Raw genomic sequence first — 55,420 nt, forward strand, 5'->3', positions numbered from 1 at the left:
GCTGCCGGAACTCGGTCTGGCCACCTCGGTCGAGCTGTTCACGCAGCGGGCCAGGGCCGCCCGGCCCGGGGTGGAGCTGCCGCCGCACGCGGTCGCCGAGCTGTGCCGGCACCTCGACGGGCTGCCGCTCGCCGTGGAGCTGGCCGCCGCGCGGGTGCGGGTGCTGTCGGTGCCGGAGATCGCGCGCCGTCTCGGCGACCGGTTCGCGCTGCTGCGCGGCGGAGCGCGGGACGTGCCGGAGCGCCACCGCACGCTGCACGCCGTCGTGGACTGGAGCTGGAACCTCCTCGACGAGGAGGCACGCGCCGCGCTGCGCACGATGTCCGTCTTCCCCGGCGGCTTCTCCGGCGAGGCGGCCGAGCAGGTCCTCGGCGAGGACGCGCTGCTCCTGCTGGAACAGCTCGCCGACCAGTCGCTGCTGACCGTCGCCGACACCCCGGCGGGCGTACGGTTCCGGATGCTGGAGACCGTACGGGAGTTCAGCGCGGCCCGGCGCGCGGAGGCCGGCGAGGAGGAGCAGGCCGTCGGCCGCTTCCTCGACTGGGCGCGGGACTTCGGGGTCGCCTACCACGACTGGTTCTTCGGCTCCGAGCCGCTGGCCGCCTGGGAGCGGATCAGGGCCGAGCAGGACAACCTCGTACCGGCCCTGCGGCACGCCCTGGCCCGGACGGACGGCCCCACCACCGCCGCGCTCACCGCCGTCCTGGCCGCGCTGTGGTCCACCGACTCCAACTACCTGCGCCTCGCCACCCTGGCCGCGGACACCGGCCCGCCGCTGTCGCACTACCACCCCGAGCCCGCCTACGTGGAGGTCGCCCGCGCCGCCGCGGTGCTGTGCACGGCCAGCCTGTTCATGGGCTACGGCCCGCACGTCGTACGCCAGCTCGTCACCCTGCGGCGGCTGCCCCCGGCGCCCCCGGACACGCTGCTGCGGGCCATCGCGGCCGTGCTGAGCGCGGTCCCGGAGATGCTGCCGCCCGACTACGCCGTGCTGCGCGAGCTGTGCGCCAGTGACCGGCCGCTGCTCGCCGGGATCGCCGAGTGCGTCGCCACCTACGTATGGGAGTACGAGCACGACATCGACCGCGCGCTCGCCTCGGCCCGCCGCACGGTCACCGCGCTGGCGCCGGTCGACAACCCGTTCCTCCAGGTCATGGGCCACTCCCGGCTGGCCCAGCTGTGCCTTCAGCTGGAGCGGGGCGACGCGGCGTACGGGCATCTCAGGGAGGCCCTCGAAGCGCTGCCCCGGCTCGGCGACGACCACGACACCATCGGCGTGCGCTGGGGTCTCGTCCTCGCCTGCCTCCAGCGCGGTGACCCCGACGAGGCCGAGTACTGGCTGCGCCAGGCGGAACAGGCCGGCAACCCGAAGGACGACTCCGACAGCGCCGACCTCGGCGGCCGCGCGGAGATCGCGCTGGCCCGGGGGCTCACGGAGGTCGGGCTCGGCCTGTGGCGCAGCGCCATGGAGGGGGTCACCGAGGCCGGCTCCGTGAACAGCGGCGATCCCTTCCTCGACCGGTGGGCGCTGAAGATCCAGTCGGCGGCGGTGACAGCGCACGCGCACGCCGGGCGCCTCGAACCGGTCGCGCAGGCGGTCGGGCGGCTGCGCGAGGGCCTCGCGGCCCTGCTCCGGGCCCCGGCCCACTCGCCCATGGACCTCCCCGTGTACGGGACGGTGCTGCACGCGCTCGGCATGGCGGGCCTCGCCGCCGGGGACGCTTCGGCGGTGCGGATGGTCGCGCTGGCGGAGCGGCTGCGGGTGCTGCGCGACTACCAGCCGACCATGTCGGCGGACCGCGCCCGCAAGGCGGCCGAACAGGCCGACAGGGCGGCGTACGCCGACGCGGTGTCGGAGTACGCCGCCCTGCCGCGGGACGGGCTGCGCGAGGCAGCCCGCGCGCTCATTTCGGGTCGCGGTTGAACAGCGCCGTCGACCAGCGGTAGCCGAGCACGGACAGGCCGACGCACCAGGCGATCGCGATCCACCAGTTGTTGCCGATCTCGCTGCCGAGGAGCAGGCCGCGCAGGGTCTCGATGGCGGGCGTGAACGGCTGGTACTCGGCGATCGGCTGGAACCAGCCGGGCATCGTGTCGGCCGGGATGAAGGCGCTGGAGATCAGCGGCAGGAGGATCAGCGGCATCGCCATGTTGCTGGCCGCCTCGGCGTTCGGGCTCGCCATGCCCATCCCGACGGCGATCCAGGTGAGCGCCAGGGTGAACAGCGCGAGCAGTCCGAACGCCGCCAGCCACTCCAGCGCCGTGGCGTCCGTGGACCGGAACCCGATGGCGACGGCGACGGCGCCGACGAGGATCAGGCTGGCGAGCACCTGGAGCACACTGCCCACGACGTGCCCGACGATCATCGAGCTGCGGTGGATGGCCATGGTGCGGAAGCGGGCGATGAGGCCCTCGGCCATGTCGGTGGAGACGGACACCGCGGCGCCGATGACGGTGGAGCCGATGGTCATCATCAGGATGCCCGGGACGATGTAGGCGATGTACTCGGAGCGGTCGGCGCCGCCGCCGCCGATGCCCGCGCTCATCACGTCGCCGAAGATGTAGACGAACAGCAGCAGCAGCATGATCGGCGTGAGCAGCAGGTTCAGGGTGAGGGACGGATAGCGCCGGGCGTGCAGCAGGTTGCGGCGCAGCATCGTGTTCGAGTCGCGGACGGCGAGGGAGAGGGCGCTCATCGGACGGTCTCCTTGGACTGGCTGGGGACGGCGGCGCCGCCGGTGAGGGCGAAGAAGACGTCGTCGAGGTCGGGGGTGTGCACGGTCAGCTCGTCGGCCTCGATGCCGGCCGTGTCCAGCCAGTCGAGGACGGAGCGCAGCTCGCGCTGGCTGCCGTCGCTGGGGATCTGGAGCGACAGCGCCTCGTCGTCGCGGGTGGCCTCGCGCAGGGCGGCAGCGGCGGACCGGTAGGCCGCCGGGTCGGTGAACCGCAGCCGCACGTGCCCGCCGGGGATGAGCCGCTTCAGCTCGTCGGCGCTGCCCTCGGCGGCGATCTTCCCGTCGCTCAGCACCGCGATGCGGTCGGCGAGCTGGTCGGCCTCCTCCAGGTACTGCGTGGTGAGGAAGACGGTGACGCCGCCGGCGACCAGCTCGCGGATGATCTGCCACATGTTGTGGCGGGAGCGGGGGTCGAGGCCGGTGGTCGGCTCGTCGAGGAAGATGATCCGCGGGCTGCCGACCAGCGTCATGGCGAGGTCGAGGCGCCGCTTCATGCCGCCGGAGTAGGTGGACACCGGCTTTGTGGCGGCCTCCGTGAGGTCGAACCGCTCCAGCAGTTCGGCGGTGATGCGCCTGCCCTCCTCGCGGGGGAGGTGGTGCAGGTCGGCCATGAGGAGCATGTTCTCCTCGCCGGTGATCAGGTTGTCGACCGCGGAGAACTGCCCGGTGACGCCGATCGCGGCGCGGACGGCCTGCGGGTCGGCGGCGAGATCGTGGCCGCCGACCTGCAGGTCGCCGGCGTCGGCGGTGATGAGGGTGGAGAGGATCTTGACGGCGGTGGTCTTGCCGGCGCCGTTCGGGCCGAGCAGCGCGAAGACGGTGCCGGCCGGGACCGCGAGGTCGATGCCGTCGAGGACCGTCTTGTCCCCGTAGGCCTTGCGCAGCCCTTTGGCCGCGATGGCGGGAGTGTGCGGAGTCGTTGTCGTCATGGGCCAGAGCGTGCGGCACACCGCCTTCAACGCGGTTTCACGACGGTTTCAACGCCCTGGAACCGGGACCGCCGGGGCGTACGGGCACACGGACGAGCCCCGGTCCGCACCCGGACCGGGGCTCGTCCCCGCGGGGTGCCGGGGGGTTCTACAGGCCGCCCTCGGACATCCCGTGCACGGCCGGGACCGTGCCGAGCCGGCCCTTCTGGAAGTCCTCGAAGGCCTGCTGGAGCTCCTCGCGGGTGTTCATCACGAAGGGGCCGTAGTGGGCCATCGGCTCACGGATCGGCTGCCCGCCGAGGATCACGACCTCCAGGTCCGGCGTGTTCGAGTCCTGCCGCTCGTCCGCGCGGACGGTCAGCGAGGAACCGGCGCCGAAGACGGCGGTCTGCCCCTTGTGGACGGGACGGCGCTCCGCACCGACGCTGCCGCGTCCGGCGAGGACGTACGCGAGGCCGTTGAAGTCCTCGCGCCACGGAAGCGTCAGCTCGGCGCCGGGCGCCACGGTCGCGTGGATCATGGTGATCGGCGTGTGCGTGATGCCGGGGCCCTGGTGGCCGTCCAGCTCACCGGCGATGACCCTCATCAGCGCGCCGCCGTCGGGGGTGGTGAGCAGCTGGACCTGGCCGCCGCGGATGTCCTGGTAGCGCGGCGCCATCATCTTGTCGCGGGCCGGCAGGTTCACCCACAGCTGGAGGCCGTGGAAGAGACCGCCGGACATCACGAGCGCCTCCGGCGGCGCCTCGATGTGCAGGAGTCCCGAGCCCGCCGTCATCCACTGGGTGTCCCCGTTGGTGATGGTGCCGCCACCGCCGTTGGAGTCCTGGTGGTCGAAGATCCCGTCGATGATGTAGGTGACGGTCTCGAAGCCGCGGTGCGGGTGCCAGGGCGTGCCCTTGGGCTCTCCGGGCGCGTACTCCACCTCACCCATCTGGTCCATCATGATGAACGGGTCGAGGTGGCGGTAGTTGATCCCGGCGAAGGCCCGGCGCACCGGGAAGCCCTCGCCCTCGAAGCCACTGGGCGCGGTCGTCACCGTGAGGACGGGACGGGCCACGGCGTCGGCGGGCGCGACCACACGGGGAAGGGTCAGCGGGTTCTCGACGGTCACTGCAGGCATGTCGGGTACCTCCTTGGCTTCGAGTTTAGTTGATTGTTGAACTTTCTGCTACCCGTAACGACGGACGCCCGGAGGGCATTCCCTCCGGGCGTCCGTCGTGGGCGAGGTGCGTCGGCGGCGCTTGCGCGTGCCCGCCGCCCGCGGCACGGCGACTAGGGTCTGTCGTTTGGATCAGGCCGGCCTTGACGGACGGTTCGTCTTGGCCGACCCGAGCGGGGTCTGGTGCGTGCAGCTGCAAGGCGGAGGAGGGAGTCGAAGCGATGGGGGTCCCCCCGCTCGAGCGAAGCCGAGAGTGGGGGATTCGGCGACCGACGACAACGCCGCAGATGTGCGTGCCAGACCCCGCTCGGGTCGGCATGATCCAGACGACAGGCCCTAGCCGTACATCCGGCGCATGGCGAAGTCGACCATCTGCTCCACGGCCTTCGCGTCGAAGACCATGCGGTGCTCGCCCTCCATGTCCAGGACGAAGCCGTAGCCGGTCGGCAGCAGGTCGATCACCTCGGCGCCGGTGATCACGAAGTACTTGGACTCCTTGCCCGCGTACCGGCGCAGCTCCTTGAGCGAGGTGAACATCGGGATCACGGGCTGCTGGGTGTTGTGCAGCGCGAGGAAGCCGGGGTTGTCGCCGCGCGGGCAGTAGACCTTCGAGGTCGCGAAGATCTGCTGGAAGTCCTCGGCGGCCATCGATCCCGTGGTGAAGGCGCGGACAGCGTCCGCGAGGGAGGGTGGGGACGGCTCGGGGTACAGCGGCGGCTGCTGGCCGTAGCCTCCGGGCATCTGCTGCTGCGGCGGGGCGTACTGCTGCTGAGCGCTCGCGTTCTGGTCGTAGCCGTACATGCTGCAAAGACTACTGAGTCACAGATGACCCACTCGGGGTTGCGTCTTATTACCGACGGGTAGCATCATCGTAGCTACTTGCCGGTATGTGTAACGAGGCTGCCAGTACTCCGGCCTCCCCGATCTTTTACGGAGCCGTCGCCATGGGGCACTACAAGTCGAATCTCCGCGACATCGAGTTCAACCTCTTCGAGGTGCTCGGGCGCGACAAGCTGTACGGCACCGGCCCGTTCGAGGAGATGGACACCGACACCGCCAAGAGCATCCTCGACGAGCTGACCCGCCTCTCGGAGAACGAGCTGGCCGAGTCCTTCGCCGACGCCGACCGCAACCCGCCCGTCTTCGACCCGGAGACGAACACGGCGCCGGTCCCCGCCTCCTTCAAGAAGAGCTACCAGGCCTTCATGGACTCCGAGTACTGGCGGCTCGGCCTGCCCGAGGAGATCGGCGGCACCACCACGCCCCGCTCCCTGATCTGGGCCTACGCGGAGCTCGTGCTCGGCGCCAACCCGGCCGTCTGGATGTACTCCTCCGGTCCCGCCTTCGCGGGCATCCTCTTCGAAGAGGGCAACGAGGTCCAGAAGCACATCGCGAAGATCGCCGTCGACAAGCAGTGGGGCTCCACCATGGTGCTCACCGAGCCGGACGCCGGCTCGGACGTCGGCGCCGGCCGCACCAAGGCGGTCCAGCAGGAGGACGGCTCCTGGCACATCGAGGGCGTGAAGCGCTTCATCACGTCCGGCGAGCACGACATGTCGGAGAACATCCTCCACTACGTCCTCGCCCGCCCCGAGGGTGCCGGCCCCGGCACCAAGGGCCTGTCCCTCTTCCTCGTCCCGAAGTACGAGTTCGACTTCGAGACCGGTGAGCTGGGCGAGCGCAACGGCGTCTACGCCACCAACGTCGAGCACAAGATGGGCCTCAAGGCGTCCAACACCTGCGAGATGACCTTCGGCGACCGCCACCCCGCCAAGGGCTGGCTGATCGGCGACAAGCACGACGGCATCCGCCAGATGTTCCGGATCATCGAGTTCGCCCGCATGATGGTCGGCACGAAGGCCATCTCCACGCTCTCGACGGGCTACCTGAACGCGCTGGAGTACGCCAAGGAGCGCGTCCAGGGCCCCGACCTGGCGAACTTCATGGACAAGACCGCGCCCAAGGTCACCATCACGCACCACCCGGACGTGCGCCGCTCGCTGATGACGCAGAAGGCGTACGCGGAGGGCATGCGCGCGCTCGTGCTGCACACCGCCGCGATCCAGGACGAGATCCAGGTCAAGGAGTCCGCCGGCGAGGACGCCACCGCGCTGGAGGCCATGAACGACCTGCTCCTGCCCATCGTCAAGGGCTACGGCTCCGAGAAGGGCTACGAGCAGCTCGCCCAGTCGCTCCAGACGTTCGGCGGCTCCGGGTTCCTCCAGGAGTACCCGATCGAGCAGTACATCCGCGACGCCAAGATCGACACCCTGTACGAGGGCACCACCGCGATCCAGGGCCAGGACTTCTTCTTCCGGAAGATCGTCCGCAACCAGGGCGCCGCGCTGAACTCCCTCGCCGAGGACATCAAGAAGTTCCTGGCGCTCGGCACCGGCGGCGAGGAGCTCTCGACCGCCCGCGAGCAGCTCGCCAAGGCGGCCGTCGAGCTGGAGGCCATCGTCGGCCTGATGCTCACCGACCTCGCGGCCACCGAGCAGGACGTCAAGAACATCTACAAGGTCGGCCTCAACACCACCCGCCTGCTCATGGCCTCCGGTGACGTGGTCGTCGGCTACCTGCTGCTGCGCGGTGCCGCCGTGGCCGCCGAGAAGCTGGAGACGGCCTCCGCCAAGGACAAGCCGTTCTACACCGGCAAGATCGCGGCGGCGAAGTTCTTCGCCGCCAACGTCCTCCCCGGCGTCACCGGCGCGCGGAAGCTCGCCGAGGGCGTCGACCTGGACCTGATGGAGCTGGACGAGGCCGCCTTCTAGCCACCACCGCCGGCGGGGGCCTACGCGCCCCTGCCGGCCGGCGTCCTGCCGCCGGGCGTCCTGCGGGGCGCCGTCCGGCGGGGACGCCCGTCGGCAGGGGCGCCCGTCGTCCCTGGAGGTCGGGCGGCTCGGCGGACGGTACGGCTCGGCTCGGCGGGCGGACGGTACGGCTCGGCTCGGCGGCCGAGCGGTCCGGCGAGCGGGTCGCCGCGGTCGGCCCCATGGTCCGGCGGAGGACCGCCCCGGCCGGGCCCGACGGTCCGGTGACCAGGTGGCCGGCGTCCGGGGCGGTGGCCGGATTCTGACCCTCCGGTCAGGTGTCCGCCCTTCACATCCCCCTCACGAGGGCCCGTTCCCCATCCCGGGGAGCGGGCCCTCAGGCGTCGTTAAGGTGAACCCCATGCGCACACCCTCCCGCTTCGACCGCGGCCACACCGACGACCTCATGACCTTCCTGGCGGCGACACCCACGCCGTACCACGCCGTGGCGAACGCCGCCGAGCGCCTGGAGAAGGCCGGATTCCGTCAGGTCGCCGAGACCGACGCGTGGGACGGCACGACCGGCGGCTCGTACGTGCTGCGCGGCGGCGCGATCATCGCCTGGTACGTCCCGGAGGGCGCCGCCCCGCACACCCCGTTCCGGATCGTCGGCGCGCACACCGACTCCCCCAACCTGCGGGTCAAGCCGCTGCCCGACACCGGCGCCCACGGCTGGCGGCAGGTCGCCGTGGAGATCTACGGCGGCCCCCTCCTCAACTCCTGGCTGGACCGCGACCTCGGTCTCGCCGGACGCGTCTCGCTGCGCGACGGCTCCACCCGGCTGGTCAACATCGACCGCCCGCTGCTCCGCGTACCCCAGCTCGCCATCCACCTGGACCGCTCGGTCTCCGCCGACGGCCTCAAGCTCGACAAGCAGCGCCACCTCCAGCCCGTCTGGGGCCTCGGCGACCCCCGCGAGGGCGACCTGATCTCCTTCGTCGAGCAGGAGGCCGGCCTCTCCGCCGGCGAGGTCACCGGCTGGGACCTGATGACCCACTCGGTCGAGCCCCCCGCGTACCTGGGCCGCGACCGGGAACTGCTCGCGGGCCCGCGCATGGACAATCTGCTCTCGGTGCACGCCGGCACCGCCGCCCTCGCCGCCGTCTCCGCCGCCGGCGACCTTCCCTGCATCCCGGTGTTTGCCGCCTTCGACCACGAGGAGAACGGCTCCCAGTCCGACACCGGCGCGGACGGCCCGCTGCTCGGAACCGTCCTGGAGCGCTCGGTGTTCGCCCGCGGCGGCACGTACGAGGACCGGGCCCGCGCCTTCGCCGGCACCGTCTGTCTGTCCTCCGACACCGGTCACGCCGTCCACCCCAACTACGCCGAGCGGCACGACCCGACGCACCACCCCCGCGCCAACGGCGGCCCCATCCTCAAGGTGAACGTCAACAACCGCTACGCCACGGACGGTTCGGGCCGCGCGGTCTTCGCCGCCGCCTGCGAGAAGGCCGGCGTCCCCTTCCAGTCCTTCGTCTCCAACAACTCCATGCCCTGCGGCACCACCATCGGGCCCATCACCGCGGCCCGGCACGGCATCAGGACCGTCGACGTCGGCGTGGCCATCCTGTCCATGCACAGCGCGCGCGAACTCTGCGGCGCCGACGACCCGTTTCTGCTGGCCAACTCCCTCGCCGCGTTTCTCGAGGGATAGCCGGGCATGGCCGCCGCGCCCCCGGGTACCCGGAGTTGACCCGAAGAGAAGCCGAGTCGGCTACAGGAGGCGACACCCAATGGGCCTGGGCGGGTGCATCATTTTGATCGCCGTAGGTGCGATCCTCACATTCGCGACCGACTGGGACATGGAAGGGGTCAACCTCGACCTGGTCGGCATCATCTTCATGATCGCCGGACTCATCGGCGTGGCGACGTTCAGCAGCATCGCCAAGCGCCGCCGCACCGTCGTACAGCCCACCACCCCGGTGGTCACGGACGAGCGTCCCCGGGGCGGTTACAACGACGGCTACGGCGCCTAGCACGCCCGGCGGCGGCCGAGTGAGGCCGCCGCCGCGACGGCACCGGCGGCCACCCCCGGACGACGGGGAGGGCCGCCCGGGCCGGGCACCGCACACGCACCCCGAAGGCGGTCATGGCACGACGGGTGCCGGACGCGGGCGCGGTACGCGGGGGAGGACGGCGTTCGCCGCCCTCCCCCGCGGCCGTCCGCGAAACGCCCACCGCACCGCACGCGGCTCGCGCGCCGGTGCGGGAGCGCACAACTCCCGTGCGTAAGTGCCGAACCGGCGCAGATAACGACTCCGGCACGCGACTGCCGAACCGGTGCGGTGCGGCGACGCGCGACGCGCGCGCCCGGCGCCCGTACCGGTGCGGGAACACCCAACTCCCTTACGTGACTGCCGAACCGGCGCGTTACGGGCACGCGCAACTCCCCGCATGCGACTGCCCCACCGGAGCGGGAAACCCCAACTTCCGTACGTGCAACGCTCACGCGCCGCGCACGGCGCCCCGGCGGACCCCGGCCTGCCTCAGACCTCGTCCATCCCCGCAAGCACCAGCGGCAGCCGGTCCTCGCCGTCCGCGGTGAGCCGGACCGGGACTCCCCAGTCCTGCTGGTGGACATGGCACGCCGGGTACTCGATGTCGGGGTCCTCGTCGCACGAGGCCGCCATCGCCGAGACGTTCAGCACCCCCTCGGCGACGGCCGGGTTCAGCTCCAGCTCCCGGGACAGGTCCGTTCCCGCGCCCCCGCCGCCCAGCAGCAGCTCCGACGGCGTCGAGGAGACGAGCAGCCGCGTGGACGGGCCGTACCGCGTGTCGGGCTTCTGCCCCGCCGGGGCCTGGAAGACGACCTCCAACCGCACCGTACCCGGGGCGACTTCGATGGCCGCACACTGCGCGCGGTGGGCCACCGCGTCGACGCGCACCGCCTCCTCGGGCAGCCGCAACCGGGTCAGCCGGTGCCGGGCCGACTCCACGACGACCAGGTCCGGACCGGCCACCACCGCGTCGCTGGGCTCCCGCAGGTCCGTCGCCAGCGTGGTCACCTCACCGGTGGCCGGGTCGAAGCGGCGCAGCGCGTGGTTGTAGGTGTCGCTGACGGCCACCGAGCCGTCGGGCAGCGCGGTGACACCCAACGGGTGCTGGAGCAGCGCCTGTCCGGCGGCGCCGTCCCGGTGCCCGAAGTCGAACAGGCCGGAGCCGACAGCCGTGTGCACGGTGCCGTCCGTCTCCACCCAGCGCAGCGCCGAGGTCTCGGAGTCGGCCAGCCAGAGCCGCTGCCCGTCGGGGGAGACGGCGAGACCCGACGGCTGCGCGAACCACGCCTCCGCGGCCGGTCCGTCCACCAGGCCCTCGTTCGCCGTGCCGGCCGCGACGGCGACCGTCCCGCCACCGGAGGCGCCCCCAGCCGGGTCGTACACCCACAGCTGGTGCACGCCCGCCATCGCGATCCAGACCCGCCCGCCGAACACGGCCACGTCCCACGGCGACGACAGGTCCACCTCGCGCGCGGGCCCTTCCGTCGCCGACCCCCGCCACCACTGGCGGCCCGTGCCCGCGAGCGTCGTGATCCCGCCTTCCGCGAGGTCGAGCCGGCGCAGGGCGTGGTTCACCGTGTCGGCGACGACCACCGCGCCGCCGTCGAGGAGGGCGAGGCCCTGCGGTTCGTTGAAGGCGGCCGTGCCGGGCCCGCCGTCCGTCAGGCCGCGCACGCCGGAGCCGATGCGGCGGACGACCGTCTCACCGTCGGGCTCCAGCTCCACGAGCTGATGCCGGGTCGTGTCGCTCACCAGGAAGTTCCCGGACGGCAGCACCAGCGCCTTGCCGGGGAAGCGGAGGTCGCCCGCGACCGGCTCGGGCGCCACGTACGGACCGTCCCCGCGGCGCAGTGTGCCCTTCGCCGCGTGCTCGGCCTCCAGCTCCTCGACGAGCCGCTCGATGGCGTGCGCGTGCCCCTCGCCCGCGTGCTGCGCGACCACGTACCCCTCGGGGTCGATCACCACCAGCGTCGGCCAGGCGCGGACCGCGTACTGCTTCCAGGTGGCCAGCTCCGGGTCGTCCAGGACGGGATGCTCCACCCCGTACCGCTCGACGGCGTCCACGACCGCCTCGTGCTCCGCCTCGTGCGCGAACTTCGGCGAGTGCACCCCGATGACCACCACGGTGTCCCGATGCTTCTCCTCCAGCTCCCTCAACTCGTCCAGGACATGCAGGCAGTTGATGCAGCAGAAGGTCCAAAAATCGAGGACGACGACGCGTCCTCGCAGGTCGGCGAGGCTGTACGGCCGGCCGCCCGTGTTGATCCAGCCGCCCGTGCCGACCAGCTCGGGGGCACGGACGCGGGCGCGGCGCGGCGTGGAGCGGTTCATGGCTCAAGGGTGCCACCCGCCCCGCACGATCCCCTTCCCCCTGTGGATAACTTCGTCACGTTACGTAGCCGGAACGCCACGGGATGCGCACACGGCGTGACGGGGTGATGCTCGAAATACGACAGGGGGGTCACTGCAAGGGAGCAGTTCCATGGCACGACAGCCCGACGAATCCATGCGTGAGCCCGGTGTGCGCGACCGCGACGAGCTGCGCGACCCCGAGGGCATGCGGGACCGCATGCGCGACCGCGAGAACCCGCGGGACCCCGAGGGCATGCGCAACCGCGAGAACCCGCGCGACCTGGACCCCATGGAGGACAGGGACCGCAGGGAGCGGCACGGTTCGGACGCCGGGATGCCCGGCGCCGGCGTCCGTGAGCGCGTCCGCGGCGACGAGCGCGCCGCCGAGGACGACGACGAGATGTGGGCGGACGGCTACCGGTAACCGGTAGGCGTCGCCCGGTTCGCGTCGAGCCCCCCGCCGCCTCCGGTGCGGCGGGGGGCTTTCGCGTGCCCGGGTCGGCCCGGGTCCGGAACCGCGCGGCTCCGGTCAGTCCAGGGCGTGTCCGGTCGTCGCGTCGACGTGGTCCGGAATGTCGTCGTGGCGGTCGCCGACGGTGAGGGTGCCGGTCGGCTCGAAGAGGAGCAGGGAGGCGCCCGCCGGGGCGACGGGCTTGTGCTCGGTGCCGCGCGGGACGGTGAAGACGGAGCCCTTGGGCAGGACGACGGTCCGCTCGCCGCCCGCCTCCCGCAGCGAGATGGCCAGCTCGCCGTCGAGGACCAGGAAGAACTCGTCCGTGTGGTCGTGCACGTGCCACAGGTGCTCGCCCTCGACCTTGGCGACGCGTACGTCGTAGTCGTTGACGGCGGTGACGATGCGAGGGCTCCAGAGGTCGTCGAAGGAGTCGAGTGCCGCACTGAGGGAGATCGGCTCGGCGCCCACGCGGTCGCCGGTACCAGTCGCGGTACCCGTGTCAGTACCGGTGCGGGTGCCCGTACCAGTACCAGTGCCGGTGCCCGTGTCAGTACCGGTGCCGATACCCGCACCAGTAGCCGTAGCCGTGCCCGTGTCAGGTGTGCTCTGTTCGCTGCTGCTCATGTGCTCATGGTCGGGTGTGGTCCGGGAGCCCCGCGAGTGCTAGAAATCGCGTATGCCGCAAGGATCCTCGCAAGCGGGGCCGGAGTTGCCCGAGGGGCCCGACGGTTCCGTGCCGCGTCGGCCCGGGACGGCGCCGGACGCCCCGCCCCCGCGTCCCCACCGGGTCGCCGTGATCGTGGACGCGAGCACGAACCCCTTCGAAGTGGGCGTCGCCACCGAGCTGTTCGGACTGCCGCGTCCCGAGCTGGGGCTCGACCGGGCGCTGTACGAGCTGACGCTGTGCGGGCCTACGCCCGAGGTCCGGATGAACCACGGCTTCTTCACGCTCGCCGGGGTGCCCGGACTGGACGCGGTGGACGACGCGGACACCCTGATCGTGCCCGGCCGCCCCGACAACGTCGTGCCGCGCGGCGCCTCCGTGCGGGAGGCCATCCGGCGCACCCACGCGCGCGGGGCCCGTGTCATGAGCTTCTGCACGGGCACCTTCGCGCTGGCCGAGGCGGGGCTGCTGGACGGCCGCCGGGCCACCACGCACTGGCGCTGGGCCGACTCCTTCCGCGCGCTGCACCCGCGGGTGCTGCTGGAGCCGGACGTCCTGTTCGTGGACGAGGGTGACGTGCTGACGGCGGCGGGCAGTGCCGCGGCGCTCGACCTGGGGCTGTACGTGGTGCGGCGGGACCACGGGGCGGAGATCGCCAACGCGGTGTCCCGGCGGCTGGTCTTCGCCGCGCACCGCGACGGGGGCCAGCGCCAGTTCGTGGAGCGGCCGCTGCCCGAGGTGCCGGACGAGTCCCTGGGGCCCGTGCTGGCCTGGGCCCGGCAGCGCCTCGGCGACCCCCTGACGGTCGCGGACCTGGCGGCGCGGGCGTCCGTCAGCCCGGCCACCCTCCACCGGCGGTTCCGTGCCCAGCTCGGGACGACCCCGCTGGCGTGGCTCACGGGTGAGCGGGTGGCCCTCGCCTGCCGACTGATCGAACGGGGCGAGGAACGGCTCGACGTGGTGGCCCGGTACAGCGGTCTGGGGACGGCCGCGAACCTCCGGGAGCGGCTGCGGCGGGAGACGGGACTCAGCCCGTCGGCCTACCGGCGGCGTTTCGGAGGAGCCGCCGGGGAAGCCCTGATGGCATGAGATACCTGGTACGCGAACGACTGCTCGGTTTCGGTGACGACTACTGGATCGAGGACCAGCACGGCAACAAGGTGTTCCTGGTCGACGGCAAGGCGATGCGGATGCGGGACACCTTCGAGCTGAAGGACGCCCGGGGCCGGGTCCTCGTCGACATCCACCAGAAGATGTTCGCCCTGCGCGACACCATGGTGATCGAGCGGGACGGCGACCCCCTGGCCACCATCAAGCGCAAGCGTCTGTCGCTGCTGCGCAACCACTACCGGGTCTCCCTGGTGGACGGCACGGAGCTCGACGTCAGCGGCCGGATCATGGACCGCGAGTTCGCCATCGACTACGACAACGAACTCCTGGCGCAGATCTCCCGGCGGTGGCTGAACGTCCGGGAGACCTACGGCGTGGACGTGGTGCGGGACGACGCGGACTCGGCCCTGCTGATCGCCGTGGCGGTGTGCGTCATCCACCTGGCGGAGAAGGAGCGCGAGGACGACTGAGGGGCGGCGCCGGTCCTAGCGGCGGGGCGCCCGCAGTCCCAGCACCCGGTCCTTCAGCGCCGGGAACTGCTCCCGGGTGGCGCCGACCTTCGCGGGGTCGAGCTCCACGGTGAGGACCTCCTCGCCGGCGCCCGCCTCCGCGAGCACCTCGCCCCAGGGGTCCACCACGATCGAGTGACCGGCCTGGGGAACTCCCGCGTGCGTGCCGCCCGTTCCGCAGGCGAGCACGTACGCCTGGTTCTCGACGGCCCTCGCCCGGGCGAGCAGGGTCCAGTGGGAGCGGCGGCGTTCGGGCCAGCCGGCGGGGACGACGAGGATCTCGGCGCCCGCGTCGACGAGCCCGCGGAAGAGTTCGGGGAAGCGGAGGTCGTAGCAGGTGGCGAGCCCGATGGTCGTCGCGGCCAGCCGTGCGGTGACCAGTTCCGTCCCGGCGCCCATCAGGACGGCCTCGCCCTTGTCGAAGCCGAACCGGTGGATCTTGCGGTAGGAGGCGGCGAGCTGTCCGTCCGGGGAGAAGACGAGGGAGGTGTTGTACAGCGTGCCGTCGGCGGCCCGCTCGGGGATCGAGCCGGCGTGCAGCCACACGCCCGCGTCGGTGGCCGCCTTGGCCATCGCCTCGTACGTGGGCCCTTCGAGGGGTTCGGCCTCGGTGCCGAAGGCCTCGTAGGCGAAGGCGCCGGTGGTCCACAGCTCCGGGAGGACGACGAGATCCACTCCGGCCTGATCCCGTACGAGGGAGGCGACTCGGCGCCTTCGCGAATCGACCGATTCGCCCTCGTCTACACCGATCTGGATGAGGGAGGCGCGCACACTACCACCGTCCTGGCATTCGAGCCGTCTATACGGGCCTACGATCGTCACACCAAAGCACTGCCGGGGTGCCGCACAGCAGCGTAACTTAGCGTTCCAAGACACCCACTGCCCGCGTACCGACCGCCCGAGGGGTCCCGTTCCGTGAGTCTGCATCCCAGTCTTCAGTCCTACGCCGACGCCTGGACCCATTCCGTCGACGCGATATCGGAGCTGGTGTCGTCGCTCGTGGAAGGCGAGTGGAACAGGCGTACGCCGTGCCCGGGTTGGTCGGTGCGGGACCTCGTGTCGCACGTCATCGGCCTCGACTGCGAGATGCTGGGCGACCCGCGGCCGATCCACACGCTCCCCCGCGACCTGTACCACGTGACGAACGAGCACCAGCGGTACATGGAGATGCAGGTCGACGTGCGGCGCCACCACACGGCGCCGGAGATGACGTCGGAGCTGGAGTACACGGTCATCCGCCGCAACCGCCAGCTGCGGAACGAGTCGCGGAGCCCGGACACCAAGGTGCGCGGCCCGCTGGGCACCGAGCCGACGCTCGAAGAGGCCATGCGGTACCGGGCGTTCGACGTGTGGGTGCACGAGCAGGACCTGCGGACCACCCTCGGGCAGCCGGGCAACCTGGACTCGCCCGGCGCGTACATCACCCGTGACGAGCTGCTCGCCGCGCTGCCGAAGGTGGTCGCCAAGGACGCGGGCGCGCCCGCCAACTCGGCGGTGGTCCTCGACGTCCACGGGCCCGTCGAGTTCCTGCGCACGGTCCGGGTGGACGCGGACGGCCGCGGCTCGATAGACGGCACCCCCTCGCTGGGCCCGGCCGCGACGCTGTCGATGGACTGGGAGACGTACGTGCGGCTCGCCTGCGGACGCGTCGGCGCCGACGCCGTCGCCGACCGCATCAAGGTGGAGGGCGACCCGGATCTGACCGCGGCGATCCTGCGGAACTTCGCGGTCACGCCGTAGCGGACCCGGCCCGGCCACGGGCTCCGGTCCAGTCACCGGCCCGCGGGTCCCGTACGGGGGCACGCCCTGTCCACGGGCGGCCCGCGCCGCCCGCGCCGAACCCCCGCCGGGCCGCCTCCCGGCGGCCCGCCGCCTGTGCCGTCCACGCCCGTTGCGCGCCGTACCTCTCCCCTGGCCGTCTCCCGGCGGCCCGCCACCAGGACCCGGCAGTGCTTCCCAGCACTTCCCTGGACTCCGCCCGGCCTCCCCGGACTTCCCCTGGCTTCGCCGGGGGACCGGCCGGCTCCGTCGCGTCAGGCGGGGACGTGCACCGTCTCCACCCGGCTGGCCACCAGCCGCTCCCGCTCCCGGCGGGCCGCCTGCCCGCGCAGCCGGAAGATCTGGCTGAGGCCGAGCGCCTGGAGCACGAAGACCGCGGAGAACGCGATCCGGTAGTCGTCGCCGGTCGCGTCCAGCAGTACGCCGATCGCCAGCAGCGTCGTCATGGAGGCGACGAAGCCGCCCATGTTCGTGATGCCGGACGCCGTCCCCTGCCGCTCGGGCGGGTTCGCGGGCCGCGCGAAGTCGAAGCCGATCATCGACGCGGGCCCGCAGGCGCCCAGCACCGCGCAGAGCACCACGAGCAGCCACAGGGGCGCGTGCGCGCCGGGGCAGACGAGGACGGCCGCCCAGACGAGCGCGGTAGCGGTCACCGTGCCGAGCGCCAGCGGCAGCCGCGCCGCGTGATGCCGGGCGACGATCTGGCCGTAGACCAGGCCGACCACCATGTTGGACAGGACGACGAGGGTCAGCAGTTCGCCGGCCGCCGCCCGCGAGAGGCCCTGCGCCTCGACGAGGAAGGGCAGGCCCCACAGCAGCAGGAACACCATGGCGGGGAACTGCGTCGTGAAGTGCACCCACAGTCCGAGGCGGGTCCCCGGCTCCTGCCACGAACGGGCGATCTGGCGCCGCACGTAGGCGACTCCGTGGTGGGGGAAGGGCTCGGGCTCGTGCCCCTCGGGGTGGTCCTTCAGGAAGAGGAGCAGCAGGACGAGGACGACGACCCCGGCGAGCGCGCTGCCGGCGAAGGCCGCGGTCCAGCCGACCCCGTGCAGCAGCCGGGCGATCACCAGCGTCGAGACGAGGTTGCCCGCCATCCCCGCCAGGCCCGCGAGCTGGGCGACCATCGGGCCGCGGCGGGCCGGGAACCAGCGGGTGCCGAGCCGCAGCACGCTGATGAAGGTCATCGCGTCGCCGCAGCCGAGCAGCGCGCGGGAGGCCAGCGCCGTGCCGTACGAGGGGGAGAACGCGAAGCCGAGCTGGCCCGCCGTGAACAGCAGGACGCCGATGGTCAGCACCTTCTTGGTGCCGAGCCGGTCGACCAGCAGCCCTACGGGTATCTGCATGCCCGCGTACACCAGGAGCTGGAGGATGGAGAAGCTGGACAGGGCGGAGGCGTTGACGTGGAAGCGGTCGGCCGCGTCGAGGCCGGCCACGCCCAGCGAGGTGCGGAAGATGACCGCGACGAAGTAGACGGAGACGCCGATGCCCCAGACGGCGACCGCGCGCCGTCCGCCTGGCGGGTCACCCGGCAGCGAGACGGCGCTCACCGGACCTCGCCCCGGGCCAGGTTGGAGAACCAGCTGACGTGCCGGTGGACGAGCCCGACCGCCGCCTCCGCGTCGCCGGAGCGCAGCGCCTCCAGGATCTCCTCGTGCTCGGTGAGCGTCTTGGTGATCCGGTCGGGGTGGGCGTGCATCACGGCGACTCCCATCCGCAGCTGCCGGTCGCGCAGTTGGTCGTAGAGGCGGGCGAGGATCTCGTTGCCGCCGCTGCGCACGATCTCGGCGTGGAAGCAGCGGTCGGTGACGGCGGCGGCGGCCAGGTCACCGGCGGCGGCCTGCTCCTTCTGCCGGGCTAGCAGCTCCTCCAGGCGGGCGATGAGCCTGGGCGACGCCGGTACGGCCTTGCGGGCGGCGTGCTCCTCGACGAGCTGGCGGGTCTCCACGACGTCCGCGATCTCCTGTGCGGAGACGGGCAGGACGAGCGCGCCCTTCTTGGGGTAGAGCCTGATCAGCCCTTCCACTTCCAGCCGCAGCAGCGCCTCCCGCACCGGGGTGCGGGAAACCCCCACCGCCTCGGCGAGTTCCCCCTCGGTGAGCAGGGTCCCGCCCTCGTAGTGGCGCTCCAGCACGCCCTGCTTGACGTGCGCGTAGACGCGGTCGGCTGCCGGGGGCGGTTTGACGGCGGGCGCGGTGGAGGCGCCGGCCGCGGCGGGCACGTCGGACACGGGAGCGACAGGCATGCGCACAGCATAGATACAACACGTACGCATGGTCGCGTGCCGTCCGGATCGCGGACACCGATCAGAATGCGACAAGAGCCACCCCCCGCCCCCTGCACGTGCAACCATCCGTGCTACTCAGGTGTCAGAGGAGGCGCGGTACTCCCATGGGACCGCGCTCCAGGGGCATTTAACGTATTCGGGGTACTCAACTTGATAACCGGCATTAAGGGCGCACGCGTTCGCCGCGCTGTCGCCGTGATGATGACCAGCGGTGCCGTGGTCGCGACCGGGGCCCTCAGCGCGGCTCCCGCACAGGCCCTCACCAAGCCCACGATCGCCGCCGCGGGCGGCTACGTGATGAACAACGGCACCGGTGCGAGCCTGTACACCAAGGCCGCGGACACCAAGCGGTCCACGGGCTCCACCACCAAGATCATGACTGCCAAGGTCGTCCTGTCGCAGTCGAACCTGAACCTGGACTCCAAGGTCACGATCCAGAAGGCGTACAGCGACTACATAGTCGCCAACAACGCCTCCTCGGCTCACCTGATCGTCGGCGACAAGGTCACCGTCCGCCAGCTCCTGTACGGGCTCATGCTGCCGTCCGGCTGCGACGCCGCGTACGCGCTGGCGGACAAGTTCGGCACCGGCACGACCCGTTCCGCCCGCGTGAAGTCCTTCATCGGCAAGATGAACACGACGGCACGCAGCCTGGGTCTGACGAACACGCACTTCGACTCGTTCGACGGCATCGGCCACGGCTCCAACTACTCGACACCGCGCGACCTCACCAAGCTGGCGAGCAGCGCGATGAAGAGCTCCACGTTCCGCACGGTCGTGAAGACCAAGTCGACCCAGCAGAAGGTGACCACCAAGAGCGGTGGCTACCGGTACATGAACTGGTCGAACACCAACAACCTGCTCAGCGAGTACAGCGGCACCATCGGCGTGAAGACGGGCTCCGGCCCGGAGGCGAAGTACTGCCTCGTCTTCGCCGCCACGCGCAACGGCAAGACGGTCATCGGCACGGTCCTCGCCTCCACGTCGGTCGCCAACCGCACGTCGGACGCGAAGAAGCTGATGAACTACGGCTTCGCCAGGTAGTCGCCCTGCCGGGCCGCTCCACCTGGACGTGCCGGGGGCCGACCGCTTCGAGCGGTCGGCCCCTTGTCACGTCCGCCGGCGCACATGTGCGGCGAACGACGCCCACGCTCCCGGCGCGAGCCGGAGTATCGGCCCGTCCGGGTCCTTGGAGTCCCGCACAGCGACGACACCGGGGACATTGCGAGCGACTTCGACGCACTCCTGTCCGGCGTTCCCGCCGCTGTGGCTGGACTTGGCGAACTCGTATGCGGCCACGCGTGCTACATCTCCTTAAGGATTCCGTCGATCAGCGCGGCCGAGGCCCGCTGTGCGAGGCCCAGCCGCGTGATGCGGTCGAACAGCCCGTTGTGGCGGTCGGCATCAGTATCGCTCTCCAGCCAGAGAGTCGACGAGGTGGTGTCCAGGTGGACCACGTCGAGGGCGCCCGGTTCCGCGAACGAGACGATCGTGAAGGCGCTGGTCATGCCCGGGTGAGCACCCGCCAGGAAGGGCAGCACCTGGAGTTTGACGTTCGACTGCCGTGCCACGTCCAGCAGATGGCCGAGCTGTTCGCGCATGACCTGCCGTCCGCCGACGAGTTGGCGCAGGGCCCCCTCGTGCACGACCGCCCACAATTCGAGCGGGCGCTCCCCTCCCAGTCGCGTCTGACGCGCCATCCGGGACTCCACGAACGGTTCGATTTCGTCGGGGTCTTCCCAGTGACCGTTGCCGACTGCAAGCGCCCGCGCGTAGTCAGGTGTCTGCAACAGCCCTGGGACAACGGCCAGTTGCCAGGTCCTCACGTTGGTCGCGATGTCTTCGAGGGCCACGTATTCCACCATGGCGCCCAGCTGCGGGTACTGATTCCACCAACCGTGCGCCTTGCGTCGCTCGCGGTCGGCCTTGGCCAGGGCCAGCAGCCGTTCGATCGCCGACTCGTCCCTCTCGCCATAGAGATGGCACAGTGCCCGGACATCCGGATCGCGCATCGGCACCTGACCGCGCTCGATCTTGGCGACCTTCGGGGCGGACGCGGTGAGCGCTTCTGCGGCCTCGGCCTGCCGTAGCCCGCGCTCCTCACGCATGCGCAGCAGCTCACCGCCCAGCCGGCGGCCCAGCACGGTCGACACCGTCCGGCCCCGATCGGGGTCCTTGCCCGCCATCTTCCGTCCCTCCGGTGGATCGCCCCAGTTTGGAGGCGTCCTCGCTCACTGCACAAGGCGGACAGAAAGTTTTCTGCCCAAGTAGGTTGCTGTCCGTCCCGAGGCACCGCTACTTTCAGTACTCAATCGGCCACTGAGTGGAACCAGTTGGCGGAAGTGCACCGTGCTGCCCGCTCCGGGGTCGTGCGGCCGAGCCACCTCCCCCCACCCGACTGGACACCACCGGGGCACCGGCCCCGCACGAGGGGGTACGCGTCCATGCACGGCTCCTGCGACCCAGATCGCCACGCTCCCGACCGCTACGACTGCGTCAGCTACACCCCGTATCCGCGGAACGTCCCTCTGGCCCGCAGACGGGTCGCCCGGCTCGCCGTCGAGTGGGGGCATCCCGGCGCCGCCGGTGACGCCGCGCTCCTCGCCGGGGAGTTGTGCGCGAACGCGCTGCTGCACGGGTGCCTGCGGGACCGCCTGTTCCGGGTGGAGGCCTCGCTCACCGGAGAGGTGCTGCGCGTCGCGGTGACGGACCCGAGAGGGGAGCGCCTGCCGCGGCTGCGGACGGCCGAGGACGACGACCAGTTCGGGCGGGGACTGCTCATCGTCGGCCTGCTCGCCGCGCGCTGGTCCGTGCGGCGGCTGCCGGTGGGCAAGACGGTGTGGGCGGAGCTGGACGTCTCGGGGACACCGGGGCCCGAACGGCTCGCGGGGCCGCCTCCGTGAGGAGGCGGCCCCGCGACAGGAGGTCGGCCGGGGCTACGCCCAGGTGATCAGCCGCTTCGGCTGCTCCAGGATCGCCGCCACGTCGGCGAGGACCTTGGAGCCCAGCTCGCCGTCGACCAGGCGGTGGTCGAAGGAGAGCGCGAGCGTGGTGACCTGGCGGGGCTTGACCTTGCCCTTGTGGACCCACGGCTGGAGCTTGATCGCTCCGACCGCGAGGATCGCGGACTCGCCGGGGTTGAGGATCGGCGTGCCCGTGTCGACGCCGAAGACGCCGACGTTCGTGATGGTGACCGTGCCGCCCTGCATGGCCGCCGGGGAGGTCTTGCCCTCGCGGGCGGTGGCGACCAGCTCGCCGAGCGACTCGGCCAGCTGCGGCAGGGTCTTGGCGTGGGCGTCCTTGATGTTCGGGACGATCAGGCCGCGGGGGGTGGCCGCCGCGATGCCCAGGTTCACGTAGTGCTTGCGCACGATCTCCTGGGCGGCCTCGTCCCACGACGCGTTCACGTCCGGGTTGCGCTTGATGGCTACCAGCAGGGCCTTGGCGATGAGCAGCAGCGGGTTCACCCGCAGGCCGGCCATCTCCTTGTCCTGCTTGAGCTCCTCCACCAGCTTCATCGTGCGCGTCACGTCGACGGTCACGAACTCCGTCACGTGCGGCGCGGTGAACGCTGAGCCCACCATCGCCTGCGCGGTGGCCTTGCGGACGCCCTTGACGGGGATCCGGGTCTCCCGGGCACCGTCGTACGAGGCGACGGGCGCCGGGGCGGCGGCCGGGGCCGGGGCAGGGGCCTCGGTCACCGCGGGCACGGCCACCGGCTGCGCGGCCGGAGCGGCCACCGCGGCGTGCACGTCCTCGCGCGTGATGATCCCGTCGGGGCCCGACGGGGTGATCGTCGCGAGGTCCACGCCGAGGTCCTTGGCGAGCTTGCGGACCGGCGGCTTGGCCAGCGGGCGCTGCCCGCCGTGGCCGTTCAGCTCGGCCTGGACCGCGGTGGCCGCCCGGTTCGTCCCGGACGGGGCGTCGGCGGGGGCCTCCGCTCCCTTGCGGGCCCGGCGCTTGGTGGACGCCTCGGCGACCCCGTACCCGACGAGGACCGGCTTGCGCTCGGCCTTCGGCTCCTCGGCGGCCGGCGCGGGCGCGGCGGGCACCTCTGCGACCGGGGCGGCCGGCGCCGGGGCACCGGCACCGCCGGACACGTCCACCGAGATGATCACCTGGCCCACGTCCACCGTGGTGCCCTCGGGGAAGCGCAGCTCGCTGACCACGCCGTCGAACGGGATCGGCAGCTCCACGGCGGCCTTGGCCGTCTCTACCTCGCAGACGACCTGGCCGTCGGTGACCAGGTCACCCGGCTGGACGTACCACTTGAGGATCTCGGCCTCGGTGAGGCCCTCGCCCACGTCGGGCATCTTGAACTCGGCGAGCCCGGAGGCGGTCTCTGTCATCGTCGTCACGACCCTCTCCCTCAGTACGCCAGCGAGCGGTCGACGGCGTCGAGCACCCGGTCCAGGCCCGGCAGGTACTCGTCCTCCAGGCGCGCCGGCGGGTACGGGGCGTGGTAGCCGCCGACCCGCAGGACGGGGGCCTCCAGGTGGTAGAAGCACCGCTCCGTGATGCGGGCGGCGATCTCCGCGCCCGTGCCCAGGAACACCGGCGCCTCGTGGACCACGACAAGCCGGCGGGTCTTCTCGACGGAGGCCTGGACGGTGTCGAAGTCGATCGGCGACATGGACCGCAGGTCGACGACCTCCAGGGACCTGCCCTCCTCGCGGGCCGCGTCGGCGGCCTCCTGGCAGACCTTCACCATCGGGCCGTACGCCACCAGGGTCAGGTCGGTGCCCTCGCGGACCACCCGCGCCTTGTGCAGCTCACCGGGGATCGCGCCGGTGTCCACCTCGGACTTGTCCCAGTAGCGCCGCTTGGGCTCGAAGAAGATCACCGGGTCGTCGCTCTGGATGGCCTGCTGCATCATCCAGTACGCGTCCGCCGCGTTCGAAGGGGAGACCACCTTCAGGCCCGCCACGTGCGCGAAGAGCGCCTCGGGGGACTCGGAGTGGTGCTCGACGGCGCCGATGCCGCCGCCGTACGGGATGCGGACGACGACGGGCAGCTTGATCTTGCCGAGCGCCCGGGCGTGCATCTTCGCGAGCTGCGTGACGATCTGGTCGTACGCCGGGAAGACGAAGCCGTCGAACTGGATCTCCACCACGGGGCGGTAGCCGCGCAGGGCCAGGCCGATCGCGGTGCCGACGATGCCCGACTCGGCGAGCGGGGTGTCGATGACCCGCTCCTCGCCGAAGTCCTTCTGGAGTCCGTCGGTGACCCGGAAGACACCGCCGAGCTTGCCGACGTCCTCGCCCATGATCAGGACCTTGGGGTCGGTGTCGAGGGCCGTGCGCAGCGACTCGTTGATCGCCTTGGCCAGCGCCATCTTTTCTGCCGCCATCGCTACTTGCCCTCCCCTTCGTCCGCGAACGACGCCTGGTAGGCGGCGAACTGTGCCCGTTCCTCGTCGACGAGCGCGTGCCCGTCCGCGTACGCGTTCTCGAAGATCGCGAAGTGGTCCGGGTCCGGCATGGCACGCACCACGTCGCGCACCCGCTTGCCCAACGTCTCGCTCTCCGTCTCGAGTTCCGCGAAGAAGGCCTCGTCCGCGTGTCCCTCGGCCTCCAGGTGGGCGCGCAGGCGCAGGATCGGGTCCTTCGCCTCCCACGCCTCGCGCTCCTCGTCGGCCCGGTACTTGCTCGGGTCGTCGGAGGTGGTGTGCGCGCCCATGCGGTACGTGTACGCCTCCACCAGGGTGGGGCCCTCGCCGTTGCGGGCCCGCTCCAGGGCCCACTTGGTGACGGCGAGGCAGGCGAGCACGTCGTTGCCGTCGACGCGGACGCCGGGGAAGCCGTAGCCCTGGGCGCGCTGGTAGAGCGGCACGCGGGTCTGGCGCTCGGTGGGCTCGGAGATCGCCCACTGGTTGTTCTGGCAGAAGAACACGACGGGGGCGTTGTAGACCGCGGAGAAGGTGAACGACTCGGCGACGTCGCCCTGGCTGGAGGCGCCGTCCCCGAAGTAGGCGATCACGGCCGAGTCGGCGCCGTCCTTGGCGATGCCCATGGCATAGCCGGTGGCGTGCAGGGTCTGCGAGCCGATGACGATCGTGTACAGGTGGAAGTTGTTGCTGTTCGGGTCCCAGCCGCCGTTGTTCACGCCGCGGAACATGCCGAGCAGGTTCGTCGGGTCGACGCCGCGGCACCAGGCGACGCCGTGCTCCCGGTAGGTCGGGAAGACGTAGTCGTCGTCCCGGGTGGCCCGGCCCGAGCCGATCTGCGCGGCCTCCTGGCCGAGCATCGACGCCCACAGGCCCAGCTCGCCCTGGCGCTGCAGGGAGGTGGCCTCGGCGTCGAAACGACGGCTCAGCACCATGTCCCGGTACAGGCCACGCAGCTCTTCGGGGGTGATGTCGGCGACGTACGCGTCGTACGTGGCGTCCTTGACCCGCTTGCCTTCCGGGGTCAGCAGCTGGACGAGTTCGGGCTCGGCGCCCGGGGCCGCCTTGGCGGCCGTGCCGGCCCGCCTGCTCGCGGCGCTCTTCGTACCGGCGCTGCGTCGCGGCTTGCGCGCGGCAGTGCTCTCCACGGTCACGTGTGCTCCTCCGTCGGTCCGGCCCCCGGGGTTGCCGGGTGGCCAGTGCGGCTCGCCTGATCCCGATCCCGTGCACGGGGTGGGTGCCGCTCGGCCGGGAACAGACGTGACAGGTGCCCCGGCGAGCGCCCTGCAAGATGCACGTTACCCAGTGCTCCACATTTCTGTGAAACCCCGCCTGACCTGCGATTTTGCTTGGATTTCCAAGTACTTTCCACGAGGGGTTCCAAGTGCGTCGCTCACGTCGGGAACAGTCGCTGGTCACAGCCTTGCAGGGGGCCGGAACACGGGCACGTTATCCCGGTCACCCCGGGCACGGGAAGAGCTCACCTCGGCGGGTATTCCTCCCGTGTGTGAAACTGACCCCGTGCGCGAAGACGGGAAAATCACCGTATTTCTCCTCGACGACCACGAGGTGGTGCGCCGGGGCGTCCACGAACTGCTCTCGGTGGAGCCCGACGTCGTGGTGGTCGGCGAGGCCGGGACGGCGGCCGACGCCCTGGTGCGGATCCCGGCCACCCGCCCGGACGTCGCCGTCCTCGACGTACGGCTCCCGGACGGCAGCGGCGTGGAGGTGTGCCGCGAGATCCGCTCGGCGGACGAGGACATCAAGTGCCTGATGCTGACGTCCTACGCCGACGACGAGGCCCTGTTCGAGGCGATCATGGCGGGCGCCTCGGGCTACGTCCTCAAGGCCATCCGGGGGAACGAACTGCTCGCGGCCGTACGTGACGTCGCGGCCGGGAAGTCCCTGCTCGACCCGGTGGCCACCGCCCGCGTCCTGGAGCGGCTGCGCGACGGGGGCGGCCCCAAGGGCGACGACCGGCTGGCCCGCCTCACCGACCAGGAGCGCAGGATCCTCGACCTGATCGGGGAGGGCCTCACCAACCGGGTGATCGGCGAGCGGCTGCACCTCGCCGAGAAGACGATCAAGAACTACGTGTCCAGCCTGCTGGCCAAGCTGGGCATGGAGCGCCGGTCCCAGGCGGCCGCCTACGTGGCCCGCCTCCAAGCGCAGAATCAGCGGCCCTGACACACCCATTCGGGACTTTCGGCTCCTTCTTCCGGGGCGGGTGACCCTTTTTTCCCGGGGCCCGGTGCCCGAGATTGGTGGCATGCCCACCGAAGAACAGCTCGCCGTGGAACTCCTGGGCCGCGTCCGGCACGGCCGGGCGGCCACCAGCATGCGCGCGCTGCCCTTCCTCGCCCCGGCCCGTCACATCGTGGCGGACGGCCGCGTCCTGCTGCGCCTGCACCGGGGCCACGGATACCACCGGGCCTGCGGCGGCGGGGTCGTCGCCTACGGCGCGGACAACCTGGGCTCCGCCCGCCCCGGCGAGAGCCTGTGGACCGTGCAGGTCGTCGGCCACTGCGAGAACGCCGACCCGGGCCCGGCCGAGCTCGACCGCCTCGGCCCCGGTCCCGCGCTCATGGACGGCGAGCCCTTCGACCCGGTCCATCTGGTGATCGAACCGCGCTTCGCCACCGTGCACACGCTCGACGGTGGCCTGGAACGGCGGTTCCAGCACGTCCTGTGACCGAAGACGACTGTCTGTGACAAGCGCGAGGTCAGCGGCCCGGATCGTGCCCTAGCATCTGGCGCGTGCCGCGCCCATCCGTACCACCCCCTACGCCTCACGCGCCCCCCTTGGGTGCCCTTCTGCGCCGTTACGCCGCCGGGTCCGCGCTCACCTGCGAACCCGTCGACCAGGGCCTCCTCAACCGCGGCTACCGGCTGTGCACCACCCGCGGCCGCTACTTCCTCAAGCACCACTTCGACCCGGAGACCGCCACCCCCGCCGCCATCGCACGGCAGCATCAGGCCACCCGGCGCCTCGCCGACCTCGGGGTCCCCGTCGCCCCGCCGCTGGCCGGCACCGACGGCCGCACCGTCGCCGTCGTCGGCGGCCACGCGTACGCGCTGCACCCCTGGATCGACGGCGGGCACCGGCACGGCGGCCAGCTGACCGGCGAGGAGTGCCGGCGGCTCGGGGCGCTGCTCGGTGTCGTGCACGCCTGCCTGGAGCGGGTCATGCCCGCGGACGGGCGGTCGCCCGGAAGGCCCGCGGACGCCGCCGACCCGGCCGACACGTTCGCGCTCATCGACGACCTCCTCGGGCGCGTAGGGAGGCGGCGGCCGCCGGACGCCTTCGACGAACTGGCCCGGCACCGGCTCCTGGAGCGGCGGGCGCTGCTGGAGGAGCACGCGGACCGGCGTCCCCCGCACGGCGGCTCCGTGGGGTGGGTGCACGGCGACTTCCACCCGTACAACCTGCTCTACCGGGACGGCGAGCCGGCCGCGATCGTCGACTGGGACCGGCTCGGCGTACAGCCCCGCGCCGAGGAGGCCGTCCGCGCCGCGGTGATCTTCTTCGTCCGCCCGGACGGCACCCTCGACCTGGCGAAGGTGCGGGCGTACGCACGCGCGTACCGGCGCTCGGCGGGCGCCTCCACCGCCGAGTTCGCGGCGGCCGTGCACCGGGTGTGGTGGGAGCGCCTCAACGACTTCTGGATACTGCGCTGGCACTACGAGCGCGGGGACACCCGCGCCGACCCGCAGTTCCCGGCCGCCTCGGCGCTGGTGGTGTGGTGGACCCGGGAGTACGGCGCGGTGGGCGAGGCGTTCGCGGGCTGAGCGGCGGGCGCGGGCGCGCACCGGGCCCGGAAAGCGGCACGCGCGCGTGGAGCCCGTTTCGGGGCAGCACGCGCGCGTGGGAGTAAGTCCGCCCGGCTCAGGGGCCTTCGACGTCCCCGCTGCCCGACGGTTCGGGCGACTCGGGGGGCTCGGGCGACTCCTCGGGCTCAGACGGGGTCGTCTTCGTGGGCGGCGCCTTGGTCGGCGTCGCCTTCGTCGGCTTCTCCGTCGGCTCGTCGGTCGGGGTCTCGGACGGCGTGTACGAGGGCGTCCAGTCGTCGCCGGTGCCCGTGCTGGTGCCGTTGTCCGTGGAGTCCTCGGTGGCCTTGCCCGTGGAGTCGTCGCTCGGGCTCGCGTCGTCGCCCTTGTCCTTGGACGTGGTCGCCGTGGGCGAGGTCGTGGTGCCGTTGCCCCCGCCGCCACCGCCTCCGGTGTTGTTCAGCGCGAGCGCCACGCCGGCCGCGATGGCGATCACCGCGAAGACCGCGAGGATCCACAGCTTGCCGCGGCCGCTGCCCTTGTTGCCGTGTCCCTCGAAGCCGCCGTCGTCCCCGCCGCCGGACTGCGGAAGGAGGGGCGAGGGGATCTGCGTGGTGCCGGAGTCGCCGGGGCGGGGGATCATGCCCGCGCCCGCGAAGCCCGCGGCCGGGGTGTGCCGGCCCTCGTGCACCGTCACGGGCCCGGTGTTCCAGGTGCCGGTGTGGCCGCCCTGGTCGTAGAGCATCTGGAGCGCGTACTGGACCAGGCCGCGCATCTCCTCGGCGGTCTGGAAGCGGTCGTCGGGCTCCTTCGCCAGCGCGCGCATCACGAGCCCGTCGAGCTCGGGCGGCACCGTGTCCGACACCGTCGACGGCGGGGCCGGGATGTCCTGCACGTGCTGGTAGACCACCGACAGCGGCGTCTCACCCGTGAACGGGGGCCGCAGCGCGAGCAGTTCGTAGAGGAGGCAGCCGGTCGCGTACAGGTCGGAGCGGTGGTCGACGGCCTTGCCGAGCGCCTGCTCCGGGGACAGGTACTGCGGGGTGCCCATGACCATGCCGGTCTGGGTCATCGTCGACTGCGCGCCGTGCAGGGCGCGCGCGATGCCGAAGTCCATCACCTTCACGGCGCCCGTGTCCGTGATGATGACGTTGGCGGGCTTGATGTCGCGGTGCACGATGCCGTGCTGGTGCGAGTACGCCAGCGCCTCCAGGACGCCGGAGACGATGATCAGCGCCTGCTCCGGGCCGGGGGCCTCGGCGTTGAGCAGCAGATCGCGGATCGTGCGGCCCTCGACGATCTCCATCACGATGTACGGCACGACACCGTGCCCGACGGCGTCCTCGCCGGAGTCGTACACGGCGACGACGGCGTGGTGGTTGAGCCCCGCCACCGACTGGGCCTCGCGCGTGAAGCGGGCCTTGGACACCGGGTCCTCGGCCAGATCGGACCGGAGCAGCTTGACCGCGACGGTGCGCCCGAGGCGTACGTCCTCGGCCGCGAACACCTCGGCCATACCGCCCCGGCCCAGTCTGCGGGTCAGTCGATACCGGCCGTCGCCGACCAGCCCGCCGTTACCCCACATCTCCGGCGCATCTGACATACCGCCGCCAGTCGCCTCGGGGTCGGACGGGCCCTGAGCGCGCTGCTGCTGTGCCATCAGTCCTCGCCGTCGTTTCTGCCCGCGGTCTGCGCGGTGGTTGTTACGGTCTCCGTCGGGCCACGCTACAGGCTCCGCGCAAGGCGCTGGTCCGGGTTGGATTCGAGAAGGACCGGCCATGAAACCCGCAGCGGGTCTCCGGGAGCAAATCCTGTGTACCGGCCGTACACCACCTGTAACGCTTCCGCGACGCTTCCTTCGCGTACGGTCACGGAACGGGCACCGAGCTTGACGTGTCACTGCCCTCGGGCAGACTTGGCCGGGAATAGCGCATTGGATCACCGAGGACCGAACGCGGGACGCGGAAGCACGACAGCCGCTGCCGCCGCGCCGATGGGGGACGCAGAAACATGAGCCAGGACGGCGCACAGGGCCGGTACGCGGGGCGTGCGGTCGCCGGCGGGCGCTATCAACTGCGCGACCTGCTCGGCGAGGGCGGGATGGCCTCGGTGCACCTCGCGTACGACTCGGTGCTCGACCGCCAGGTCGCGATCAAGACGCTGCACACCGAGCTCGGCCGCGAGCAGGCGTTCCGCGAGCGCTTCCGCCGCGAGGCCCAGTCGGTGGCCAAGCTCACGCACACCAACATCGTCTCGGTCTTCGACACCGGCGAGGACGACCTCGACGGCATGACGACGCCGTACATCGTCATGGAGTACATCGAGGGCCACCCGCTCGGCTCGGTCCTCGACACGGACATCCGGCAGTACGGCGCCATGCCCGCCGACAAGGCCCTGAAGATCACCGCGGACGTCCTGGCCGCCCTGGAGATAAGCCACGAGATGGGCCTGGTCCACCGGGACATCAAGCCGGGCAACGTGATGATGACGAAGCGGAACGTCGTCAAGGTGATGGACTTCGGCATCGCCCGCGCCATGCAGTCCGGGGTCACCTCGATGACCCAGACCGGCATGGTCGTCGGCACCCCGCAGTACCTCTCGCCGGAGCAGGCGCTCGGCCGGGGCGTCGACGCGCGCAGCGACTTGTACTCGGTCGGCATCATGCTGTTCCAACTGGTCACCGGACGGCTGCCGTTCGAGGCGGACTCGCCGCTGGCCATCGCGTACGCGCACGTCCAGGAGGAGCCGGTCGCGCCCTCCTCGGTCAACCGCTCGCTGCCGCCGGCGGTGGACGCGCTGGTCGCCCGCGCGCTGAAGAAGAACCCGAACGAGCGCTTCCCCAGCGCCGAGGCGATGCGCGACGAGTGCCTGCGCGTGGCCCAGTCGCTGCACGGCACCGCGCCGAACATCGTGCCGGGCGCGCCGACGCCGAGCGGTTCCGGTGTCGGCTCCGCCGTCTTCCCGCCCGTCGACCAGTCGGCCCCGGCACCGGCGGGCCCCGTGCAGACGCCGTACCAGCCCGGCCCCTACGGTCCGCCGGCGCAGCACACCCAGGCGCCCTCGTACGGCTACCCGCAGCAGGGCGGCTACCAGGCACCGCCGCAGACCTCGGCGTACGCGCCGCAGCAGGGCTCCCACACCCCGCCGCCGTACAACCTGACGCCGCACCCGGCGCCCCAGGGCGGTTCCGGCGGCGGGAAGAGCAACAAGGGCGTGATCATCGGCTCGGTCCTCGTCGCGCTCGTCGCGATAGGCGGTCTGATCACGGCGCTCACGATGAGCGGCGGCGGTGACGACGACAAGCGCGGCGGTGGCTCGACCGCCTCGGCCTCGGCCTCCGAGGTCGCCGGCCACAAGGGCCCGGACACCACGAAGACCATCGAGACGACCAAGTGCACGGAGCCCGACGAGTCGTACAACGACCCGGACAAGATCAAGGTCCCCGACTTCACGTTCCGGTACATCAAATCCGTCAAGTCGTGCTTCCAGGCGGCCGGTTGGCAGCTGAAGGAGAAGCCGGTCGACGAGAACACCTACGGCGAGGGCACGGTCATGGACCAGTTCCCCGCCGCGGGCACGGACGTGGACCCCAAGGACATGCCCGACATCGAACTGCGGGTCTCGACGGGCGACCCGGCCTGACCGGCTGAGACCACCGCCGGCCGACGGCGGCCGCCGACGATCGCCGAAGACGAACCGAGGGCCCGGCACGCGTGTGCCGGGCCCTGCGTGTGCACGGTCACCGGATCCGTCCGGCCGCCACCGTCTCCGGCAGCCGCGCCCTACAGGTACGGTCCGCCGGAGCGGCCGCCCGCGCGCGGGTCCTCCCCGTCGTCACCGCCGCCCATGCCCGGCGGCAGGGCACGGCGCATGTTCTCCAGCTGAGCCCTGGCCGCCATCTGCTGCGCGAACAGGGTCGTCTGGATCCCGTGGAAGAGCCCCTCCAGCCAGCCCACCAACTGGGCCTGCGCGATACGCAGTTCGGCGTCGCTGGGCGTTCCCTCGTCCGTGAAGGGGAGGGACAGGCGCTCCAGCTCCTCGACGAGCTCGGGCGCCAGGCCGTCCTCCAGCTCCTTCACGGAGCTGGCGTGGATCTCCTTGAGCCGCACCCGGCTGGCCTCGTCCAGAGGTGCCGCGCGCACTTCCTCCAGCAGCTGCTTGATCATGCTGCCGATGCGCATCACCTTGGCGGGCTGTTCCACCATCTCCGTCACCGGGACCTCGCGGGAGTCCTCGTCTCCGGCGCCGCCGAGAGGCATTCCGTCCTGGCCCACGACCAGGATCTGGGGGTTCTCCGGCGACCGTTCGTTCCTCGGCATCTCCATGCCGCCATTCTCTCGCACGCCTCCACCTCGTGACGCTGGCGCCCCCGCCGCCGGGTGATCCACCCTTCGGCCCCCGACGGGATGCCGGGATCATCACCTCATGTGAGGCTTGTCACGTTGATCTTGGCGAACTCTCGCACCGGGAGGAGGTCACGGACGTGACTCCAAGGCTGCGCACACGGCGGCAGGGCGGCCACGGGCCGTACGCGGCAGGACTGGGCCTGCTGCTGGTCCTGCTGGCCGGCGGCACCACCCATCCGTCCTACGCGTACGCGGCCCCGCCCGCGCGGGAGGCCACGCCCTCCCCGTCCGTGTCACCGTCCCGCACCCCGGCGGCGGGTCCGTCCCGCTCCCCGGAGGCACCGTCCTCGCGCACCCCCCGGGCCAAGGCGTCGCGCGCCGGGAGCGAGGCGGGCGAGGGCCGCAGGCGTCCGGGACGCGAGGAGCCGGCACCGCGCGAGGAGGACACGGGACCGGCGTACCCGGAACGCGATCCCGACGCCCGCAAGCGCCCCGACCGCCCGGTCCGGCCGGCGGGCCGGGCGGACGCGGACGCCAGGGAGGGAACGGCCGAGGCACCCGGCACGGACGGGTCCGGCGACGCGGACAGCGACGGCGTTCCGGAGAGCGCCGACGCTTCCGAGGCGCCCGGGGACACGGAGCGGCAGCCGCCCTCCCCGGCCCCCGCCGAGCCGTCCTTCACCCGGTCCGCACCGGAGGAGCCCGTGCTGCGGATACTGCCTCTGGGCAGCGGGCTGATCCTCATCGGCTGCGGTCTCGGGCTCGCCTTCCTCGCCCTGCGCACCCGGCGCGGCTGAGCCGGGTCCCGGCCGGGCGGGCCCGAGGCCGGTCGTCCGGATCGGGCCGACGGTGCCCGACGGTCCGTCCGCGCAGGCCCGCACCGGACCCCGCGGAGCCGACCTCTCCGGACGACAGGCTCTACGGCGCGACGAGCAGCACCTTGCCGATGTGCCCGCTCTCCTCCAGGACCCGGTGCGCCGTGGCCGCGTCGCTCATCGGGAGCTCGCGGTCCACGACGGGCCGGACCTCACCCGAGGCGACCAGCGGCCACACGTGCTCGCGCACGGCCGCCACGATGGCCGCCTTCTCGGCGAGCGGCCGGGCCCGCAGCGAGGTCGCGCTGACCGCGGCCCGCTTGCCCAGGAGCGTGCCGATGTTCAGCTCGCCCTTGACGCCGCCCTGCATGCCGATGATCGACAGCCGCCCGTTGACGGCGAGCGCCCGCACGTTGCGGTCCAGGTACTTGGCGCCCATGTTGTCGAGGATGACGTCGGCGCCCGCTCCGTCGGTGGCCCGCTCCAGCTCCTCGACGAAGTCCTGCTCGCGGTAGTTGACCAGGACGTCCGCCCCGAGGTCGGCGCAGAACCGCAGCTTGTCCTCGGTGCCGGCCGTGACGGCGACCCTGGCGCCGAACGCCTTCGCCAGCTGGATCGCCATGGTGCCGATGCCGCTGGAGCCGCCGTGCACGAGCAGCGTCTCGCCGGGACGCAGGTGGGAGACCATGAAGACGTTGGACCAGACGGTGCACGTCACCTCGGGCAGCGCGGCGGCCCGGTGCAGGTCGACGCCCTCCGGCACGGGCAGCAGCTGACCGGCCGGGACGGCGACCTTCTCGGCGTAGCCGCCGCCCGAGAGCAGCGCGCACACCTCGTCCCCGACGGCCCAGCCCGACACCCCGGCGCCCAGGGCGGCGACGCGCCCGGAGCATTCGAGACCGGGGTAGGGGGACGCGCCGGGCGGCGGGTCGTAGAAGCCCTGCCGCTGCAGCAGATCGGCTCGGTTGACGGCGCTGGCCACCACCTCGACCAGGACTTCGCCCTCCCCGGGCTCCGGGTCCGGGACCTCGTCCCACACCAGAGCCTCGGGTCCACCAGGTTCGGGAATCGTGATCGCTCGCATGCCGCGAGGCTACTTCAGGAGACCCGCACGATCGTGATGAGACGGTCCGTCAGCTCCAGGGTGCCGATGGCCGGGTCGTCGTAGCCGAGCACGCGGTGGCCTCGTACGACACTCACCACCAGGTCGCCGGTCTCGCGCACCCCCATGCCCACCTCGGCCTTTATGACCGGCCGTTCGACGATGTCGAGTCCGCTGCCCTGCTGGATGAGGTCCTCCATCACCAGGCCCGCGCTGGGGCTGAGGACCGAGAGCCCGAGCAGGCGGCCCGCCGCGCCGGCGCTGGTGATGACGGCGTCGGCGCCCGACTGCCGCAGCAGCGGCGCGTTCTCCTCCTCCCGCACCGCGGCCACGATCTTCGCGGCGGGGTTGAGCTGCCGGGCCGTCAGGGCGACGAGCACGGCCGTGTCGTCCCGCTGTGTGGCGATGATGACCTGCCGCGCCCGCTGCACCTCGGCCCGCAGCAGCACGTCGCTGCGGGTGCCGTCGCCCACCACGCCCGCGTGGCCCTCGGCCGCCGCCGCCTCGATCACCTTCGAGGCCGGGTCGACCACGACGATCCGTTCCTTCTTCAGTCCCGTCGCGCAGACGGTCTGGACGGCCGACCGCCCTTTCGTCCCGAAACCGACCACCACGGTGTGGTCACGCAAGGCGTGCCTCCCACGAATCGACGGACGTCACCCGCCCCGACGTTACCCACCCGACGGCCAAGATCCGAGAGCATGGCCCCGGTGCCGGTCCGCCGACCGGGCCGCGAGCCGCTGGGAGCAGGCCATGAAGGACGGGCAACAACGACCGCCCAGGACAGCAGCGCACGGAGCGGGCACGGGCAGGCGCGCAGGACCGGGCCGGGGCCACCCGGGCCGGCGCGACGGACGGAGTGAGGCCGCCGCCCGCGCGGAGGAGCCGGACTCGGGACGCTTCCCCATCCTGCGCTCGCTCTGGTACCGCTCGCGCACGGAGGCCCTGGACGACGCCGAGGCGGGCCGCTCCATCCGGCTGCCGGTGGAGGTCACCGTGCCGCCCCTCCAGCAGGTGCTGCGGCGGCTGTCCATGGCGCTGCTGGTCCTCGCGTTCACCACGTTCCTGGTCTGGCTGGACCGCTCCGGCTACCAGGACAACTCCGACGGCTCGGTCGACCTCCTCGACGCCGCCTACTACGCGACCGTCACCCTCTCCACCACGGGCTACGGCGACATCACCCCGGTCAGCGACACGGCCCGGCTCACCAACATCCTCGTCATCACGCCGCTGCGCGTGCTGTTCCTGATCATCCTGGTCGGCACCACGCTGGAGGTCCTCACCGAGCGGACCCGGCAGCAGGTGCGCATCCACCGCTGGCGCTCCCGGATGCGGGGCCACGTGGTGGTCGTCGGCTACGGCACCAAGGGCAGGCACGCCATCGAGACGCTGCTGGGGCAGGGCATCCCCCGGGACCGGATCGTCGTCGTCGATCCGCAGCAGAAGACGGTGGACGCGGCCGGCAGCGACGGCCTGGTGTCGGTGCTCGGGGACGCCACCCGCTCCGACACCCTGCTCAAGGCCGAGATCCAGCACGCCGCCCAGGTCATCGTCGCCCCGCAGCGCGACGACACCGCGACCCTCGTCACGCTCACCGCACGCCAGCTCAACCGGCGCGCCACGATCGTCGCCGCCGTCCGGGAGGACGAGAACGTGCCGCTGCTGAAGCAGAGCGGCGCCGACATGGTGGTCACCAGCTCCAGCTCGGCCGGGCGCCTGCTCGGCGTCTCGGTGGGCAGCCCGCACGCCGCCGACGTCCTGGAGGGCCTGATGACCTACGGCAGCGGCCTCGACCTGACGGAACGCGCCGTGTCGGAACGGGAGGTGGGCGCCGCCCCACGGGACTGCGCCGACCTCGTGGTCGCCGTCGTACGCGACCGGAAGGTGCTGGACCACGCGGCGCCCGGCACCGCCCCGCTGCGGGTCGGCGACAGGCTGATCACGATCAGCCGGACGGGCAACGGCACGCCTCACCCGTAGGCGGGCGGCCGGTCCGGCCGCCCGCTCGCCGGCTACGCGGAGAACGCCCCGAGACCGGCCGGCGCCCAGGGCAGGTCCAGTAGTTCCACGTCCTGGCCCGCGCGGGCGCCGCCGGGCGGCACGACGGCCAGGGCGTCGGCCGCGGCGATGCCCCGCAGCATGGCGGGCCCGTTGTAGTGCAGCGGCACGGCCTGCTCCGCGCGCAGCACGACGGGGATCAGCCGGGTGTCGTACGGATGCCCGTGCACGGCGTCCTTCAGGGGCATCGCGTACGGCTCGGGAGCCGTCCGTCCGGCGAGGGCGCGCAGCAGGGGCTCGGCGAGCGTGAGCAGCCCGGAGACGGCGGCCAGGGGGTTGCCGGGCAGGCCGACGAGGTGCTGGTTCTCCTTGGTGCGGGCCAGCAGCATGGGGTGGCCGGGGCGGACCTCGACACCGTCCACCAGGAGTTCGGCGCCGAGACGGTCCAGGACGGGGTGCACGTGGTCGACCGGGCCGAAGGCGGTGCCGCCGGTGGTGACGACCAGGTCGGCGCCGGAACCGGCGATCGCCCCGTGCAGCGCCTCGGCGTCGTCGCCCAACCGCCGCACGCCGACGACCTCGGCGCCCAGCGCCCGCAGCCACGGCGGCAGCATGGGGCCGAGCGCGTCCCGGATGAGCCCCTCCCGGGGGAGCCCCTCGGTGAGCAACTCGTCGCCGAGGACCAGGACTTCGGCCCGCGGACGGGGGAGGACGGCGAGCGTGTCGTACCCGGCGGCCGCGGCGAGGCCGAGCACGGCCGGGGTGACCAGCGCGCCGGCGGGCAGCAACTGGTCGCCGCTGCGGCACTCCTGGCCGCGCGGGCGGATGTCCTGCCCGTGCACCACCTCGCGGGTCGCGTGCAGGCGCCCCTTGTCGTCGATCCGTCCGTGTTCGCTGCGCAGGACGGCGGTGACGTCCTGCGGGATGCGCGCCCCGGTGGCGATCCGCACCGCCTCGCCGTCGGTGAGCCGTTCCGGTTCGGCGTGCCCGGCGAGCACGCCCTCCTCCCGCACGTCCCAGGGGCCGGGACCCGCCAGTGCCCACCCGTCCATCGCGCTCGTGTCGAACGAGGGCAGGTCGGTCAGCGCGCCGAGCGGGGCGGCGAGGACCAGGCCGAGAGCGGCGTCGGCCGGCACCGACACCGGCGCCCGGCGGGTCCCGGCACGGCCGGCCCGCTCGGCGGCGGTGCGTGCCTGCGGCCAGGGGGTGGCCCGGTGCCCGGTGGGTGCGGCATGCCGCCCGTGCCGCTCCCCCTCCGGTACGGGCGCCGGCTCGGGACGGCTCTTGGGGCCGGGCACGGTCTCCCCCTTGACCAGGGCGAGGGCTTCCTCGACGTCGAAGTCCTCGTCCTCCTGGCTGTTGCGGGTGCCGCCCGCGGCGGTCATCCGGCGTCCGGTCGGACGGCGGCACCCTCGCCGGACTTCCCGGGCGGCGGCGCGGTGCCGGCCTCGGCCTCCCAGGCCAGCGCGAGCGCGGACGCCTTGCGGGCCGCCTCGGCCACCGCCTCGGGGCCGCCCCCTGCCCGCCCGGCCGCGTAGCCCACGAGGAACGTGGTCAGCGGCGCCGAGGGCCGGGCCACCGAGTGCGCGGCGTCCCGGGCCAGGTCCAGCAGGATGCCGGTGTCGACGTCCAGGTCGATGCCCAGTTCGTCCTTGACTGCGGAAATCCATTCATCCAACACGAGCCCATGCTCCCTGATGCGTGACCGGGCGGTGGCGATGTCGTCCCAGGTGTCGCAGTCGAAGGAGGCGACGGGGTCCGGGAGACGGGTGAGTTCGAGTACGGCGGTGACCTGCCGCAGGGGCAGCCCGTCCAGCCCGCCCCGCGCACCGGCCAGCCCCTCCAGCGCCCTCCGCAACGCCGCCGCCCGGTAGACGGCGACCAACGGCTGCTCCCGCCCGTCCCGGTCGACGAGAACCACCCCGTCCAACCGGCGGTTCTCTTGGCGGGAAGCGGTGGCCAGGGGGGTCGAGGACGGCTTGGGGGCGGAGTGGGGGGCGATTCCGGAGGGGCTGTGGTTTACGGCGGGGTCGGGTCCGGGACCGCCCGGTGCGGCGGAGGGCGCGGCCTCGTCGGGGCGGGGGCCTACGGCGGGTGCGGGTCCGTCCGGTACGGCGGCGACGGGCGCGGCCTCGGAGGAGCCGGGGCCGGCGTGGGCCGGAGCGGCGTCGCCCGTCAGCAGGGCCGAGAGCAGGCGCCGTACCGTTTCCGCCGTCAGGAACGGCAGGTCGGCCGAGAGCACGACGACGTACTCGGCGGCGGTGTGCCGCAGCCCCGCGCCGAGGGCGGCGACGGGCCCCGCGCCGGGCGGATCCTCACGGGTCCACACCACGGGCCGGGCGGTCGGCCGGGGGGCGGCCACCACGACGGTGGTCCGGGCCCCGGCGCACGCGGCGAGGACCCGGTCGAGCAACGCCCGTCCGCCCACGCGCACGCCGGGCTTGTCCGCGCCGCCGAGACGCCGCGCGCCGCCCCCGGCGAGCACGACGGCGTCGTAGGCGACGGACGCGGCGCCCGGGGCGTGGACGCCGCCGGCGCCCGCCGTGCCGACGGCGGCGCCCGGTGGCTGGTGCGCGGTCATCCCCCGAGTATGGGCGCCCGGGGGATCATTGCCACCCCCGCGCACAGCATGTGGACGGCGGCGTCCCCCGGTGGCCCTACAGCGTCCGCAGCAGGACCGCCGGCCGCTCCACGCAGTCCGCGACGTACCGCAGGAAGCCGCCCGCCGTACCGCCGTCGCACACCCGGTGGTCGAAGGTGAGCGAGAGCTGCACGACCTGCCGTACGGCCAGCTCGCCCTCGTGCACCCACGGCTTGGGGACGATGCGGCCGACGCCGAGCATGGCCGCCTCCGGGTGGTTGATGATCGGCGTGGAGCCGTCGACACCGAACACGCCGTAGTTGTTCAGCGTGAACGTGCCGCCCGTCAGGTCCGCGGGCGTCAGCGTCCCGGTGCGCGCCGCCTCGGTCAGCCGCCCGAACTCCGCGCTCAGCGACTCCGCGTCCCGCGTGTGCGCGTCCCGGACGACGGGCACCACGAGCCCGCGCTCGGTCTGCGCGGCGAAGCCCAGGTGCACCCGGTCGAGCCGCACGATCTCCCGGGCCTCCAGGTCGACCGTCGAGTTCAGCTCGGGGTGGCGGGCCAGGGCGGCCGTGCAGATGCGCGCGAGCACCGCCAGCAGGGAGATCTTGGGCCCGCCCGCCGCGTTCATCGCCGTCCGCGCCCGCATCAGTTCGGTCGCGTCGGCGTCGACCCAGCAGGTCGCGTCGGGTATCTCGCGACGGCTCCGCGAGAGCTTGTCGGCGACGGCGCCGCGGACCCCCTTGAGCGGCACGCGGACGCCTTCCCCGGCGCCGGGCGCCCGGACCGTCCCGGCGGGGGCGGGTGCCCCGGTCCCGTCGCCGCGCACGGCGGAGGCCGCGTCGGCGAGGGCGGCACCGGACCCGGCACCGGCGGCAGCGGGTCCGTGGCTCTCGGGCACCTGTCCGGCACCCCGGCCCGCGGCCGCCCGCAGCGCGTACTCGACGTCCGCGCGCAGGATCAGCCCGTCGGGCCCGGTCCCCTCCAGCTCGCGCAGGTCCAGCCCGTTCTCCCGGGCCAGTCGGCGCACGAGCGGGGAGATCACCGGAACGGGTCCCTCCGTCCGGCCGCCGACGACCGTGTGGGCGAGCCCTTCCGTCCGGCCGCCGACGACCGCACGGCCGTTCACGGCAGCGCCCGTTGCGGACGTACCGGCATCCTCGGGCCGGGCGGCCCCGGCCGTCCCCGCACCGGCGGACGTCCCGGACGACGGCCACGCGGACGCTCCGGCGGAGGAGGGCGCGGCGTCGGCGGACGAGGGCGCCCCGGCGGGGGCGAGGCCGTCCCCGCGGCTCCCCGCAGGCGTCCCGGGCACCGGCGACGCCGGGCGGACCCGCCTGCGGCGGCCGGGCGGGGCCTGGGTGCCGTAGCCCACGAGCACGTTGCCCGAGCCCTGGTCGCCGCCGTCTCCGTCGCCGTTCGAGGAGGAGGACGACGACGAGGACGACGACGAGGACGGGGACGGGGACGAGGGCGCATCTGCCGAGGGCGACGCGGGCGCTCCGACGGCGACCGTGATCAGCGGGGCGCCTACGGGCAGTTCGGTGCCCTCGTCGCCGAAGCGGGCGGTGACCACGCCCCCGTAGGGACACGGCACCTCGACCATGGCCTTGGCGGTCTCGACCTCGACCACCGGCTGGTCGACGGCGACCACGTCACCGACCTGGACGAGCCAGCGGACGATCTCCGCCTCGGTGAGGCCCTCCCCGAGGTCGGGGAGCTTGAACTCCAGCACCTGGGCCATCAGCTCTGTCCCTCCCACTGCAGCCGTGCCACCGCGTCCAGGATCCGGTCGACACCGGGCAGGTGGTGGCGCTCCAGCATCGGCGGCGGGTACGGGAGGTCGAACCCGGCCACCCGCAGCACCGGCGCCTCCAGGTGGTGGAAGCAGCGCTCGGTGATCCGCGCGGCGATCTCCCCGCCCGGCCCCCCGAACCCGCCCGACTCGTGCACGACCACGGCGCGCCCGGTCCGCCGGACGGCCGCGCAGACCGTCTCGTCGTCGAACGGCACCAGGGAGCGCAGGTCGACGACTTCGAGGTCCCAGCCCTCGGCCCGCGCCGCCTCGGCCGCCTCCAGGCAGACGGGCAGGGACGGGCCGTACGTGACGAGCGTGGCGCTGCGGCCGGCCCGCCGCACCACCGCGCGGCCGATCGGCTCGACGGCCGGCGGCTCCTGGGGGTTCCACGCGTCCTTCGACCAGTACAGGCGCTTGGGCTCCAGGAAGACGACGGGGTCGTCGGAGGCGATGGCGGCGCGCAGCAGCCCGTAGGCGTCGGGGACCGTGGCGGGCGTCACGACGTGCAGCCCCGGAGTCGCCATGTAGTACGCCTCGGAGGAGTCGCTGTGGTGCTCGACGCCGCCGATGCCGCCCCCGTAGGGCACGCGGATGGTGATAGGCAGCGGCATCGCGCCGCGCGTGCGGTTGCGCATCTTCGCGACGTGGCTGATCAGCTGCTCGAACGCCGGGTAGGCGAAGGCGTCGAACTGCATCTCCACGACCGGCCGCAGCCCGTACATCGCCATGCCGACGGCGGTCCCGAGGATGCCGGCCTCCGCCAGGGGCGTGTCCGTGCAGCGGTCCTCGCCGAACTCCGCGGCGAGACCGTCGGTGACCCGGAAGACGCCGCCGAGCGTGCCGACGTCCTCACCCATGACGTGGACCGCCGGGTCCTCGGCCATGGCGTCCCGCAGGGCGCGCCCGAGGGCCTGCGCCATGGTGGCCGGTTTCTGGGCAACGGTCGTCATCGCCCGGCCCCTTCCGGCCCGTGCGAACCGTCCGCCTCGGCTTCGAGCTCGGCGCGCAGCTGGGCCTCCTGCTCACGCAGTTGCGGTGTGGGCTCGGCGTAGACGTGGGCGAAGAGGTCCATGGGGTCGATCACCGGGTCCTGGTTCATGCGCTCGCGCAGGTCCGCGGCCATCGCCTCGGCGTCCTCGCGGGCGGCGCGTATGCCGTCCTCGTCGAGCAGCCCGCGCTCGGTCAGCTCGCGCTCCAGCAGGGCGATGGGGTCGTGGGCGCGCCAGGTCTCGACCTCGGCGTCGCCCCGGTAGCGGGTGGCGTCGTCGGCGTTCGTGTGGGCGTCGATGCGGTACGTGACGGCCTCGACGAGGGTCGGGCCGCCGCCTTCGCGGGCGCGGCGCACGGCGTCGGCGAGGACCTCGTGGACGGCGGCCGCGTCGTTGCCGTCGACCAGGCGGCCCGGCATCCCGTAACCGACGGCCTTGTGGGCCAGCGAGGGGGCCGCGGTCTGCTTGGCGAGCGGGACGGAGATGGCGAAGCCGTTGTTCTGCACGAAAAAGACGACCGGGGCCTGCCAGACGGCCGCGAAGTTCAGCGCCTCGTGGAAGTCGCCCTCGCTGGTGCCGCCGTCGCCGACCATGGCGAGCGCGACGACGTCGTCGCCCTTGAGGCGGGCGGCGTGGGCGAGGCCCACGGCGTGCGGCAGCTGGGTGGCGAGCGGGGTGCTCAGGGGCGCGATGCGGTGCTCGCGCGGGTCGTACCCGGTGTGCCAGTCGCCGCGCAGCAGGGTGAGGGCCTGGACGGGGTCGAGGCCCCGCGCGACGGCCGCCAGGGTGTCCCGGTAGCTCGGGAAGAGCCAGTCGCGCTCTTCGAGGACGAGCGCCGCGGCGACCTCGCACGCCTCCTGGCCGGTGGTGGAGGGGTACACGGCGAGGCGGCCCTGCTTGGTGAGGGCCGTGGCCTGCGTGTTGTAGCGGCGGCCGCGGACGAGCTGGGCGTACAGCCGGCGCAGCAGGTCGGGGTCGGCCTGGGCGGCGGCCTCGGTGCCGAGGACGCGGTGGGGCAGCGCGTCGGGCAGCAGCGGCGCGGGGTCGGTGCGTGGCTGCCAGGCGGGCGGCGGTGTGGGCCGGTAAGCGCCTCGCTGCTCCATGACCGTCATGACGGCACCTCCTCGTGGGAGCGGCTGGAGAGACGCACCGGGTGTGATGCGCCTCACCTACCGATTGTTCGGTCGTCGGCACATTTTGGCTACAGGCACCGCCAGGCTGTGGACAAACGGTTCTGCACAGCCTGAGATGGACGCAGTACGTCCATGGTAGGGAGGCGGGGGGACATGGCACCTGAACAAATGGCCGAGGGATCGGGGGCCGGGACGGAGCTGCCGCCCGCCCGTCCGCTCGACCCGATCGACCAGGACATCCTCCAGATGCTCCAGGCGGACGGACGCGCCTCGATACGGTCCGTGGCCGAGCGTGTCCACGTCTCGCGGGCCAACGCCTACGCGCGGATCAACCGCCTCATCGAGGACGGGGTCATCCGCGGCTTCGGGGCCCGCGTCAACCACGAGCGCGCGGGACAGGGCACGTCGGCGTACATCACGCTCAAGATCGTGCAGAACTCCTGGCGCACGGTCCGCGAGCAGTTGCGGGCGCTGCCCGGGGCCGCCCACATCTCCTTGGTCGGCGGCGACTTCGACGTCCTGCTGCTGGTGCACACCCCGCACAACCGCGCCCTGCGCGAGCTGGTGCTCACCCGCCTCCAGGCCATCCCCGAGGTACTCAGCACACGCACGCTGCTGGTCTTCGAGGAGGAGGACGTGGAACCGGAGGGGTGAACGGGGAGGGCCGGTGCGGAGGCTTCGGGGGGCCGTTGCGGAGGTCCGGAGGGCGTCAGCCCTCCTTGCGGAGCCCTTCGAAGACCAGGCGTACGACGGCGTCGGCCACCTCGCGCTCCGCCGCGCCCCGGCCGTCGGGCCGGTACCACTCCACGATCGAGTTGATCATCCCGAACACCAGCCGTGTCGCGAGCCGGAACTCGACGTCGTCCCGCACGTCGCCGTCGGCGGCCGCCGCCCTCAGCAGCTCGGCCACCCGGTGGTCGAAGTCCCGGCGCCGCTCCAGGGCCCAGCGCTCGGTGTCCGTGTTGCCCCGCACCCGCAGCAGCAGCGTCACGTACGGCAGCTCGGAGGTGAGCACCTCGACCATCCGCCGTACGACGTACTCCAGCCGCTCCACGGCACGCCCCACGCGCGCGTGCTCCTCGTCGAGGATCCCGAAGAGGCCGTCCAGCGCCCGGCGCACCGCCCGGCCCAGCAGCTCCTCCTTGCCCGCCACGTGGTGGTAGATCGAGGACTTGGAGATGCCGGCGGCCTTGGACAGGTGCTCCATGGAGGTGCCGTCGTAGCCGCGCTCGATGAAGACCTGCACGGCGACGTGGAGGAGCGTCTCCGGGGTGTACGTGTCCCGCTTGGCGGTGGTCACGAGGTGCCCTCCCGCTTCTCGGAGGCGTGTCCGTGGCGGTACAGCGCCAGGGAGGGCGCGTAACGGCCCGAGGGCTCGCGCAGGTGCAGTTCCTCCAGGAGGTCGTGCGCCCAGGTCCGGCCGAGTCTGCGGCTCCACTCGAAGGGGCCCAGGGGGTAGTTCACGCCGAGCCGCATCGCGGTGTCGACGTCCTCCTCGGTGGCCACCCCCTTGGCGACGGCGTCGTGCGCCAGGTCGATGATCCGGGCCACCGTCCGGGCGACGATCAGGCCGGGTGCGTCCCCGATGACGCTGACGTCCTTGCCGAGCGCCTGGAAGAGACCGATGGCCTCCGAGAGCGTCTGGGCGGCCGTGTCCTGGGAGGCCGAGACGGCGATCCGGGTGGCCCGGCGGTAGTCGAGCGCCAGGTCGAAGTAGACGACGTCGCGGAACTCGACCGAGGTCTGTCCGTCGGCGAGGACCAGCTGACCGCCGGAGGGCAGCAGCAGCCGGGTGCCGTGGTCCTCCTCCTCCTCGCGGACCTGGATGCCGGCCTCACGGATCAGCGCGACGAGTTCGGAGGCGGGGCCGAGGTCGCCCTCGACGGTGACGTGGGCGGGCGGGGCGGCCCTCTCCGCGGTGTGCGGCTCGGGGCGCTCGGCACCGTCCGCGTAGTCGTACCAGCCGTGGCCCGACTTGCGGCCGTGCCGGCCGGACTCCACGAGCCGCCGCTGGGCCAGCGAGGGCGTGAAGCGCACGTCCTGGAAGAAGGCCTGCCACACGGAGTGCGTGACGGACTCGTTGACGTCCTGGCCGATCAGGTCGGTCAGCTCGAAGGCCCCCATCCGGAAGCCCCCGGACTCGCGCAGGACGGCGTCGATGGTGGCCGGGTCGGCGGCCTGGGACTCGTAGACCGCGAAGGCCTCGGCGTAGAACGGCCGGGCGATGCGGTTGACGATGAAGCCGGGGGTGTCCGCGCAGGCGACCGGCGTCTTGCCCCACTCGCGGGCCGTCTCGTACGCGCGCGTGGCCGACGTGACGTCGGTGGCGAACCCGGAGACGACCTCCACCAGGGGCAGCAGCGGGGCGGGGTTGAAGAAGTGCAGCCCGACCAGGCGGCCCGGGTTGCGCAGCGCGCCGCCGATGGCCGTCACGGACAGGGAGGAGGTGTTCGTGGCGAGCAGGCAGTCCTCCCCGACCACGTCCTCCAGGTCGCGGAACAGCTGCTGCTTCACGTCGAGCCGTTCGAGCACCGCCTCCACGACGAGCGCGCAGTCGGCGAGTTCGGCGAGGCTCCCGGCCGGGTGCAGCCGGGCGCGCGCGGCGTCCCGGTCGGCGGCGCTCAACCGCTCCTTGTCGACGAGACGGTCCAGTCGCGCGCCGATCGCCGAGGCGGCCGCTTCGGCCCGTCCGGGCACGGCGTCGTACAGCCGCACGGGCCGGCCTGCGACCAGCGCGACCTGGGCGATGCCCTGGCCCATGGTGCCGGTACCGACGACGGCCACGGGGCTGCTGAGGTCGAGTGCTGTCATGCTCGCGATCCTCCCGCACACGGTTTTCCACAGATGCGGCGGTCCCCCTTGTCCCGACCGATCGTTCGGTTACTCTAACCGTGTCCGTCCCTTCCTGCCCAGCTCGCGAGCTCGACGAGGAGCTCCTGAGACGAGGAGTTGGTCCTAGATGGCCGCCGAACTCACCGCGCACCAGCTGATCGCCCAGCACCGGCCCACCCTCGACCAGGCGCTCGAAGCGATCCGCACACGCGCGTACTGGTCCCCGCACCCCGAGCACCCCAAGGCCTACGGGGAGCACGGGAGCCTGGGCATGGCGGAGGGCAAGGCCGCCTTCGACGCCCTGCTGGGCACCCGTCTCGACCTCGGCCAGGCGGGCACGGACGACTGGGTGGGCGGCGAGGTCTCGCCCTACGGGATCGAGCTGGGCGTCACCTACCCGCACGCGGACGTCGACGTGCTGCTGCCGGCCATGCGTGCGGGCATGCGGGCGTGGCGGGACGCGGGCGCGGAGACGCGCGCGATGGTCTGCCTGGAGATCCTCAAGCGGATCAGCGACCGGACGCACGAGTTCGCCCACGCGGTCATGCACACCAGCGGCCAGGCGTTCATGATGGCGTTCCAGGCGGGCGGCCCGCACGCGCAGGACCGCGGCCTGGAGGCCGTGGCGTACGCGTACGTGGAGCAGGTCCGCACGCCGGACAACGCGGAGTGGACCAAGCCCCAGGGCAAGCGGGACCCGCTCGCGCTGAACAAGCAGTTCACGCCGGTGCCGCGCGGCATCGCCCTGCTGATCGGCTGCAACACCTTCCCGACGTGGAACGGCTACCCCGGCCTCTTCGCGTCCCTGGCCACGGGGAACGCGGTCCTGGTCAAGCCGCACCCGCGCGCGGTGCTGCCGCTCGCGCTGACCGTCGCCGTGGCCCGCGAGGTGCTCACCGAGGCCGGCTTCGACCCGAACCTGGTCGCGCTGGCCGCCGAGCGCCCCGGAGAGGGCATCGCGAAGACCCTGGCGGTCCGCCCCGAGATCCGGATCATCGACTACACGGGCTCCACGGAGTTCGGCGACTGGCTGGAGACCAACGCCCGCCAGGCCCAGGTCTACACGGAGAAGGCCGGCGTCAACACGGTGCTCGTCGAGTCGACCGACGACTACAAGGGCATGCTGTCGAACCTCGCCTTCTCGCTGTCCCTCTACAGCGGCCAGATGTGCACCACCCCGCAGAACCTGCTGATCCCCCGCGACGGCATCCGCACCGAGGAGGGCCCCAAGTCGTACGACGAGGTGGTCGCCGACCTCGCCGGGGCGGTCGACGGACTCCTCGGTGACGACGCCCGCGCCAACGCCCTGCTCGGCGCCATCGTCAACCCGGACGTGAAGGCCCGCCTGGAGGCCGCCGCCGGTCTCGGCGAGGTCGCCCTCGCCTCCCGGGAGGTCGCCAACCCCGAGTTCCCGGACGCCGTCGTGCGCACCCCGGTGATCGTGAAGCTCGACGGCGCCCGGAAGTACTGGGAGGGCGCCGAGGACGAGGCCGCCTACCTGAGCGAGTGCTTCGGCCCCGTCTCCTTCGCGGTCGCCGTCGACTCGGCGGCGGACGGCACGGACCTGCTGCGGCGGAGCATCCGGGACAAGGGCGCGATGACGGTCGGCGCGTACACCACCTCCGAGGAGGTCGAGCAGGCCGTCCAGGAGGTCTGCTTCGAGGAGTGCGCCCAGCTCTCGCTGAACCTGACCGGCGGGGTCTACGTGAACCAGACGGCCGCCTTCTCCGACTTCCACGGCTCCGGCGGCAACGCGGCGGCCAACTCCGCCCTGTGCGACGGCGCCTTCGTGGCGAACCGCTTCCGGATCGTGGAGGTCCGCCGGGAGGCGTAGGCCGCCCGGGCCCGCCCGCCCTACGCCGGCGCGCCCCCGGTGGTGCTCCAGTGGAACAGCGTCATCGCGACGCTGGTCGCGAGGTTGTAGCTGGACACCTGGGGGCGCATCGGCAGGGACACCAGCCGGTCGGTGCGGGCCCGCAGTTCGGCGGAGAGCCCGGTGCGCTCGGAGCCGAAGGCGAGGACGGCGTCGTCGGGTAGCTTCAGCCCGCGGATGTCCTCGCCCTCCGGATCGAGGGCGAAGACCGGCCCCGGCGGCAGCTCGGCGACCGTCAGCCGCTCCACGGCGGTCGCGAAGTGCAGCCCCGCACCGCCGCGTACGACGGTGGGGTGCCAGGGGTCGAGCGTGCCGGTGGTGACCACGCCGGTCGCGCCGAAGCCCGCCGCGAGCCGGATGACGGCGCCCGCGTTGCCCAGGTTCCTGGGGTTGTCGAGCACGACGACGGGTGCCGCCCGGCCCGGACGCGCCAGGGCCGCGAGATGGGCGTCCCGGGACGGGCGTACGGCCAGCGCGGCCACCGCGGTCGGGTGCGGACGCGGCACCAGAGCCCGCAGCGTCGTCTCCGGGACCTCGCTGAGCAGCCCGTCGAGCACCTCCCGTACGTCCGGGGCCAGCTCGTCCGCCAGGGCAAGCGCGGCGGGCCGGTCGGCGGTGACGGCCACCGGAACCGAGGCCCCGAAGCGCAGGGCGTGCTTGAGGGCGTGGAAGCCGTCGAGCAGCACCGCACCGTCGGCGAGCCGGTGCCAGGCCCGTACGGCGTCGTCCGCGCCGCCCGTGCTTCCGTCGCCGTTGGTGCCTCGCCTGCCGCCCGGGTCGTTCATGCCGTGAAGCCTACGTGCGTCCCCTCCACCGGATCCGGGCCGCGCGGCTGCCCACCGCGCGGGCCGGGAACCGTGCGGCCGCCGCCCCGGCCGCGGAACAGCCCCCCACGCGCGCGTGCCGCCCATCCGCCCAGGCGCCGCAGGAACGACGTCGGCAGGAACACCGCGTCGGCGGCGATCATGGCCAGCGAGAAGAACGGCAGGCCCAGGACCACGGCGATCACGGCGTGCTCGGTCATCATGACCGCGAGCAGCACGTTCTTCACCCGCCGGTTGAACAGCGTGAACGGGAAGGCGACCTGCACCACGACCGTCCCGTACGTCACCAGCAGCACCGCGGTGCCGTGCGCGGACAGCAGGTCGGAAAGCGCCGGCCAGGGCGAGAAGTAGTCCAGGTGGAGCGGGTAGTAGACGGCGGTGCCGTCCTGCCAGCGCGAACCCTGGATCTTGTACCAGCCGGCGGTCGCGTAGATCAGGCACGCCTCGGCCATGATCACCAGCAGGGCCGCGTTGTGCGCGAGGTTCGCGACGACGTCGAGCAGGATCCGCGGCTGGGCGGTGCGCGCGCGGCGTCCGACGGCCCACCAGAGCCCCTGCGCCGCCCACAGCCCCCAGTAGACCGTCAGCCAGCCCCCGAGCCGGCCGCCGTCGATCTTCCCCGTCAGCGTCGCCGCGAGCAGGGCGAGGCCCAGGACGGCCCACAGGGCGACTCCGACGGGATCGGACTGCTCGGCCGGCCCCCTCGTCTCCCGGGCTTCCGGGGTCTCCCGCGTCCCCTGGAGCGCGTGCGCGCCGGGGAACGCGCCACGCGCGCGTGCCGCCCGCCGGAGCCGGGCCCGCCGATCGTCAAGCGACCAGACCTGTCCGCAGCGCGTGAGGACGAGGTAGATCGCCATCAGGTGGATGACGTTGTCGCCGCCGTCCCCCATGAAGACGCTGCGGTTCTGCAGGGACAGCACGCCGATCATGAACAGGACGGACATGGTCCGGGTCCGCCAGCCGAGCATCAACAGCAGGCTCGACAGCACGGCCAGGGCGTAGACGGTCTCGAACCACAGCTGGCTGTCCGACCACAGCAGGACCGTGAAGGAGTGGTTGCTCGCCACGAGCTGCTGCGCCAGGTCCCAGCTCCAGGGCCCGTCGGGCCCGTACAGCTCCTGGCGGTGCGGGAACTCGCGCAGCAGGAACAGCAGCCAGGTGGCCGAGAAGCCGATGCGGATCACGGCCGACTGGTACGGCCCGAGGGCGGTCTCGGTGACGCGGGCGATCCCACGAGCGAGACACAGGGAGAACCGGTTCATCAGGCGCTCGCCCCCGCCCCCGTCGGCACCCGCCACCAGGGCAGCACGCGGAACACCGGCTTGTCGGACACCGGCTCGGCGCTCCAGTCGGGAGGCGGCACGTTGGTGGTGCGGGAGCGGACCTGCACGCGCTCCACGACGCCTCCGTCGGCGTCCGCCCGCTCCCGGTCGAGGCGCAGCACGACGATCCGGCGCAGGTAGCGCTCGGAGAGGTCGCCGCGCAAGCCCGCCGGACGGTTCTCGCTGTCGTGCGAGGCGAGGAAGAAGTCCCAGGCCCGGCGCAGTTCGTTCTGCTGGGTGTGGCTCGGCAGCGGATTGCCGTCGATGGCCTCGCCGTCCCGCGCCGACAGGTCGTACCAGCCGGTCGTGCGGCGCCCGCCGTCCGCCGTCCTGACCTCGGCCCGGACCTGGACCGCGATGTTCTGCTGAAGCGGATTGGGCGCGAACAGCTTCCAGTTCTGCTCGAACTCGGGGTAGATCCAGTCCTCGACGGCCCGGCCGTGCTGTTTGGTGGCCGTGTTGGAGGGCGCGACGTGCAGGAACACCATGCCGAGGTGCAGGCAGGCGGCGACCATGACGAAGGCGAGGGCCACGGCGGCCGCGATGCGGTAGGGCAGCGAGAGCGCGGCGAGACCTGCCCGGTCGGGCGCTGCCGCCGGCCGCTCGACGGAGTCGGGCCAGATCACAGGGGCCGTCCTGGCCGAGCCGGTGCGGGCAGGCGTGGCGTCCGGTCCGGAAGGGCCCTGGTCCGGCCCGCCGGAAAGGCTCGCGCCGCCCTCGGCAGCGGCGCGGGTCAGGGCCGGGTCCCGCGGTCCGGGGCCGGAGTCGTCGGGACGGGCGGGCTCGCCGGACGGGGACGGTACGGAGCCACCGGGCGGTCCGGAACTGTCGGGAGGTCCGGAACTACTGGGCGGATGCGGCGCGGAACTGGCGGGCGAAGCCGGCACGGAACCGGCGGCCGGGAGCGGTACAGGATCGCCGCCGGGCGAAGGCGGGACGGGATCGCCGGGCGAAGGCGGTACGGGACTGCCCGGGCGGTCGGGCCCGTGGCGGGCGTCCGAGCCCTCGTCGTACGCGTCCATTCCGCCCCGTTTCCCGATCCCGGTCCGACCCCGCCGTCCGGCCCCACGGCGCGGTGTCACTCGCGCACCACGCGCACCGACGTTCGCACCGGAACGGAACGGTACTCAGACCCGCGGTCCAGCACAGCCCCATGGGCCACAGCGGTCGAACCGGGCCCCGTGAGGTTATCCACAGCGGTTGACACCTTACGACGCTCGCCCGACCATGGTTTCGAGCGAACCGAACGATCGGTCGGTAGCCAGGAGCGAGAGGTCGAGGGGGACCGCATGGCAACAGCAGCCGCGCAGCGTACGGCCCGCACGGAGGCGGACCCGGCGACGGACGGTGCCGCGCAGGAGGCGTACGAGCGCGCCTTCGACGCCGCCGTGGCGGCCGACGAGCGCATCGAGCCACGCGACTGGATGCCCGACGCGTACCGCTCGACGCTGGTGCGCCAGATGGCGCAGCACGCGCACTCCGAGATCATCGGCATGCAGCCGGAGGCGAACTGGATCACGCGCGCGCCCTCCCTGCGGCGCAAGGCGATCCTGATGGCCAAGGTGCAGGACGAGGCGGGGCACGGCCTGTATCTGTACAGCGCCGCCGAGACCCTCGGCACCAGCCGCGACGAGCTCCTGGACAAGCTGCACAGCGGCCGCCAGAAGTACTCGTCGATCTTCAACTACCCGACGCTGACCTGGGCGGACGTCGGCGCCATCGGCTGGCTGGTGGACGGCGCCGCGATCACGAACCAGGTCCCGCTCTGCCGCTGCTCCTACGGTCCGTACGCCCGCGCGATGGTCCGTGTCTGCAAGGAGGAGTCCTTCCACCAGCGCCAGGGCTACGAGCTGCTCCTCGCCCTCAGCCGCGGCACGCCGGAGCAGCACGAGATGGCCCAGGACGCGGTGAACCGCTGGTGGTGGCCGTCCCTGATGATGTTCGGCCCGCCGGACGACGAGTCCGCGCACTCGGCGCAGTCGATGACGTGGAAGATCAAGCGCCACTCGAACGACGAGCTGCGCCAGCGCTTCGTGGACATCTGCGTGCCGCAGGCGGAGTCCCTCGGCCTGACGCTCCCCGACCCGGACCTCCGGTGGAACGAGGAGCGGGGCCACCACGACTTCGGCCCGATCGACTGGACCGAGTTCCGCGAGGTCCTCAAGGGCAACGGCCCGTGCAACGACCAGCGGCTCACCCAGCGCAGGCGGGCTCACGAGGAAGGCGCCTGGGTCCGCGACGCGGCCGCCGCGTACGCGGGCAAGCAGGCGGCCAGGACCGACGCGGCCGGCACCGACCGGCCCGAGGACGCACACGGAAAGGCGCGAGCATGACCACCGACTGGCCCCTCTGGGAGGTCTTCGTGCGCTCGCGCCGCGGGCTCTCCCACACCCACGCCGGCAGCCTGCACGCCCCGGACGCCGAGCTCGCCCTGCGCAACGCGCGCGACCTGTACACCCGGCGCGGCGAGGGCGTCTCCATCTGGGTCGTCCCGTCCACCGCCGTCACGGCGTCCTCGCCCGACGAGAAGGACCCCTTCTTCGAGCCGGCCGCCGACAAGCCCTACCGGCACCCGACGTTCTACGAGATCCCCGAAGGGGTGAAGCACCTGTGACGCCCACGCTGCCCGCGTCCGGCACCACGGCCGCCGCGGCCCTCTGCCTCGGGGACGACGCCCTGGTGCTCTCGCACCGCCTGGGGGAGTGGGCCGGCCACGCCCCCGTCCTCGAAGAGGAAGTGGCCCTGGGGAACATCGCGCTGGACCTGCTCGGCCAGGCCAGGGTGCTGCTCTCGATGGTCGGCGACGAGGACGAGCTGGCGTACCTCCGCGAGGAGCGCGCCTTCCGCAACCTCCAGCTGGTCGAGCAGCCGAACGGCGACTTCGCGCACACGATCGCCCGCCAGCTGTACTTCTCCACCTATCAGCACCTCCTGTACGGGCGCCTGGCAGCGGGTGACGGCGCGCTGGCGCCGCTCGCCGCGAAGGCCGTCAAGGAGGTCGACTACCACCGGGACCACGCGGAGCAGTGGACCCTGCGGCTGGGCGACGGCACCGAGCTGAGCCATGAGCGGATGCGGCTGGCCTGCGACGCGCTGTGGCGGTTCACCGGCGAGATGTTCCAGCCGGTCGAAGGCGTGGATCTCGACTGGGAGGCTCTGCGGACCGACTGGCTTGCCTCGGTCACCGACGTCCTGCGCCGCGCGACCCTCGATGTGCCGCAGGGACCCCAGGCCGGCGCCTGGACGGCGGGCGCCGGACGGCAGGGCCTGCACACGGAGTCGTTCGGCCGGATGATCGCCGAGATGCAGCACCTGCACCGCAGCCACCCGGGAGCGTCGTGGTGACCCCCGCCCCCACGGCCGAGGGCCGCATGACCGCGCTCGAGGAGGAACTGCGCAGGCTCGCCGGTTCCGTCCTCGACCCGGAGCTGCCCGTCCTCACCCTGGAGGAACTGGGAGTGCTCCGCGCGGTGCACGTCCGCGAAGGCGGCTCGGTCGAGGTCGAACTCACCCCGACGTACACCGCCTGCCCGGCCATCGAGGCGATGTCCGTCGACATCGAGCGCGTCCTGCACGAGCACGGGGTGGCCGAGGTGTCCGTCCACAAGGTGCTCAGCCCGGCCTGGTCGACGGACGACATCTCGGACGAAGGACGCCGCAAGCTGCGCGAGTTCGGCATCGCGCCGCCGCGCGGCGGGCGCCCGGCGGGCCCGGTGACGGTCGGCCTCGGCCCGACCCGGACGCTCACCGCGCAGGAGGCGACTCCGGCGCCGACAGCCCCTGCGGGGACGACCGCTGCCGCCACGGCACCCGTCGACGAGGCCACGGCAGCACGGACCCCGGCGGCGGAGCCCGTGCGCTGCCCGCTCTGCGGCTCCGGCGACACCGAACTGCTCAGCCGCTTCTCGTCCACCGCCTGCAAGGCACTGCGGCGCTGTCTGACCTGCCGTGAACCGTTCGACCACTTCAAGGAGTTGTGATGGCCCGGTTCCACCCGCTCCCGGTGGCCGCGGTCGACCGGCTCACCGACGACTCCGTCGCCCTGACCTTCGCCGTGCCGCCCGCCCTGCGTGAGGAGTTCCGGCACGCTCCCGGCCAGCACCTCGCCCTGCGCCGCACCGTCGACGGCACGGAGATCCGGCGGACGTACTCGATCTGCTCCCCCGCGCCCGACCCGACCGACCCCGAGGGCCCGCGCACCCTGCGCGTCGGCGTGCGGCTCGTCGACGGCGGCGCCTTCTCGACGTACGCGCTCAAGGAGATCCTGGCCGGCGACGAGGTGGACGTCATGACACCGGCCGGACGCTTCACGCTGGAACCGGCGCCCGGGCTGTACGCGGCGGTGGTCGGAGGCAGCGGCATCACCCCGGTGCTGTCCATCGTGACGACCCTGCTGGCGCGCGAACCGGAGGCCAGGTTCTGCCTCATCCGCAGCGACCGGACGGCCGCCTCCACGATGTTCCTGGAGGAGGTCGCCGACCTCAAGGACCGCTACCCGGAGCGGTTCCAGCTGGTGACGGCGCTCTCCCGGGAGGAGCAGCAGGCCGGGCTCCCGACGGGACGGCTCGACCAGGAGCGACTGGCAGCACTGCTGCCGGCGCTGCTGCCCGTGGACCGGGTGGCGGGCTGGTTCCTGTGCGGGCCGCTCGGTCTCGTCCAGGGCGCGGAGCTTGCGCTGCGCGGCCTCGGGGTGCCCCGGACGCGTCTGCACGAGGAGATCTTCCACGTCGACACCGTCGCCGCGCCCGCGGTCACCACACCGGCTCCCGCCCACAGCCAGGTGACCGCCCGGCTCGACGGCCGGGGCGGGACCTGGCCCGTCCAGGACGGCGAGTCCCTCCTGGAGACCGTGCTGCGCAACCGCCCCGACGCCCCCTACGCCTGCAAAGGCGGCGTCTGCGGCACCTGCCGTGCCTTCCTCGTCTCGGGTGAGGTGCGGATGGACCGCAACTTCGCACTGGAACCGGAGGAGACGGACGCGGGTTACGTACTGGCCTGCCAGTCCCGTCCGGCCACGGAGAAGGTCGAGCTGGACTTCGACCGCTGACCCATTTCAGGTGACCCGGCACCCCACCGGGTCACCGAACGGCTCCCTCACCGCCGACGTGGCCGCCCTCCCGCCGACACCTCCACCCGCTCCACCCCTCTCCACCCGTTCCCTTCTTGTAGAACCTGTTCTATCTTGACGACCCGTCAGATCTGTCGGAGCCACCCGCCCGACGATCCGCCGGTTCCACCGGTGGTGCGGGAGCAACGACGGGTGGACCGGGTGCGTGGGAGGGGCGGGACCGTGGACTTCACCTTCACCGAGGAACAGCAGGCGGCGGCCGAGGCGGCGAGGGCGGTGTTCGCCGCAGTGGCACCGGACGCCGTACCCAGCCCCTCCCTCACCACGGGAGCCGTCGCCGAGGACTTGGACCGGCCCCTGTGGGCGAAACTCGCCGACGCCGACCTGCTGAGCCTGCTGCTGGACGCGGAGTTCGGCGGCGCGGGCCTTGATCCCGTCGCGCTGTGCCTGGTGCTGCGCGAGTCGGCGAAGGTACTGGCCCGGGTGCCGCTGCTGGAGAGCACCGCGGCGGCGGTGACCGTCCAGGCGTACGGCAGCCCCGAAGCGAAGGCGGATCTGCTGGCACGGGCCGGCCGCGGCGAAACCGTGCTGACCGTCGCCGCGAACGGCCGCACCGGCCACGACCCGGCCGAACTCGCCGTCACCGCCCGGCAGGACGGCGACTCCTGGGTCCTGGACGGCCTGCAGACCGCCGTGCCCTGGGCGCACAACGCCGACCTCATCGTCGTACCCGCACACACCGCCGCCGGCCGGACCGTCCTCGCCCTCCTCCCCCGCGTCCACGAGGGAACCGTCCTCGC

Annotated in this window: 51 protein-coding genes and 1 pseudogene (2 of these 52 only partly in view); 24 read left to right on the forward strand and 28 right to left on the reverse strand. The window is 72.7% G+C overall.

All coding sequences use genetic code 11. The features are described from left to right. On the forward strand, positions 1-1,924 hold the 3' portion of the coding sequence (locus tag ACWGIS_RS12790; protein WP_453362418.1) for an ATP-binding protein. Its footprint begins 1,202 nt before the window's first position; only the last 1,924 of its 3,126 coding nucleotides appear in the window; the start codon falls outside the window, past its left edge; it ends in the stop codon at positions 1,922-1,924. Here ACWGIS_RS12790 and ACWGIS_RS12795 read toward each other — a convergent pair. From ACWGIS_RS12795 to ACWGIS_RS12810, 4 genes are all read right to left on the reverse strand, one after another. Further along, positions 1,905-2,696 (reverse strand): ABC transporter permease, encoded by a 792-nt coding sequence (locus ACWGIS_RS12795; protein WP_453362419.1) that lies wholly within the window; start codon positions 2,694-2,696, stop codon positions 1,905-1,907. The genes ACWGIS_RS12790 and ACWGIS_RS12795 overlap by 20 nt on opposite strands. After that, positions 2,693-3,664 carry an ATP-binding cassette domain-containing protein gene (locus ACWGIS_RS12800; RefSeq protein ID WP_453362420.1) on the reverse strand — a complete coding sequence of 324 codons (972 nt, stop codon included), beginning with the start codon at positions 3,662-3,664 and terminating at the stop codon, positions 2,693-2,695. The genes ACWGIS_RS12795 and ACWGIS_RS12800 overlap by 4 nt, the downstream gene beginning before the upstream one ends. Positions 3,665-3,812: 148 nt before the next feature. Next, on the reverse strand, positions 3,813-4,784 hold the full coding sequence (locus ACWGIS_RS12805) for a pirin family protein (protein ID WP_453362421.1): 972 nt from the start codon (positions 4,782-4,784) through the stop codon (positions 3,813-3,815). Positions 4,785-5,159: 375 nt separating this feature from the next. After that, complete coding sequence (locus ACWGIS_RS12810) at positions 5,160-5,624, reverse strand: SseB family protein (protein WP_121405079.1); 465 nt, start codon at positions 5,622-5,624, stop codon at positions 5,160-5,162. Between the two features lie 143 nt (positions 5,625-5,767). On the opposite strand from ACWGIS_RS12810, the gene ACWGIS_RS12815 reads away from it, so the two are divergent. The 3 genes from ACWGIS_RS12815 (at position 5,768) to ACWGIS_RS12825 (ending at position 9,609) form a co-directional block, all read left to right on the forward strand. After that, positions 5,768-7,594 (forward strand): acyl-CoA dehydrogenase, encoded by a 1,827-nt coding sequence (locus ACWGIS_RS12815; protein WP_453362422.1) that lies wholly within the window; start codon positions 5,768-5,770, stop codon positions 7,592-7,594. A 400-nt stretch (positions 7,595-7,994) separates the two neighbouring features. Then, entirely contained in the window at positions 7,995-9,287 is a 1,293-nt protein-coding gene (locus tag ACWGIS_RS12820) for a M18 family aminopeptidase (protein ID WP_453362423.1), read from the forward strand. A 79-nt stretch (positions 9,288-9,366) separates the two neighbouring features. Then, on the forward strand, positions 9,367-9,609 hold the full coding sequence (locus ACWGIS_RS12825; RefSeq protein ID WP_453362424.1) for a DUF6458 family protein: 243 nt from the start codon (positions 9,367-9,369) through the stop codon (positions 9,607-9,609). Between the two features lie 510 nt (positions 9,610-10,119). Here the strand turns inward: ACWGIS_RS12825 and ACWGIS_RS12830 are convergent. After that, positions 10,120-11,961 carry a thioredoxin-like domain-containing protein gene (locus ACWGIS_RS12830; RefSeq protein WP_453362425.1) on the reverse strand — a complete coding sequence of 614 codons (1,842 nt, stop codon included), beginning with the start codon at positions 11,959-11,961 and terminating at the stop codon, positions 10,120-10,122. A 151-nt stretch (positions 11,962-12,112) separates the two neighbouring features. Between ACWGIS_RS12830 and ACWGIS_RS12835 the strand changes: the two genes are divergently transcribed. Next, positions 12,113-12,406, forward strand: a complete 294-nt coding sequence (locus ACWGIS_RS12835) for a hypothetical protein (RefSeq protein WP_453362426.1) — start codon at positions 12,113-12,115, stop codon at positions 12,404-12,406. Positions 12,407-12,511: 105 nt separating this feature from the next. Here ACWGIS_RS12835 and ACWGIS_RS12840 read toward each other — a convergent pair whose 3' ends face one another. After that, positions 12,512-12,904 carry a cupin domain-containing protein gene (locus ACWGIS_RS12840; RefSeq protein ID WP_453362427.1) on the reverse strand — a complete coding sequence of 131 codons (393 nt, stop codon included), beginning with the start codon at positions 12,902-12,904 and terminating at the stop codon, positions 12,512-12,514. Between the two features lie 208 nt (positions 12,905-13,112). On the opposite strand from ACWGIS_RS12840, the gene ACWGIS_RS12845 reads away from it, so the two are divergent. After that, the gene (locus ACWGIS_RS12845; protein WP_453362428.1) at positions 13,113-14,189 is read left to right on the forward strand and encodes a helix-turn-helix domain-containing protein; all 1,077 of its coding nucleotides are present in this window, start codon (positions 13,113-13,115) and stop codon (positions 14,187-14,189) included. Then, positions 14,186-14,680 carry an LURP-one-related/scramblase family protein gene (locus ACWGIS_RS12850; protein ID WP_453362429.1) on the forward strand — a complete coding sequence of 165 codons (495 nt, stop codon included), beginning with the start codon at positions 14,186-14,188 and terminating at the stop codon, positions 14,678-14,680. The genes ACWGIS_RS12845 and ACWGIS_RS12850 overlap by 4 nt, the downstream gene beginning before the upstream one ends. 15 nt (positions 14,681-14,695) lie before the next feature. Here the strand turns inward: ACWGIS_RS12850 and ACWGIS_RS12855 are convergent, their stop codons facing one another. Further along, positions 14,696-15,490 carry a carbon-nitrogen family hydrolase gene (locus tag ACWGIS_RS12855; protein WP_453362430.1) on the reverse strand — a complete coding sequence of 265 codons (795 nt, stop codon included), beginning with the start codon at positions 15,488-15,490 and terminating at the stop codon, positions 14,696-14,698. Between the two features lie 144 nt (positions 15,491-15,634). Here ACWGIS_RS12855 and ACWGIS_RS12860 point away from each other — a divergent pair, with 144 nt between their 5' ends. Then, positions 15,635-16,459: a maleylpyruvate isomerase family mycothiol-dependent enzyme gene (locus ACWGIS_RS12860; RefSeq protein WP_453362431.1), complete on the forward strand. Its 825-nt coding sequence runs from the start codon at positions 15,635-15,637 to the stop codon at positions 16,457-16,459. A gap of 293 nt (positions 16,460-16,752) precedes the next feature. On the opposite strand, the gene ACWGIS_RS12865 is transcribed toward ACWGIS_RS12860, so the two are convergent. Both ACWGIS_RS12865 and ACWGIS_RS12870 read right to left on the reverse strand, forming a co-directional pair. After that, the gene (locus tag ACWGIS_RS12865) at positions 16,753-18,048 is read right to left on the reverse strand and encodes an MFS transporter (RefSeq protein ID WP_453362432.1); all 1,296 of its coding nucleotides are present in this window, start codon (positions 18,046-18,048) and stop codon (positions 16,753-16,755) included. Beyond that, positions 18,045-18,743, reverse strand: coding sequence for a GntR family transcriptional regulator (locus ACWGIS_RS12870; RefSeq protein ID WP_453362433.1), 699 nt, complete (start codon positions 18,741-18,743; stop codon positions 18,045-18,047). The genes ACWGIS_RS12865 and ACWGIS_RS12870 overlap by 4 nt, the downstream gene beginning before the upstream one ends. Positions 18,744-18,983: 240 nt before the next feature. Between ACWGIS_RS12870 and ACWGIS_RS12875 the strand changes: the two genes are divergently transcribed. Next, positions 18,984-19,829 carry a D-alanyl-D-alanine carboxypeptidase family protein gene (locus ACWGIS_RS12875; protein WP_453362521.1) on the forward strand — a complete coding sequence of 282 codons (846 nt, stop codon included), beginning with the start codon at positions 18,984-18,986 and terminating at the stop codon, positions 19,827-19,829. Positions 19,830-19,895: 66 nt separating this feature from the next. On the opposite strand, the gene ACWGIS_RS12880 is transcribed toward ACWGIS_RS12875, so the two are convergent. Next, entirely contained in the window at positions 19,896-20,084 is a 189-nt protein-coding gene (locus tag ACWGIS_RS12880; RefSeq protein WP_453362434.1) for a DUF397 domain-containing protein, read from the reverse strand. Between the two features lie 5 nt (positions 20,085-20,089). Next, positions 20,090-20,971: a helix-turn-helix domain-containing protein gene (locus tag ACWGIS_RS12885; RefSeq protein ID WP_453362435.1), complete on the reverse strand. Its 882-nt coding sequence runs from the start codon at positions 20,969-20,971 to the stop codon at positions 20,090-20,092. Between the two features lie 258 nt (positions 20,972-21,229). Between ACWGIS_RS12885 and ACWGIS_RS12890 the strand changes: the two genes are divergently transcribed. Continuing rightward, positions 21,230-21,688 carry an ATP-binding protein gene (locus ACWGIS_RS12890; RefSeq protein WP_453362436.1) on the forward strand — a complete coding sequence of 153 codons (459 nt, stop codon included), beginning with the start codon at positions 21,230-21,232 and terminating at the stop codon, positions 21,686-21,688. 33 nt (positions 21,689-21,721) lie between these two features. On the opposite strand, the gene ACWGIS_RS12895 is transcribed toward ACWGIS_RS12890, so the two are convergent. The 3 genes from ACWGIS_RS12895 to pdhA (ACWGIS_RS12905) are packed head-to-tail and all read right to left on the reverse strand — an operon-like array spanning position 21,722 to position 25,325. Next, positions 21,722-23,143: a dihydrolipoamide acetyltransferase family protein gene (locus ACWGIS_RS12895; RefSeq protein ID WP_453362437.1), complete on the reverse strand. Its 1,422-nt coding sequence runs from the start codon at positions 23,141-23,143 to the stop codon at positions 21,722-21,724. An 11-nt stretch (positions 23,144-23,154) separates the two neighbouring features. Next, a complete protein-coding gene (locus ACWGIS_RS12900; RefSeq protein WP_453362438.1) occupies positions 23,155-24,135 on the reverse strand; it encodes an alpha-ketoacid dehydrogenase subunit beta in 981 nt (326 codons plus the stop codon). Between the two features lie 2 nt (positions 24,136-24,137). Beyond that, on the reverse strand, positions 24,138-25,325 hold the full coding sequence (pdhA, locus tag ACWGIS_RS12905) for a pyruvate dehydrogenase (acetyl-transferring) E1 component subunit alpha (protein WP_453362439.1): 1,188 nt from the start codon (positions 25,323-25,325) through the stop codon (positions 24,138-24,140). A 367-nt stretch (positions 25,326-25,692) separates the two neighbouring features. Here pdhA (ACWGIS_RS12905) and ACWGIS_RS12910 point away from each other — a divergent pair, with 367 nt between their 5' ends. The 3 genes from ACWGIS_RS12910 (at position 25,693) to ACWGIS_RS12920 (ending at position 27,960) form a co-directional block, all read left to right on the forward strand. Next, on the forward strand, positions 25,693-26,358 hold the full coding sequence (locus tag ACWGIS_RS12910) for a response regulator (protein WP_453362440.1): 666 nt from the start codon (positions 25,693-25,695) through the stop codon (positions 26,356-26,358). An 82-nt stretch (positions 26,359-26,440) separates the two neighbouring features. Then, entirely contained in the window at positions 26,441-26,863 is a 423-nt protein-coding gene (locus ACWGIS_RS12915) for a pyridoxamine 5'-phosphate oxidase family protein (protein ID WP_453362441.1), read from the forward strand. 65 nt (positions 26,864-26,928) lie between these two features. Continuing rightward, entirely contained in the window at positions 26,929-27,960 is a 1,032-nt protein-coding gene (locus ACWGIS_RS12920; protein WP_453362442.1) for a phosphotransferase, read from the forward strand. Positions 27,961-28,057: 97 nt separating this feature from the next. Here ACWGIS_RS12920 and ACWGIS_RS12925 read toward each other — a convergent pair whose 3' ends face one another. Beyond that, positions 28,058-29,599: a protein kinase domain-containing protein gene (locus ACWGIS_RS12925; RefSeq protein WP_453362443.1), complete on the reverse strand. Its 1,542-nt coding sequence runs from the start codon at positions 29,597-29,599 to the stop codon at positions 28,058-28,060. A gap of 350 nt (positions 29,600-29,949) precedes the next feature. On the opposite strand from ACWGIS_RS12925, the gene ACWGIS_RS12930 reads away from it, so the two are divergent. Continuing rightward, positions 29,950-31,581 (forward strand): protein kinase domain-containing protein, encoded by a 1,632-nt coding sequence (locus tag ACWGIS_RS12930; protein ID WP_453362444.1) that lies wholly within the window; start codon positions 29,950-29,952, stop codon positions 31,579-31,581. A gap of 140 nt (positions 31,582-31,721) precedes the next feature. Here the strand turns inward: ACWGIS_RS12930 and ACWGIS_RS12935 are convergent, their stop codons facing one another. After that, on the reverse strand, positions 31,722-32,264 hold the full coding sequence (locus ACWGIS_RS12935) for a bacterial proteasome activator family protein (protein WP_453362445.1): 543 nt from the start codon (positions 32,262-32,264) through the stop codon (positions 31,722-31,724). A gap of 158 nt (positions 32,265-32,422) precedes the next feature. Between ACWGIS_RS12935 and ACWGIS_RS12940 the strand changes: the two genes are divergently transcribed. After that, on the forward strand, positions 32,423-33,082 hold the full coding sequence (locus ACWGIS_RS12940; RefSeq protein WP_453362446.1) for a hypothetical protein: 660 nt from the start codon (positions 32,423-32,425) through the stop codon (positions 33,080-33,082). A gap of 121 nt (positions 33,083-33,203) precedes the next feature. On the opposite strand, the gene ACWGIS_RS12945 is transcribed toward ACWGIS_RS12940, so the two are convergent. Continuing rightward, a complete protein-coding gene (locus ACWGIS_RS12945; protein ID WP_453362447.1) occupies positions 33,204-34,184 on the reverse strand; it encodes an NAD(P)H-quinone oxidoreductase in 981 nt (326 codons plus the stop codon). Between the two features lie 14 nt (positions 34,185-34,198). Then, a pseudogene (locus tag ACWGIS_RS12950) lies at positions 34,199-34,846 on the reverse strand (potassium channel family protein); the annotation flags it as partial. Between the two features lie 265 nt (positions 34,847-35,111). Here ACWGIS_RS12950 and ACWGIS_RS12955 point away from each other — a divergent pair. Next, positions 35,112-36,182: a potassium channel family protein gene (locus ACWGIS_RS12955; RefSeq protein ID WP_453362522.1), complete on the forward strand. Its 1,071-nt coding sequence runs from the start codon at positions 35,112-35,114 to the stop codon at positions 36,180-36,182. 32 nt (positions 36,183-36,214) lie between these two features. On the opposite strand, the gene ACWGIS_RS12960 is transcribed toward ACWGIS_RS12955, so the two are convergent. The 5 genes from ACWGIS_RS12960 to pdhA (ACWGIS_RS12980) all read right to left on the reverse strand — a co-directional run bounded on the left by ACWGIS_RS12960 (position 36,215) and on the right by pdhA (ACWGIS_RS12980) (position 42,680). After that, positions 36,215-37,585 carry a molybdopterin molybdotransferase MoeA gene (locus tag ACWGIS_RS12960; protein ID WP_453362448.1) on the reverse strand — a complete coding sequence of 457 codons (1,371 nt, stop codon included), beginning with the start codon at positions 37,583-37,585 and terminating at the stop codon, positions 36,215-36,217. Then, complete coding sequence (locus ACWGIS_RS12965; RefSeq protein ID WP_453362449.1) at positions 37,582-38,781, reverse strand: NTP transferase domain-containing protein; 1,200 nt, start codon at positions 38,779-38,781, stop codon at positions 37,582-37,584. The genes ACWGIS_RS12960 and ACWGIS_RS12965 overlap by 4 nt, the downstream gene beginning before the upstream one ends. Positions 38,782-38,857: 76 nt before the next feature. Continuing rightward, positions 38,858-40,525, reverse strand: coding sequence for a dihydrolipoamide acetyltransferase family protein (locus ACWGIS_RS12970; RefSeq protein WP_453362450.1), 1,668 nt, complete (start codon positions 40,523-40,525; stop codon positions 38,858-38,860). Beyond that, on the reverse strand, positions 40,525-41,529 hold the full coding sequence (locus tag ACWGIS_RS12975; protein ID WP_453362451.1) for an alpha-ketoacid dehydrogenase subunit beta: 1,005 nt from the start codon (positions 41,527-41,529) through the stop codon (positions 40,525-40,527). Before ACWGIS_RS12975 ends, ACWGIS_RS12970 begins: the two co-directional genes overlap by 1 nt. Next, entirely contained in the window at positions 41,526-42,680 is a 1,155-nt protein-coding gene (pdhA, locus tag ACWGIS_RS12980) for a pyruvate dehydrogenase (acetyl-transferring) E1 component subunit alpha (RefSeq protein WP_453362452.1), read from the reverse strand. The genes ACWGIS_RS12975 and pdhA (ACWGIS_RS12980) overlap by 4 nt, the downstream gene beginning before the upstream one ends. Positions 42,681-42,854: 174 nt before the next feature. On the opposite strand from pdhA (ACWGIS_RS12980), the gene ACWGIS_RS12985 reads away from it, so the two are divergent. Then, positions 42,855-43,355 carry an Lrp/AsnC family transcriptional regulator gene (locus ACWGIS_RS12985; protein ID WP_453362453.1) on the forward strand — a complete coding sequence of 167 codons (501 nt, stop codon included), beginning with the start codon at positions 42,855-42,857 and terminating at the stop codon, positions 43,353-43,355. A 55-nt stretch (positions 43,356-43,410) separates the two neighbouring features. Here ACWGIS_RS12985 and ACWGIS_RS12990 read toward each other — a convergent pair whose 3' ends face one another. Further along, positions 43,411-44,001: a TetR/AcrR family transcriptional regulator gene (locus tag ACWGIS_RS12990; RefSeq protein ID WP_453362454.1), complete on the reverse strand. Its 591-nt coding sequence runs from the start codon at positions 43,999-44,001 to the stop codon at positions 43,411-43,413. Next, positions 43,998-45,512, reverse strand: coding sequence for a 3-hydroxyacyl-CoA dehydrogenase (locus tag ACWGIS_RS12995; RefSeq protein WP_453362455.1), 1,515 nt, complete (start codon positions 45,510-45,512; stop codon positions 43,998-44,000). Before ACWGIS_RS12995 ends, ACWGIS_RS12990 begins: the two co-directional genes overlap by 4 nt. A 148-nt stretch (positions 45,513-45,660) precedes the next feature. On the opposite strand from ACWGIS_RS12995, the gene paaN reads away from it, so the two are divergent. After that, a complete protein-coding gene (paaN, locus tag ACWGIS_RS13000) occupies positions 45,661-47,367 on the forward strand; it encodes a phenylacetic acid degradation protein PaaN (RefSeq protein ID WP_453362456.1) in 1,707 nt (568 codons plus the stop codon). 20 nt (positions 47,368-47,387) lie between these two features. Here paaN and ACWGIS_RS13005 read toward each other — a convergent pair whose 3' ends face one another. Genes ACWGIS_RS13005 through ACWGIS_RS13015 form a run of 3 tightly spaced genes read right to left on the reverse strand, consistent with a single transcriptional unit; the run spans position 47,388 to position 50,574 of the window. Next, on the reverse strand, positions 47,388-48,191 hold the full coding sequence (locus ACWGIS_RS13005; RefSeq protein ID WP_453362457.1) for a TrmH family RNA methyltransferase: 804 nt from the start codon (positions 48,189-48,191) through the stop codon (positions 47,388-47,390). Beyond that, entirely contained in the window at positions 48,188-49,492 is a 1,305-nt protein-coding gene (locus ACWGIS_RS13010) for an HTTM domain-containing protein (protein ID WP_453362458.1), read from the reverse strand. The genes ACWGIS_RS13005 and ACWGIS_RS13010 overlap by 4 nt, the downstream gene beginning before the upstream one ends. Beyond that, the gene (locus ACWGIS_RS13015; protein ID WP_453362459.1) at positions 49,492-50,574 is read right to left on the reverse strand and encodes a DUF5819 family protein; all 1,083 of its coding nucleotides are present in this window, start codon (positions 50,572-50,574) and stop codon (positions 49,492-49,494) included. The genes ACWGIS_RS13010 and ACWGIS_RS13015 overlap by 1 nt, the downstream gene beginning before the upstream one ends. 267 nt (positions 50,575-50,841) lie before the next feature. Between ACWGIS_RS13015 and paaA the strand changes: the two genes are divergently transcribed. The 6 genes from paaA to ACWGIS_RS13045 form a co-directional block, all read left to right on the forward strand. Then, a complete protein-coding gene (gene paaA, locus ACWGIS_RS13020; RefSeq protein WP_453362460.1) occupies positions 50,842-51,885 on the forward strand; it encodes a 1,2-phenylacetyl-CoA epoxidase subunit PaaA in 1,044 nt (347 codons plus the stop codon). Further along, the gene (gene paaB, locus ACWGIS_RS13025; protein ID WP_453362461.1) at positions 51,882-52,166 is read left to right on the forward strand and encodes a 1,2-phenylacetyl-CoA epoxidase subunit PaaB; all 285 of its coding nucleotides are present in this window, start codon (positions 51,882-51,884) and stop codon (positions 52,164-52,166) included. Before paaA ends, paaB begins: the two co-directional genes overlap by 4 nt. Then, positions 52,163-52,897 carry a 1,2-phenylacetyl-CoA epoxidase subunit PaaC gene (gene paaC, locus ACWGIS_RS13030; protein WP_453362462.1) on the forward strand — a complete coding sequence of 245 codons (735 nt, stop codon included), beginning with the start codon at positions 52,163-52,165 and terminating at the stop codon, positions 52,895-52,897. The genes paaB and paaC overlap by 4 nt, the downstream gene beginning before the upstream one ends. A 26-nt stretch (positions 52,898-52,923) precedes the next feature. Further along, complete coding sequence (locus ACWGIS_RS13035) at positions 52,924-53,532, forward strand: PaaD-like zinc ribbon domain-containing protein (RefSeq protein ID WP_453362523.1); 609 nt, start codon at positions 52,924-52,926, stop codon at positions 53,530-53,532. Further along, positions 53,532-54,599: a 2Fe-2S iron-sulfur cluster-binding protein gene (locus ACWGIS_RS13040; RefSeq protein WP_453362463.1), complete on the forward strand. Its 1,068-nt coding sequence runs from the start codon at positions 53,532-53,534 to the stop codon at positions 54,597-54,599. Before ACWGIS_RS13035 ends, ACWGIS_RS13040 begins: the two co-directional genes overlap by 1 nt. A gap of 243 nt (positions 54,600-54,842) precedes the next feature. Then, positions 54,843-55,420 carry the 5' portion of an acyl-CoA dehydrogenase family protein gene (locus ACWGIS_RS13045; protein WP_453362464.1) on the forward strand. The gene runs 556 nt beyond the window's last position, so the window shows 578 of its 1,134 coding nt (coding positions 1-578); the start codon lies at positions 54,843-54,845; its stop codon lies off the right edge, out of view.

This window comes from Streptomyces sp. NPDC054842, assembly GCF_053611025.1.

Coding starts and splice junctions, on each gene's coding strand:
- ACWGIS_RS12795 (WP_453362419.1), bottom strand. CDS start 2,696: ATGAGCGCCCTCTCCCTCGCCGTCCGCGACTCGAACACGATGCTGCGC.
- ACWGIS_RS12800 (WP_453362420.1), bottom strand. CDS start 3,664: ATGACGACAACGACTCCGCACACTCCCGCCATCGCGGCCAAAGGGCTG.
- ACWGIS_RS12805 (WP_453362421.1), bottom strand. CDS start 4,784: ATGCCTGCAGTGACCGTCGAGAACCCGCTGACCCTTCCCCGTGTGGTC.
- ACWGIS_RS12810 (WP_121405079.1), bottom strand. CDS start 5,624: ATGTACGGCTACGACCAGAACGCGAGCGCTCAGCAGCAGTACGCCCCG.
- ACWGIS_RS12815 (WP_453362422.1), top strand. CDS start 5,768: ATGGGGCACTACAAGTCGAATCTCCGCGACATCGAGTTCAACCTCTTC.
- ACWGIS_RS12820 (WP_453362423.1), top strand. CDS start 7,995: ATGCGCACACCCTCCCGCTTCGACCGCGGCCACACCGACGACCTCATG.
- ACWGIS_RS12825 (WP_453362424.1), top strand. CDS start 9,367: ATGGGCCTGGGCGGGTGCATCATTTTGATCGCCGTAGGTGCGATCCTC.
- ACWGIS_RS12830 (WP_453362425.1), bottom strand. CDS start 11,961: ATGAACCGCTCCACGCCGCGCCGCGCCCGCGTCCGTGCCCCCGAGCTG.
- ACWGIS_RS12835 (WP_453362426.1), top strand. CDS start 12,113: ATGGCACGACAGCCCGACGAATCCATGCGTGAGCCCGGTGTGCGCGAC.
- ACWGIS_RS12845 (WP_453362428.1), top strand. CDS start 13,113: ATGCCGCAAGGATCCTCGCAAGCGGGGCCGGAGTTGCCCGAGGGGCCC.
- ACWGIS_RS12850 (WP_453362429.1), top strand. CDS start 14,186: ATGAGATACCTGGTACGCGAACGACTGCTCGGTTTCGGTGACGACTAC.
- ACWGIS_RS12870 (WP_453362433.1), bottom strand. CDS start 18,743: ATGCCTGTCGCTCCCGTGTCCGACGTGCCCGCCGCGGCCGGCGCCTCC.
- ACWGIS_RS12875 (WP_453362521.1), top strand. CDS start 18,984: ATGATGACCAGCGGTGCCGTGGTCGCGACCGGGGCCCTCAGCGCGGCT.
- ACWGIS_RS12885 (WP_453362435.1), bottom strand. CDS start 20,971: ATGGCGGGCAAGGACCCCGATCGGGGCCGGACGGTGTCGACCGTGCTG.
- ACWGIS_RS12890 (WP_453362436.1), top strand. CDS start 21,230: ATGCACGGCTCCTGCGACCCAGATCGCCACGCTCCCGACCGCTACGAC.
- ACWGIS_RS12900 (WP_453362438.1), bottom strand. CDS start 24,135: ATGGCGGCAGAAAAGATGGCGCTGGCCAAGGCGATCAACGAGTCGCTG.
- ACWGIS_RS12915 (WP_453362441.1), top strand. CDS start 26,441: ATGCCCACCGAAGAACAGCTCGCCGTGGAACTCCTGGGCCGCGTCCGG.
- ACWGIS_RS12925 (WP_453362443.1), bottom strand. CDS start 29,599: ATGGCACAGCAGCAGCGCGCTCAGGGCCCGTCCGACCCCGAGGCGACT.
- ACWGIS_RS12930 (WP_453362444.1), top strand. CDS start 29,950: ATGAGCCAGGACGGCGCACAGGGCCGGTACGCGGGGCGTGCGGTCGCC.
- ACWGIS_RS12935 (WP_453362445.1), bottom strand. CDS start 32,264: ATGGAGATGCCGAGGAACGAACGGTCGCCGGAGAACCCCCAGATCCTG.
- ACWGIS_RS12945 (WP_453362447.1), bottom strand. CDS start 34,184: ATGCGAGCGATCACGATTCCCGAACCTGGTGGACCCGAGGCTCTGGTG.
- ACWGIS_RS12960 (WP_453362448.1), bottom strand. CDS start 37,585: ATGACCGCCGCGGGCGGCACCCGCAACAGCCAGGAGGACGAGGACTTC.
- ACWGIS_RS12965 (WP_453362449.1), bottom strand. CDS start 38,781: ATGACCGCGCACCAGCCACCGGGCGCCGCCGTCGGCACGGCGGGCGCC.
- ACWGIS_RS12970 (WP_453362450.1), bottom strand. CDS start 40,525: ATGGCCCAGGTGCTGGAGTTCAAGCTCCCCGACCTCGGGGAGGGCCTC.
- ACWGIS_RS12975 (WP_453362451.1), bottom strand. CDS start 41,529: ATGACGACCGTTGCCCAGAAACCGGCCACCATGGCGCAGGCCCTCGGG.
- pdhA (WP_453362452.1), bottom strand. CDS start 42,680: ATGACGGTCATGGAGCAGCGAGGCGCTTACCGGCCCACACCGCCGCCC.
- ACWGIS_RS12985 (WP_453362453.1), top strand. CDS start 42,855: ATGGCACCTGAACAAATGGCCGAGGGATCGGGGGCCGGGACGGAGCTG.
- ACWGIS_RS12995 (WP_453362455.1), bottom strand. CDS start 45,512: ATGACAGCACTCGACCTCAGCAGCCCCGTGGCCGTCGTCGGTACCGGC.
- paaN (WP_453362456.1), top strand. CDS start 45,661: ATGGCCGCCGAACTCACCGCGCACCAGCTGATCGCCCAGCACCGGCCC.
- ACWGIS_RS13005 (WP_453362457.1), bottom strand. CDS start 48,191: ATGAACGACCCGGGCGGCAGGCGAGGCACCAACGGCGACGGAAGCACG.
- ACWGIS_RS13010 (WP_453362458.1), bottom strand. CDS start 49,492: ATGAACCGGTTCTCCCTGTGTCTCGCTCGTGGGATCGCCCGCGTCACC.
- ACWGIS_RS13015 (WP_453362459.1), bottom strand. CDS start 50,574: ATGGACGCGTACGACGAGGGCTCGGACGCCCGCCACGGGCCCGACCGC.
- paaA (WP_453362460.1), top strand. CDS start 50,842: ATGGCAACAGCAGCCGCGCAGCGTACGGCCCGCACGGAGGCGGACCCG.
- paaB (WP_453362461.1), top strand. CDS start 51,882: ATGACCACCGACTGGCCCCTCTGGGAGGTCTTCGTGCGCTCGCGCCGC.
- ACWGIS_RS13035 (WP_453362523.1), top strand. CDS start 52,924: ATGACCGCGCTCGAGGAGGAACTGCGCAGGCTCGCCGGTTCCGTCCTC.
- ACWGIS_RS13040 (WP_453362463.1), top strand. CDS start 53,532: ATGGCCCGGTTCCACCCGCTCCCGGTGGCCGCGGTCGACCGGCTCACC.